This is a genomic window from Streptomyces olivochromogenes (genome assembly GCF_001514115.1).
In the GTDB taxonomy this organism is placed as follows: Bacteria; Actinomycetota; Actinomycetes; order Streptomycetales; family Streptomycetaceae; genus Streptomyces; species Streptomyces olivochromogenes.
Map to the genome: position 1 here is coordinate 1 of NZ_KQ948462.1, position 57671 is coordinate 57671.

The 57671-nt window shown below is 70.7% G+C and carries 47 protein-coding genes and 1 tRNA gene (1 of these 48 running past the window's edge); 27 read left to right on the forward strand and 21 right to left on the reverse strand.

All coding sequences use genetic code 11. The annotated features are described in order from the left end of the window. The first annotated feature begins 114 nt into the window (after positions 1–114). Together AQJ27_RS29170 and AQJ27_RS29175 are read left to right on the forward strand one after the other, a co-directional pair. Positions 115–777, forward strand: a complete 663-nt coding sequence (locus AQJ27_RS29170) for a DegT/DnrJ/EryC1/StrS family aminotransferase (protein ID WP_067375133.1) — start codon at positions 115–117, stop codon at positions 775–777. An 84-nt stretch (positions 778–861) separates the two neighbouring features. Then, a tRNA-Thr gene (locus AQJ27_RS29175) sits at positions 862–937 on the forward strand. A gap of 102 nt (positions 938–1039) precedes the next feature. Here the strand turns inward: AQJ27_RS29175 and AQJ27_RS29180 are convergent. Further along, positions 1040–3787 carry a SpoIIE family protein phosphatase gene (locus tag AQJ27_RS29180; protein ID WP_079065337.1) on the reverse strand — a complete coding sequence of 916 codons (2748 nt, stop codon included), beginning with the start codon at positions 3785–3787 and terminating at the stop codon, positions 1040–1042. A gap of 422 nt (positions 3788–4209) precedes the next feature. Between AQJ27_RS29180 and AQJ27_RS29185 the strand changes: the two genes are divergently transcribed. The 10 genes from AQJ27_RS29185 to AQJ27_RS58905 all read left to right on the forward strand — a co-directional run bounded on the left by AQJ27_RS29185 (position 4210) and on the right by AQJ27_RS58905 (position 19199). Further along, positions 4210–9705 (forward strand): HAMP domain-containing protein, encoded by a 5496-nt coding sequence (locus AQJ27_RS29185; protein WP_096240082.1) that lies wholly within the window; start codon positions 4210–4212, stop codon positions 9703–9705. A gap of 301 nt (positions 9706–10006) precedes the next feature. Continuing rightward, positions 10007–10690: a response regulator gene (locus AQJ27_RS29190; protein ID WP_054228614.1), complete on the forward strand. Its 684-nt coding sequence runs from the start codon at positions 10007–10009 to the stop codon at positions 10688–10690. Positions 10691–10814: 124 nt separating this feature from the next. Beyond that, positions 10815–13553 carry a DNA translocase FtsK gene (locus AQJ27_RS29195; protein WP_067375523.1) on the forward strand — a complete coding sequence of 913 codons (2739 nt, stop codon included), beginning with the start codon at positions 10815–10817 and terminating at the stop codon, positions 13551–13553. A 313-nt stretch (positions 13554–13866) separates the two neighbouring features. After that, positions 13867–14721 (forward strand): helix-turn-helix domain-containing protein, encoded by an 855-nt coding sequence (locus AQJ27_RS29200; RefSeq protein ID WP_067375139.1) that lies wholly within the window; start codon positions 13867–13869, stop codon positions 14719–14721. A gap of 142 nt (positions 14722–14863) precedes the next feature. Then, entirely contained in the window at positions 14864–16351 is a 1488-nt protein-coding gene (gene rimO, locus AQJ27_RS29205) for a 30S ribosomal protein S12 methylthiotransferase RimO (RefSeq protein WP_067375141.1), read from the forward strand. Beyond that, complete coding sequence (gene pgsA, locus AQJ27_RS29210; protein ID WP_067375143.1) at positions 16348–17061, forward strand: CDP-diacylglycerol--glycerol-3-phosphate 3-phosphatidyltransferase; 714 nt, start codon at positions 16348–16350, stop codon at positions 17059–17061. The genes rimO and pgsA overlap by 4 nt, the downstream gene beginning before the upstream one ends. Continuing rightward, positions 17058–17603, forward strand: coding sequence for a CinA family protein (locus AQJ27_RS29215; protein WP_067375145.1), 546 nt, complete (start codon positions 17058–17060; stop codon positions 17601–17603). Before pgsA ends, AQJ27_RS29215 begins: the two co-directional genes overlap by 4 nt. Positions 17604–17712: 109 nt before the next feature. Continuing rightward, the gene (locus AQJ27_RS29220; protein WP_054228608.1) at positions 17713–18090 is read left to right on the forward strand and encodes a helix-turn-helix domain-containing protein; all 378 of its coding nucleotides are present in this window, start codon (positions 17713–17715) and stop codon (positions 18088–18090) included. Between the two features lie 213 nt (positions 18091–18303). Beyond that, positions 18304–18774: a Dps family protein gene (locus AQJ27_RS29225; protein ID WP_054228607.1), complete on the forward strand. Its 471-nt coding sequence runs from the start codon at positions 18304–18306 to the stop codon at positions 18772–18774. Positions 18775–18938: 164 nt separating this feature from the next. Further along, on the forward strand, positions 18939–19199 hold the full coding sequence (locus AQJ27_RS58905; protein WP_079065366.1) for a hypothetical protein: 261 nt from the start codon (positions 18939–18941) through the stop codon (positions 19197–19199). 195 nt (positions 19200–19394) lie between these two features. Here AQJ27_RS58905 and AQJ27_RS29230 read toward each other — a convergent pair whose 3' ends face one another. The 3 genes from AQJ27_RS29230 to AQJ27_RS29240 all read right to left on the reverse strand — a co-directional run bounded on the left by AQJ27_RS29230 (position 19395) and on the right by AQJ27_RS29240 (position 26128). Beyond that, entirely contained in the window at positions 19395–20156 is a 762-nt protein-coding gene (locus tag AQJ27_RS29230; RefSeq protein WP_067375147.1) for an SDR family NAD(P)-dependent oxidoreductase, read from the reverse strand. Between the two features lie 86 nt (positions 20157–20242). Next, a complete protein-coding gene (locus tag AQJ27_RS29235) occupies positions 20243–21079 on the reverse strand; it encodes an Fpg/Nei family DNA glycosylase (RefSeq protein WP_067375149.1) in 837 nt (278 codons plus the stop codon). Positions 21080–21163: 84 nt separating this feature from the next. Continuing rightward, positions 21164–26128, reverse strand: a complete 4965-nt coding sequence (locus AQJ27_RS29240) for an ATP-dependent helicase (RefSeq protein ID WP_067375151.1) — start codon at positions 26126–26128, stop codon at positions 21164–21166. Between the two features lie 271 nt (positions 26129–26399). Between AQJ27_RS29240 and AQJ27_RS29245 the strand changes: the two genes are divergently transcribed. Genes AQJ27_RS29245 through AQJ27_RS29250 form a run of 3 tightly spaced genes read left to right on the forward strand, consistent with a single transcriptional unit; the run spans position 26400 to position 28338 of the window. Continuing rightward, positions 26400–27395, forward strand: a complete 996-nt coding sequence (locus AQJ27_RS29245) for an AraC family transcriptional regulator (RefSeq protein ID WP_067375153.1) — start codon at positions 26400–26402, stop codon at positions 27393–27395. Next, a complete protein-coding gene (locus AQJ27_RS52645) occupies positions 27293–28033 on the forward strand; it encodes an AzlC family ABC transporter permease (protein ID WP_235613656.1) in 741 nt (246 codons plus the stop codon). The genes AQJ27_RS29245 and AQJ27_RS52645 overlap by 103 nt, the downstream gene beginning before the upstream one ends. After that, a complete protein-coding gene (locus AQJ27_RS29250; RefSeq protein ID WP_067375155.1) occupies positions 28030–28338 on the forward strand; it encodes an AzlD domain-containing protein in 309 nt (102 codons plus the stop codon). The genes AQJ27_RS52645 and AQJ27_RS29250 overlap by 4 nt, the downstream gene beginning before the upstream one ends. 58 nt (positions 28339–28396) lie before the next feature. On the opposite strand, the gene AQJ27_RS29255 is transcribed toward AQJ27_RS29250, so the two are convergent. Further along, positions 28397–29350: a hypothetical protein gene (locus AQJ27_RS29255; protein WP_067375157.1), complete on the reverse strand. Its 954-nt coding sequence runs from the start codon at positions 29348–29350 to the stop codon at positions 28397–28399. A gap of 80 nt (positions 29351–29430) precedes the next feature. Here AQJ27_RS29255 and AQJ27_RS29260 point away from each other — a divergent pair, with 80 nt between their 5' ends. Then, on the forward strand, positions 29431–29625 hold the full coding sequence (locus AQJ27_RS29260) for a DUF3046 domain-containing protein (RefSeq protein WP_054229842.1): 195 nt from the start codon (positions 29431–29433) through the stop codon (positions 29623–29625). A 60-nt stretch (positions 29626–29685) separates the two neighbouring features. Further along, positions 29686–30900 carry an AI-2E family transporter gene (locus AQJ27_RS29265; RefSeq protein WP_079065340.1) on the forward strand — a complete coding sequence of 405 codons (1215 nt, stop codon included), beginning with the start codon at positions 29686–29688 and terminating at the stop codon, positions 30898–30900. A 22-nt stretch (positions 30901–30922) separates the two neighbouring features. Here AQJ27_RS29265 and AQJ27_RS29270 read toward each other — a convergent pair whose 3' ends face one another. Beyond that, a complete protein-coding gene (locus AQJ27_RS29270) occupies positions 30923–31762 on the reverse strand; it encodes a hypothetical protein (protein WP_235613650.1) in 840 nt (279 codons plus the stop codon). A 327-nt stretch (positions 31763–32089) separates the two neighbouring features. On the opposite strand from AQJ27_RS29270, the gene recA reads away from it, so the two are divergent. The 4 genes from recA (at position 32090) to AQJ27_RS29290 (ending at position 37849) form a co-directional block, all read left to right on the forward strand. After that, complete coding sequence (gene recA / locus AQJ27_RS29275) at positions 32090–33214, forward strand: recombinase RecA (RefSeq protein WP_067375161.1); 1125 nt, start codon at positions 32090–32092, stop codon at positions 33212–33214. A 3-nt stretch (positions 33215–33217) separates the two neighbouring features. Then, positions 33218–34156 carry a recombination regulator RecX gene (recX, locus tag AQJ27_RS52650; protein ID WP_079065341.1) on the forward strand — a complete coding sequence of 313 codons (939 nt, stop codon included), beginning with the start codon at positions 33218–33220 and terminating at the stop codon, positions 34154–34156. 418 nt (positions 34157–34574) lie between these two features. Beyond that, positions 34575–35300 (forward strand): winged helix-turn-helix domain-containing protein, encoded by a 726-nt coding sequence (locus AQJ27_RS29285; protein ID WP_067375163.1) that lies wholly within the window; start codon positions 34575–34577, stop codon positions 35298–35300. Beyond that, positions 35297–37849 carry an FtsX-like permease family protein gene (locus AQJ27_RS29290; RefSeq protein ID WP_067375165.1) on the forward strand — a complete coding sequence of 851 codons (2553 nt, stop codon included), beginning with the start codon at positions 35297–35299 and terminating at the stop codon, positions 37847–37849. Before AQJ27_RS29285 ends, AQJ27_RS29290 begins: the two co-directional genes overlap by 4 nt. Before the next feature lie 158 nt (positions 37850–38007). Here AQJ27_RS29290 and AQJ27_RS29295 read toward each other — a convergent pair whose 3' ends face one another. The 8 genes from AQJ27_RS29295 to AQJ27_RS29325 all read right to left on the reverse strand — a co-directional run bounded on the left by AQJ27_RS29295 (position 38008) and on the right by AQJ27_RS29325 (position 44726). Next, a complete protein-coding gene (locus AQJ27_RS29295; RefSeq protein WP_425275234.1) occupies positions 38008–38403 on the reverse strand; it encodes a rhodanese-like domain-containing protein in 396 nt (131 codons plus the stop codon). Next, a complete protein-coding gene (locus AQJ27_RS29300; protein ID WP_067375169.1) occupies positions 38400–38936 on the reverse strand; it encodes a cupin domain-containing protein in 537 nt (178 codons plus the stop codon). The genes AQJ27_RS29295 and AQJ27_RS29300 overlap by 4 nt, the downstream gene beginning before the upstream one ends. Positions 38937–39024: 88 nt before the next feature. Beyond that, entirely contained in the window at positions 39025–39237 is a 213-nt protein-coding gene (locus tag AQJ27_RS60860; protein WP_369693282.1) for a putative leader peptide, read from the reverse strand. 34 nt (positions 39238–39271) lie between these two features. Beyond that, positions 39272–41140, reverse strand: coding sequence for an FAD-dependent monooxygenase (locus AQJ27_RS29305; RefSeq protein ID WP_067375171.1), 1869 nt, complete (start codon positions 41138–41140; stop codon positions 39272–39274). A 176-nt stretch (positions 41141–41316) separates the two neighbouring features. Beyond that, entirely contained in the window at positions 41317–42210 is an 894-nt protein-coding gene (locus AQJ27_RS29310; RefSeq protein ID WP_067375173.1) for an amino acid ABC transporter permease, read from the reverse strand. Next, the gene (locus tag AQJ27_RS29315) at positions 42207–42872 is read right to left on the reverse strand and encodes an amino acid ABC transporter permease (RefSeq protein WP_067375175.1); all 666 of its coding nucleotides are present in this window, start codon (positions 42870–42872) and stop codon (positions 42207–42209) included. The genes AQJ27_RS29310 and AQJ27_RS29315 overlap by 4 nt, the downstream gene beginning before the upstream one ends. A gap of 74 nt (positions 42873–42946) precedes the next feature. Further along, positions 42947–43783, reverse strand: a complete 837-nt coding sequence (locus AQJ27_RS29320) for a glutamate ABC transporter substrate-binding protein (RefSeq protein ID WP_067375177.1) — start codon at positions 43781–43783, stop codon at positions 42947–42949. A gap of 166 nt (positions 43784–43949) precedes the next feature. Further along, positions 43950–44726 carry an amino acid ABC transporter ATP-binding protein gene (locus AQJ27_RS29325; protein WP_054229851.1) on the reverse strand — a complete coding sequence of 259 codons (777 nt, stop codon included), beginning with the start codon at positions 44724–44726 and terminating at the stop codon, positions 43950–43952. Between the two features lie 297 nt (positions 44727–45023). Here AQJ27_RS29325 and AQJ27_RS29330 point away from each other — a divergent pair, with 297 nt between their 5' ends. Next, entirely contained in the window at positions 45024–45710 is a 687-nt protein-coding gene (locus AQJ27_RS29330; RefSeq protein WP_067375179.1) for a response regulator transcription factor, read from the forward strand. 9 nt (positions 45711–45719) lie between these two features. After that, positions 45720–47129: a sensor histidine kinase gene (locus AQJ27_RS29335; RefSeq protein WP_067375181.1), complete on the forward strand. Its 1410-nt coding sequence runs from the start codon at positions 45720–45722 to the stop codon at positions 47127–47129. 70 nt (positions 47130–47199) lie between these two features. On the opposite strand, the gene AQJ27_RS29340 is transcribed toward AQJ27_RS29335, so the two are convergent. Then, positions 47200–48198: a TAXI family TRAP transporter solute-binding subunit gene (locus tag AQJ27_RS29340; RefSeq protein ID WP_067375183.1), complete on the reverse strand. Its 999-nt coding sequence runs from the start codon at positions 48196–48198 to the stop codon at positions 47200–47202. Positions 48199–48480: 282 nt separating this feature from the next. On the opposite strand from AQJ27_RS29340, the gene AQJ27_RS29345 reads away from it, so the two are divergent. Then, entirely contained in the window at positions 48481–48885 is a 405-nt protein-coding gene (locus AQJ27_RS29345; protein ID WP_067375186.1) for a pyrophosphohydrolase domain-containing protein, read from the forward strand. Positions 48886–48909: 24 nt separating this feature from the next. Here the strand turns inward: AQJ27_RS29345 and AQJ27_RS29350 are convergent, their stop codons facing one another. After that, positions 48910–50169: a cation:proton antiporter gene (locus AQJ27_RS29350; RefSeq protein ID WP_067375188.1), complete on the reverse strand. Its 1260-nt coding sequence runs from the start codon at positions 50167–50169 to the stop codon at positions 48910–48912. Positions 50170–50173: 4 nt separating this feature from the next. After that, positions 50174–50659, reverse strand: a complete 486-nt coding sequence (locus AQJ27_RS29355; RefSeq protein WP_067375190.1) for a cation:proton antiporter regulatory subunit — start codon at positions 50657–50659, stop codon at positions 50174–50176. A gap of 143 nt (positions 50660–50802) precedes the next feature. Here AQJ27_RS29355 and AQJ27_RS29360 point away from each other — a divergent pair, with 143 nt between their 5' ends. Together AQJ27_RS29360 and AQJ27_RS29365 are read left to right on the forward strand one after the other, a co-directional pair. Further along, on the forward strand, positions 50803–52047 hold the full coding sequence (locus AQJ27_RS29360; protein WP_079065343.1) for a sensor histidine kinase: 1245 nt from the start codon (positions 50803–50805) through the stop codon (positions 52045–52047). Then, positions 52044–52745 (forward strand): response regulator, encoded by a 702-nt coding sequence (locus tag AQJ27_RS29365; RefSeq protein ID WP_425275235.1) that lies wholly within the window; start codon positions 52044–52046, stop codon positions 52743–52745. The genes AQJ27_RS29360 and AQJ27_RS29365 overlap by 4 nt, the downstream gene beginning before the upstream one ends. Before the next feature lie 117 nt (positions 52746–52862). Here the strand turns inward: AQJ27_RS29365 and AQJ27_RS29370 are convergent, their stop codons facing one another. The 3 genes from AQJ27_RS29370 to AQJ27_RS29380 form a co-directional block, all read right to left on the reverse strand. Beyond that, a complete protein-coding gene (locus tag AQJ27_RS29370; RefSeq protein ID WP_096240084.1) occupies positions 52863–53339 on the reverse strand; it encodes a hypothetical protein in 477 nt (158 codons plus the stop codon). Positions 53340–53576: 237 nt separating this feature from the next. After that, a complete protein-coding gene (locus AQJ27_RS29375) occupies positions 53577–54599 on the reverse strand; it encodes an MBL fold metallo-hydrolase (protein WP_067375194.1) in 1023 nt (340 codons plus the stop codon). Between the two features lie 83 nt (positions 54600–54682). Beyond that, entirely contained in the window at positions 54683–55630 is a 948-nt protein-coding gene (locus AQJ27_RS29380; protein ID WP_067375196.1) for a serine hydrolase, read from the reverse strand. Between the two features lie 44 nt (positions 55631–55674). On the opposite strand from AQJ27_RS29380, the gene AQJ27_RS29385 reads away from it, so the two are divergent. Next, the gene (locus tag AQJ27_RS29385) at positions 55675–56682 is read left to right on the forward strand and encodes a LysR family transcriptional regulator (protein ID WP_067375198.1); all 1008 of its coding nucleotides are present in this window, start codon (positions 55675–55677) and stop codon (positions 56680–56682) included. Positions 56683–56833: 151 nt separating this feature from the next. Here the strand turns inward: AQJ27_RS29385 and AQJ27_RS29390 are convergent, their stop codons facing one another. Then, on the reverse strand, positions 56834–57671 hold the end of the coding sequence (locus AQJ27_RS29390) for a M1 family metallopeptidase (protein WP_067375200.1). 1022 nt of this gene lie beyond the right edge of the window; only the last 838 of its 1860 coding nucleotides appear in the window; the start codon falls outside the window, past its right edge — the gene reads right to left on this strand; the stop codon is at positions 56834–56836.

Consider the following 57671-nt stretch of genomic DNA (forward strand, 5'->3'; position numbering starts at 1 on the left):
TCATATTAAAAGAGCTGGTCCCCGAACTTCGGTTCGGGGACCAGCTCTTTTTTGTTGTCCGACACTTTGCGTTCACTTTGCGCGACAAGCATCCGCGGCATGGGTACTGCTGCAATGCTCAGGGCCGCGGGCGTCGGAGTCGGCGACGAGGTCATCGTGCCGGCGTTCGGGAACATCGAGGTCGCGGAGGCCGTGACCCAGGTCGGTGCGTCGGCCGTCTTCGCCGACATACACCCGGTGACGTACTGCCTTGACGCCGGCGCTGTCGAGGCGGCCGTGACCCCGCGGTCGACCGCTGTCGTCGTCGTACACCGCTTCGGTCGGTCGGCCGACATGGTGCGCCTGCGGGACGTCGGGCAGCGACACGGGCTCCTGGTGCTGGAACTGGGCGAGTCCGAGGCGCCGTACGACGAGATCGCGCAGCGCAGGGAGCGGGCCGCCTATCTCGACGGGCGGCTGAGCGGAGTGCGTACGCCGGACGGCGGTGACGGGCACACGTACCAGCAGTACGTCGTGCGCGTGCCCGGCAATGGCCGGCCGGACCGGGACGCCTTCGCACGGGCCGTACGGGCCAAGGGGGTTGAGTGCCGGGTGCCGGTGAAGACGCCTGTGCACCGGCTGCCCGGGTTCCGTCGGGACGTGCACCTCCCGGAGACGGAGCGGGCCGCCGACGAGACCCTCGCGCTGCCCGTGGACGCGTCGTTGACGAAGCGGGAGATGCAGCGGATCGTCTCCGCGTGCAATGCGCTCGGGGGATTGCTGCAGCCCGCCTTCTGATCCGACGGGACTGGTTGGGAGCACGCTCGTGTTCGGGGTATGATCTATTTCGTTGCCGCGAGGGAAACCTCGAAAAGGCGACTGGCCCCCCTAGCTCAGTCGGCAGAGCGTCTCCATGGTAAGGAGAAGGTCAACGGTTCGATTCCGTTGGGGGGCTCCAGAAGAAGAGGCCTCCACCCTTACGGGTGGGGGCCTTTCTCATGCCCTGGAGTGAACTGGAGGCGACTGCGGGGAGCTGTGCTCCCCGGAGCCGAGTCCGGTCTCAGTCCCGCTGAAGGCCTGGCACCCGCATCGCCAGAATCGCCATGTCGTCGGACGGGGCGTCGGAGGCGAAGCGCTCGACCGCGCGCATGATGCGGGCGGCCACCGCGCCCGCCGTGAGGCCCGTACACGTGGTGAGGACGTCCGTGAGGCCGTCGTCGCCCAACATGCGGGTGCCCTCACGACGTTCGGTGACGCCGTCCGTCACACACAGCAGCACGTCGCCCGGGTCGAGGGTGATGGTCTGCTCGTACAGCTCCAGGTCCTCCATGACACCGAGGAGGGGCTGCGGTTCGGCGGCCGCCTCCACGGTGCCGTCCTGGCGCAGACGGAGCGGGAGCGGGTGGCCCGCGCAGACCACCTTCAGCATGGCGCTGCCGTCCTCCTGGGGCCACAACTCGCCGTACAGCAGGGTCAGGAAGCGGCTGCGGGCGCCCTCGTCCAGGATCGCGGAGTTCAGGCGCTCCAGGACCGCCGGGCCACCGAAGCCCTCGCGGGCCAGGAGGCGCAGGGCGTGCCGGGCGAGGCCCGTGACCGCCGCCGCCTCCGGGCCCGTACCGCAGACATCGCCGATGGCGAAGCCGTAGACGCCGTCACGGATCGGGAAGAGGTCGTAGAAGTCGCCGCCGACCTCGTTGCCCTCGCCGGCCGCGCGGTAGATGACCTCGACCTCGACGCCGTCGATGTGCGGGAGGTCGGGCGGCAGGAGGCTGCGCTGGAGGGACTGGCTGATGGCCGTGCGCTCCGAGTACAGGCGGGCGTTGTCGAGGGCCAGGGCGGCCCTGCGGGACAGGTCCTCGGCCAGTTCCAGGATTTCCTGGCGGAAGTGTTCGTCGGACGGCTTGCCGAGTGTCAGCATGCCGATGACGCGGTTGCGGGCGACCAGGGGCAGGACGACGGTCTCGCCGCCGACCGCCGCGGCCGTCGCCAGGGTCGTACCGATGCCGGAGGTGACCGAGGCGGGCGCGCCCAGGCCCAGGCTGCGCATGGACGTACGCAGGGCCGCCTGGTGGGCCGCCTCGCCCGGGGCCGCCCAGACGCGGGCGCCTGGGGTGGGGACCGGGTCCGGCGGGGCGATCTTCGAGAGCAGGGCCTTGAGACCGTCGATGCGTTCCTCGTCCTCGTGCAGGACGTACGAGAGGTACGGGTCCGAGGCCTGGTCAGCGATCGTGTAGACCGCGCACCAGGTGGCGAGGGTCGGGACCGTCATCTGGGCCATGAGGGCGAGGGTCTGGTCGCGGTCCAGGGTGCCGGCGAGGAGGTCGGAGGCCTCGACGAGGAAGCTCAGCGAGCCGCGGCGCAGGCGTTCCAGCTCGCCCAGGCGGGCCGATTCCACCGCGAGCGCGATGCGGTCGGCGGCGAACTGGAGGCGCAGCGCCTCCTCGTTGGAGTAGCGGGCGGGTCCCTCGGCCGCGACACCGAGGGAGCCGGTGAGGCGGCCCTCGACCTTCAGCGGGACCGTGACGACCGAGCGCATGCCGGTGCCGGCCAGCAGCGGTACGGCGCCGGGGACGACCGTCAGGTCCTCGTGGACGGCGGGCATTCGGGCCGAGCCGTAGCGGCCGGGGCCCGCCTCTACGGGGACGCGCGCGAAGCGCTGGCGGGCGGAGGGCAGGCCCGTCGAGGCCCGTACCTCCAACTCCGTCTCGTCGTCGGTCGCAAGGAGCAGGAAGGCGGAGTCTCCGTCGAGCATGTCGCGGGCGCGCTCCACCGTGCGCTGGAGGAGGCCGTCGAGGTCGTCCGGGGCGGGGGAGCCGATGAAGACCTCGAAGGGGTCCGTGGCCTGGCCCTCGGAGCTGGTCGTCGTGTCGGTGGCCGACGCCCGCAGCGGGGTCTGCAGGACGGCGCGTTCGTGGTCGCGTACGAGGAGGCAGACCGTGGAGGGTTCGCCGCCGGTGTCGCGGACGCGGAGGTGGGAGGCGTAGACCGGGGTCACGCGGCCGCTCGCGCCCCGGAGCCCGTAGGTGCCCTCCCAGCGCGAGAGTTGGAGGGCCTCGACGATGCCGGTGCTGGTGCCCGGGGTGTGCGGCCAGGCCGCGAGGTCGGTGAGGGGCTTGCCGATGACCTGCTCGGCGGCGTACCCGAAGAGGTCCTCCGCGTCCTCGTTCCAGGCCGAGATGGCGCCGACGCGGTCGATCTGGATCACCGCGACGCGGACGCGGCCGTCGGCGAGCGGAAGGAGGTCGGCGGGGAGGGCGGGGCCCGCGGTGCGGGTGCCGACCGGGCGATCGGGGAGGTCGAGATGGAACCAGACCTGCTTGTGCGTGGGGGAGTAGTCGACGCCCCAGCGGCCGGCCAGGGCGGCGCACAACTGGAGTCCGCGTCCGCCCTCGCGGTCGGGGCTGCCCATGTTCACAGCCGTCGCCTGGAGTGGAATCTCACGTTCCGGGTAGCGGTCCGCCACCTCGATGCGTACGCCTTCGTCGCTGCGCAGACACAGGACGTCCGCGGAGGTGCCCGCATGCACGACAGCGTTGGTGACGAGTTCGCTGGTCAGGACCACCGCGTCGTCGACGATGTCGGCGAAGCCCCAGCCCTGGAGGGTGTCACGGACGAAGGATCTGGCGGTCGCGACCGATCGCCCGACGGGATCGAAACTGGCGGCCGCGCGCGCGGTGATCACAGCACTCCTTGTCCGGTTGTCGGCGTGCGGGATTCCGTGGCCGACCCGCTCCTGCTGGGGCAGTGCCTGGTTCCCCGTCGGCCGAGGATCCTGGGGCTGTCCCCCAGGATGCAGTCCGGTGGTCATGGTGCGGTGCCCCTCCGATGCCTGCCCGCTCGTTCTTCTGCCACCGCCCAGGCCGGACAAACCGGTGTGGCTGGACAGCCGCATGCCAGGTTACTTACCTTCGCCGTCCATGCGGATGCCGGTCACCAGTGTTTCCGTCGGGAGAGGGGCAGAGTTTCCGTTCGGACAGGTGCCTGTGTTTCCGTCCTGACGAGGCTGTGCCCGCCTCCGGGCGGTGTGCGGACGATGTGCGAAGCTGCCGAACTGTTATGGCCTGGTTCAGCCGGGGTGAAACACTGGGCAAGCTCCAGTGAGAAGGTCGGACAGGCCGAGTGCCTGCCGGTTCGCCGAGCAAGTAGTACCTGAGCACGAGCAGTAGTACCCGAGCAAGCAGTACCCGAGTACGCCGAGCAGTAATGGTCGACCCTTGCGGGAGGGACACAGTGGAGTCTGGCGCAGCGACGCGGGGCGGTAAGACGCGCGCGGAAGACGGACAGTCCCTGAACAACCGGCGCACACCACGCAATGGCACCACCGAGGTGGATACGGCTGCCCTGAACAGGCTGCTGACGGCGCTGGTGTCGATGCGGGACGGCAATTTCCGCAAGCGCCTCACGGTCTCCGGTGACGGCGTGATGTCGGAGATCGCGGCTGTCTTCAACGAGGTGGCGGACCGGAATCTGCATCTGACGGGTGAGCTGTCGCGGGTGCGGCGGGTGGTCGGGCGTGAGGGAAAGCTCACGGAGCGGCTGGAGTCGGGCGCCTGTGAGGGGTCCTGGGGTGCCGCGATCGACGCGTCGAACGCGCTCGTCGACGACCTCGTACGGCCGGTCTCCGAGGTCGGCCGGGTGCTGTCCGCGGTGGCGGAGGGCGATCTGTCGCCGCGTATGGAGCTGCGCGCGCAGGCGGCGGACGGCAACGGGCATCCGCTGCGCGGGGAGTTCCTGAAGGTCGGACGGACGGTCAACAACCTGGTCGACCAGCTGTCGACGTTCACCGACGAGGTCACGCGGGTGGCCAGTGAGGTGGGCACCGAGGGCAAGCTGGGCGGGCAGGCCCGGGTGCGCGGAATGTCCGGTTCGTGGAAGGACCTCACGGATTCGGTCAACACCATGGCGTACCGGCTGACGGCTCAGGTACGTGACATCGCTCTCGTGACGACGGCGGTCGCGAAGGGCGACTTGTCCCGGAAGGTCACGGTTCATGTGGCCGGCGAGATGCTGGAGCTGAAGAACACCGTCAACACGATGGTGGACCAGCTGTCGTCGTTCTCCTCCGAGGTGACGCGCGTCGCCCGCGAGGTGGGCACCGAGGGCGAGCTCGGCGGCCAGGCGCAGGTGCCCGGTGTGGCCGGTGTGTGGAAGGACCTCACCGATTCGGTGAACCTGATGGCCGGCAACCTCACGGCCCAGGTGCGCGGGATCGCGCAGGTGACGACGGCGGTCGCGAGCGGTGACCTGTCGCAGAAGGTGACCGTTTCCGCGCGCGGCGAGGTCGCGCAGCTCGCCGAGACGATCAACCAGATGACCGAGACGCTGCGGACGTTCGCGGACGAGGTCACGCGTGTGGCCAACGAGGTCGGTGGCGAGGGGCGGCTCGGCGGTCAGGCGAACGTGCCGGGCGCGGCGGGGACGTGGAAGGACCTGACGGACTCCGTCAACACGGTCTTCCGCAACCTCACGACCCAGGTGCGGGACATCGCCGCGGTGACGACGGCGGTGGCCAACGGTGACCTGTCGCAGAAGGTCACCGTCGACGTGGCCGGCGAGATGCTGGAGCTGAAGAACACCGTCAACACGATGGTCGACCAGCTGTCGTCGTTCGGTGTCGAGGTCACGCGCGTGGCGCGCGAGGTCGGTGTCGAGGGTGAACTGGGCGGCCAGGCGCAGGTGCCGGGCGTGGCCGGTACGTGGAAGGACCTCACCGACTCCGTCAACACGGCGTTCCGGAACCTGACGGGTCAGGTCCGCAACATCGCGCAGGTGACGACGGCGGTCGCGAACGGTGACCTGTCTCAGAAGGTGACGGTCGACGTCTCCGGAGAGATGCTCCAGCTGAAGAACACCGTCAACACGATGGTCGACCAGCTGTCCTCGTTCGCCGACCAGGTGACGCGGATGGCCCGGGACGTGGGCACGGAGGGCCGCCTCGGCGGTCAGGCCCGCGTGGACGGCGTGTCCGGTACGTGGAAGGAACTCACCGACTCCGTCAACTTCATGGCGGGGAATCTGACCTCGCAGGTACGGCAGATCGCCCAGGTCACCACGGCGGTGGCGCGGGGTGACCTGTCGCAGAAGATCGACGTGGACGCGCGCGGCGAGATCCTGGAGCTGAAGAACACCATCAACACGATGGTGGACCAGCTCTCCGCCTTCGCGGACCAGGTGACGCGGGTGGCCCGTGAGGTGGGTACGGAGGGCCGCCTGGGCGGTCAGGCGCAGGTGCCCGGCGTCGCCGGTGTGTGGCGCGACCTGACGGACTCCGTGAACGGCATGGCGGGCAACCTCACCGCTCAGGTGCGCAACATCGCGCAGGTCGCGACCGCGGTGGCCCGGGGTGACCTGTCGCAGAAGATCGACGTGGACGCGCGCGGCGAGATCCTGGAGCTGAAGAACACCCTCAACACGATGGTGGACCAGCTCTCGAACTTCGCCGAGCAGGTGACGCGGGTGGCCCGCGAGGTGGGCACGGAGGGCATGCTCGGCGGGCAGGCCGAGGTGCAGGGCGTCTCCGGTACCTGGAAGGACCTCACGCAGTCCGTGAACTTCATGGCGAACAACCTGACCATCCAGGTCCGTAACATCGCCGAGGTCACGACGGCGGTCGCCATGGGCGACCTGTCGAAGAAGATCACCGTCGACGCCAAGGGCGAGATCCTCGAACTCGTCACCACCGTGAACACGATGGTGGACCAGCTGTCGTCCTTCGCCGAGCAGGTGACCCGGGTGGCCCGCGAGGTGGGCACCGAGGGCATTCTGGGCGGTCAGGCGCACGCGTCGGGCGTCACGGGCATCTGGAAGGACCTCACCGACAACGTCAACCTGATGGCCAACAACCTGACCGTTCAGGTGCGCAACATCTCCCAGGTCGCCGCGGCCGTCGCCAACGGCGATCTGACCCGTACGGTGACGATCGAGGCGCGCGGCGAGGTCGCGCAGCTCGCCGACACCTTCAACACCATGGTGAAGACGCTGAGTTCGTTCGCCGACCAGGTCACCAAGGTGGCCCGCGAGGTGGGTACGGACGGCATCCTCGGCGGGCAGGCGCACGTCCCGGGTGTCGCCGGTACGTGGAAGGACCTCACCGAGTCCGTGAACGGGATGGCGTCCAACCTGACCGGCCAGGTGCGCAACATCGCCATGGTGACGACGGCCATCGCCAAGGGCGACCTCACCAAGAAGATCGACATCGATGCGCGCGGCGAGATCCTGGAGCTGAAGACCACCATCAACACGATGGTCGACCAGTTGTCGTCCTTCGCCGAGGAGGTCACCCGAGTCGCCCGCGAGGTGGGTACCGAGGGGCAACTGGGCGGCCAGGCACGCGTGCGTGACGTCGACGGGACCTGGCGCGACCTCACCGAGTCGGTGAACGAGATGGCCGGGAACCTGACCCGGCAGGTGCGTGCCATCGCGCGCGTGGCGACCGCGGTGACCCGCGGCGACCTGAACCTGAAGATCGACGTGGACGCCTCGGGCGAGATCCAGGAACTTCAGGACTACATCAACAAGATGATCGCCAACCTGCGCGACACCACCATCGCCAACAAGGAGCAGGACTGGCTCAAGGGCAACCTCGCCCGTATCTCCGCGCTGATGCAGGGGCGCCGCGACCTCGACGACGTGGCCTCGCTGATCATGAGTGAGCTGACGCCGGTGGTCTCGGCGCAGCACGGTGCGTTCTTCCTCTCCATGCCGCTGGTCGACGGCAAGGAGGCGGGCAACGACGAGGACGCGTACGAGCTGCGCATGCTCGGCTCGTACGGCTACTCGATGGGCTCCATGCCGACGTCGTTCCGGCCCGGTGAGGCGCTGATCGGGACGGCCGCCCAGGAGAAGCGCACGATCCTGGTGGAGAACGCGCCGAGCGGCTACCTGAAGATCTCGTCCGGGCTGGGCGAGGCGCCCCCGGCGCAGGTGATCGTGCTTCCGGTGCTCTTCGAGGGGACCGTCCTGGGTGTGATCGAGCTGGCGTCCTTCACGCCGTTCACGCAGATCCAGAAGGACTTCCTGAACCAGATCGCCGAGATGATCGCGACGAGCGTCAACACGATCTCCGTCAACACCAAGACGGAGGTGCTGCTGAAGCAGTCGCAGGAGCTGACCGAGCAACTCCAGGAGCGGTCGGCCGAGTTGGAGAGCCGCCAGAAGGCACTCCAGGAGTCCAACGCCCAGCTGGAGGAGAAGGCGGAACAGCTCGCCCAGCAGAACCGCGACATCGAGGTCAAGAACACCGAGATCGAGGAGGCGCGGCAGGTCCTGGAGGAGCGTGCCGAGCAGCTCGCGGTCTCCATGCGCTACAAGAGCGAGTTCCTGGCGAACATGTCGCACGAGCTGCGGACGCCGCTCAACTCCCTTCTGATCCTCGCGAAGTTGCTCGCCGACAACGCCGAGTCGAACCTGACGCCCAAGCAGGTCGAGTTCGCGGAAACGATCCATGGAGCGGGTTCCGACCTGCTTCAGCTGATCAACGACATCCTCGATCTGTCGAAGGTCGAGGCGGGCAAGATGGACGTGTCGCCGACTCGCATCGCGCTGGTCCAACTCGTCGACTACGTAGAGGCCACTTTCCGTCCGCTGACCGCGGAGAAGGGCCTCGACTTCTCCGTCCGGGTGTCGCCGGAACTGCCGGCCACGCTGCACACCGACGAGCAGCGCCTCCTTCAGGTGCTGCGCAACCTGCTCTCCAACGCGGTGAAGTTCACCGACTCCGGAGCGGTCGAATTGGTGATCCGGCCCGCCGGCGCGGATGTCCCGGTGGCGATCCGGGAGCAGCTCCTGGAGGCGGGTTCGCTGCGGGACGCGGACGACGGTCTGATCGCGTTCTCGGTGACCGACACCGGCATCGGGATCGCCGCCAGCAAGATGCGGGTGATTTTCGAGGCCTTCAAGCAGGCGGACGGCACGACGAGCAGGAAGTACGGCGGTACGGGTCTGGGGCTGTCCATCTCGCGGGAGATCGCGCGTCTGCTGGGCGGTGAGATCCACGCCCAGAGCGAGCCGGGACGCGGTTCGACGTTCACGCTGTATTTGCCGCTGCACCCGAGCGAACTGCCCCCGCAGGGCTACGGGCAGCTCGCGCCCGCCCTGGAAGCTGTTGAGTTGCTCGCCTCGGAGGCGGAGCTGTCCGGGGTCGGCATCGAGACGCCGGCCGAGGTGAAGTCGTACCAGGAGACGCAGAACGGGCCCGCCGCGCTCTTCAGGCGGCGCCGCAGGGCGCTGCCCGCGACCGAGCAGCGCCCGGGGCTGCCGGGGCCGAACGGGGTCGCGGGTGCCGCTCAGGAGCAGTGGGCGGCCGGAGGACAGCAGGAGGTGGCGCCGCAGCCGCGCCGAGGCATCCGGTTCGAGGGCGAGAAGGTGCTGATCGTCGACGACGACATCCGCAACGTGTTCGCGCTCACCAGCGTCCTGGAGCAGCACGGCCTGTCGGTGCTGTACGCCGAGAACGGCCGTGAGGGCATCGAGGTGCTGGAGCAGCACGACGACGTGACGGTCGTCCTGATGGACATCATGATGCCCGAGATGGACGGCTACGCCACGACGACGGCGATTCGCCGGATGCCGCAGTTCGCCGGGCTGCCGATCATCGCGCTCACGGCGAAGGCGATGAAGGGCGACCGGGAGAAGGCCATCGAGTCCGGCGCGTCCGACTACGTCACCAAGCCGGTCGATCCCGACCATCTGCTCTCCGTGATGGAGCAGTGGATGCGCGAGGAGTGAGCGGGATGGGTGTCGCCGGGTGGTGTCGGCGGCCGGGAAGCCGGGCTGTGCGCGCCGAGTCGGCGGCGCGGGGCGCCCGACGTCGTATAACTGACGGTGGCCGAAGCCGTGTAGAAGTGCGGGATTCGGGGAACCTTCTGGTCTCCCGCTACGTTTCTGCTACGTGCACAGTGACATCGCGGTGACAGGGTGTGGCGACAGGCGGGGTGCGGCTACCATGACCGGCACAAGGACGGGCGACGCAAGGGAGTCGTCCTCTGGGGCGGCGCCCGGTGCACTGCCGGGGCGAGGAGGGCGGGCCATGGTGCAGAAGGCCAAGATCCTTCTGGTCGATGACCGGCCGGAGAATCTGCTGGCGCTGGAGGCGATCCTCTCCGCGCTCGATCAGACACTGGTACGGGCATCGTCCGGAGAGGAAGCGCTCAAAGCGCTGCTGACCGACGACTTCGCGGTCATTCTGCTGGACGTCCAGATGCCTGGAATGGACGGTTTCGAAACCGCGGCGCACATCAAGCGGCGAGAGCGGACCCGGGACATCCCGATCATCTTTCTCACGGCGATCAACCACGGCCCGCACCACACCTTCCGGGGGTACGCGGCGGGTGCGGTGGACTACATCTCCAAGCCGTTCGACCCATGGGTGCTGCGTGCGAAGGTCTCGGTCTTCGTCGAGCTCTACATGAAGAACTGCCAACTGCGCGAGCAGGCCGCGCTGCTGCGGCTGCAGCTGGAGGGCGGCGGCAAGACGGCTCTCGGCTCGGCCAAGGAGCCGGCCGGTCTCCTCGCCGAACTCTCCGCGCGGCTCGCGGCCGTTGAGGAGCAGGCCGAGGCGCTGTCCAAACAGCTCGACGACGACTCGGCGGACGCGGCGGCGGTGGCGACCGCGGCCCATCTCGAACGCAAACTCACGGGACTGCGCCGGGCGCTGGACGCGTTGGAGCCGGGCACGGGAAGCGGCGCACCGTCGGTGCCGTCGCAGAACTGACCTCCGAGGAGGCCGTCGTTCGCGGTGAGCGCGCGTCAGTTCTGGTCCCTGGTGCGGGCGACACGAACGGGTGAAGCAGTAGGCACACGTGTCCGCTGTCGTCTCCACCGGTAACCTCACACTCATGGCCTCACGTCAGTCCGCAGCCAAGAAGCCGCCCGCGAAGAAGGCGGCCGCTCCGACGAAGGCTCCGGCGAAGAAGGCCCCCGCGAAAAAGGCAGCCGCCAAGAAGGCGCCCGCCAAGAAGGTCGCGGCGAAGAAGGCCCCACCCGCGTCGGCGCCCAACCCCACCGCGGGCGTGTACAAGCTCGTACGCGCCGTGTGGCTGGGCCTCGCGCACGCCGTCGGTGCGATGTTCCGCGGCATAGGACGGGGCGCGAAGGGGCTCGACCCGGCGCATCGCAAGGACGGGCTCGCGCTGCTGCTGATCGGGATCGCGCTGATCGTCGCGGCGGGCACGTGGTCCAACCTGCACGGTCCCGTCGGCGACCTCGTCGAGATGCTGGTGACGGGTGCCTTCGGCCGCCTCGACCTGCTGGTGCCGATACTGCTCGCGGTCATCGCCGCCCGCTTCATCCTGCATCCCGAGAAGCCGGAGGCCAACGGGCGCATCGTGATCGGCCTGTCCGCGCTCGTCATCGGCGTGCTCGGCCAGGTCCACATCGCCTGCGGGGCGCCCGCGCGCAGCGAAGGCATGCAGGCGATAAGGGACGCGGGCGGGCTCATCGGCTGGGGGGCGTCGACGCCGCTGACGTACATGATGGGCGACGTCCTCGCGGTGCCGCTGCTCGTGCTGCTCACGATCTTCGGCCTGCTGGTCGTCACGGCGACCCCCGTCAACGCGATCCCGCAGCGGCTGAGGCTGCTCGGGCAGAGGCTGGGCGTCGTCCAGGCCGACCCCGAAGAGGACGCCTTCGGCGAGGACGACGAGCGCTACGACGAGCAGTGGCGTGAGGCGCTTCCCGCCCGCTCCCGGCGGCGTTCACGCGCCCCTGAGGGATACGACGCGGAGAGCGCCGAGGAGGAGGCGCTCACCAAGCGCCGCGGCCGTCCCCGACGGCCCGGTGCGCAGCAGCCCGACATGAACCGGCCCATGGACGCGGTGGACGTCGCCGCGGCCGCCGCCGCCGCGCTCGACGGCGCCGTGCTGCACGGGATGCCGCCCTCCCCGCTGGTCGCCGATCTGACGCAGGGCGTCACGGCGGAGCGTGACGGCTACGAGGAGACGACCCCGGTGCCGGCCGCGCGCGCCCGGCTCGTCCCGGGCGCCAAGCGGCCCAAGCAGGAGGCCCTGGCCGTCGAGTCCGTCGTGCCCGACCTCACCAAGTCCGCTCCCGACGCGCCCCGTGACCTGCCCCCGCGCGCGGAGCAGCTCCAACTGTCCGGCGACATCACCTACTCCCTGCCGTCGCTCGACCTCCTGGAGCGCGGCGGGCCCGGCAAGACGCGCAGCGCCGCCAATGACGCCGTGGTCGCCTCGCTCCAGAACGTCTTCATGGAGTTCAAGGTCGACGCCGCCGTCACCGGCTTCACGCGTGGTCCGACGGTCACGCGCTACGAGGTCGAGCTCGGCCCCGCCGTGAAGGTCGAGCGGATCACGGCGCTCACCAAGAACATCGCGTACGCCGTCGCGAGCCCCGACGTGCGGATCATCAGTCCGATCCCCGGCAAGTCGGCGGTCGGCATCGAGATTCCCAACACCGACCGCGAGATGGTCAACCTCGGTGACGTGCTGCGCCTCGCGGACGCGGCCGAGGACGACCACCCGATGCTGGTCGCGCTCGGCAAGGACGTCGAGGGCGGCTATGTGATGGCCAACCTGGCGAAGATGCCGCACATGCTCGTCGCCGGAGCCACCGGTTCCGGTAAATCCTCGTGCATTAACTGCCTGATTACGTCCGTCATGGTCCGGGCGACCCCCGAGGACGTCCGGATGGTCCTCGTCGACCCCAAGCGGGTCGAGCTGACCGCGTACGAGGGCATCCCGCACCTGATCACGCCGATCATCACCAACCCGAAGCGGGCCGCCGAGGCGCTGCAGTGGGTCGTACGGGAGATGGATCTGCGCTACGACGACCTCGCGGCGTTCGGCTACCGGCACATCGACGACTTCAACGAGGCCATCAGGAACGGCAAGGTGAAGCTGCCCGAGGGCAGCGAGCGCGAGCTGACGCCGTACCCGTATCTGCTGGTGATCGTCGACGAGCTCGCCGACCTGATGATGGTCGCCCCGCGCGACGTCGAGGACGCGATCGTGCGCATCACGCAGCTCGCGCGTGCGGCCGGCATCCACCTGGTGCTCGCCACCCAGCGGCCGTCCGTGGACGTCGTCACCGGTCTGATCAAGGCGAACGTGCCGTCCCGGCTCGCCTTCGCCACGTCGTCGCTGGCGGACTCGCGCGTCATCCTCGACCAGCCGGGTGCCGAGAAGCTGATCGGCAAGGGCGACGGGCTCTTCCTGCCGATGGGGGCCAACAAGCCCACCCGTATGCAGGGTGCCTTCGTCACCGAGGACGAGGTCGCGGCCATCGTGCAGCACTGCAAGGACCAGATGGCGCCGGTCTTCCGGGACGACGTCACCGTGGGCACCAAGCAGAAGAAGGAGATCGACGAGGACATCGGCGACGACCTCGACCTGCTGTGCGCCGCCGCCGAACTGGTCGTCACCTCGCAGTTCGGGTCCACCTCGATGCTCCAGCGCAAGCTGCGGGTCGGCTTCGCCAAGGCCGGGCGGCTGATGGACCTCATGGAGTCCCGCGGCATCGTCGGGCCCAGCGAGGGCTCCAAGGCGCGCGACGTTCTTGTGAAGGCGGACGAGCTGGATGGAGTGCTCGCCGTGATTCGTGGGGAAGCTGAAGCGTAGAGCTTTTGGCGGAGGAAAACAGGACAGGTCGGTCACCGTACGGGTGAGATCTCGGCGGCGCGGTCATGGCGCGGACGGTTCGCTCCGTGACATGTGGATATTCGAACGTGACTCACCCGTAAGGGAAAGACGGGCAACCGTTTCCCTTCGTCGTACGTCAAGTTGAGCGAGGGGACAGGTCCCTGTCCCAACATCAGGATGACCGGCCATTCTGATGGCGTACAAAGTCCCACCGCCCGGTTGCCCCACCCTTTCTCACCCCCCCTAAACTGAACCTCCAGCACAGGTGGCTACACGCTCGAAAGGCGCCCCCGTGTCCATCGGCAACTTCCCTGACGGCAACTCCCCCGAAGACGAGCGCCCGTTCGAAGAGCATCGCGAAGAAGGCCTCTCGGTCGGTCGTGCCCTGCGGCAGGCCCGCATCGAGGCAGGACTGACCGTTGACGACGTCAGCAACGCCACCCGGGTCCGTATCGCCATCGTGCACGCGATCGAACAGGACGACTTCGCCCCCTGCGGCGGAGACGTGTACGCGCGCGGCCACATCCGGACGCTGGCCCGGGCCGTGCACACCGACCCGGCCCCGCTGCTCGCCCGCTACGACGCCGAACACGGCGGGCGACCCGCGCCCACCCCCGCCGCCCCGATGTTCGAGGCGGAACGTATCCGTCCCGAGCGCCGCGGGCCGAACTGGACCGCCGCCATGGTCGCGGCGATCGTCGCCGTGATCGGCTTCGTCGGGTTCACCGTGGTCAAGGGCAGCGGTGGGAGCGACGCGAAGTCGTCGGTCGCCGAGGGCTCCACACCGACCGCCAGTACGTCCACCACCTCGGCCAGCCCCAAGATCAGCAAGCCCGCCGACCCGAAGCCCGACCCCACCGACAGCGCCATCGCGGCGGCCCCGCAGGACAAGGTGACCGTCCAGGTGAGCGCCCCCGACGGGCGCAGCTGGATCTCCGCCAAGGACCACAACGGCCGGCTGCTCTTCGACGGTCTGCTCAAGCAGGGTGAGTCCAAGACCTTCCAGGACAAGACGAAGATCGACCTCGTCCTCGGCGACGCGGGCGCCATCAAGCTGTACGTGAACGGCAAGAAGATCGACGACCAGTTCCAGCCCGGCCAGGTCGAGCGACTGACGTACACGAAGGGCGACCCCGTCGTCGGATGACTTCGGACGGCCGTGAGGATCGCACCACGGGCTCACGAAGAGGGCGCACAAAGGGCTCACCGCACAGGCGGGTACGGGGTTGGCCAAGATCGGCCAACCCCGTCGACGTGGGCTGTCAGTGAGACAAAGTAGTCTTGAGCCCATGCCTGAACGCCGTACCGTCGCACTCGTCACCCTTGGCTGCGCCCGTAACGAGGTGGACTCGGAGGAGCTCGCAGGCCGCTTGGAGGCGGACGGCTGGCAACTCGTGGAGGACGCCGAAGAAGCGGACGTCGCCGTCGTCAACACCTGTGGCTTCGTCGAAGCCGCCAAGAAGGACTCCGTCGACGCCCTGCTGGAAGCCAATGACCTCAAGGGGCATGGCAGAACCCAGGCCGTCGTGGCGGTGGGCTGCATGGCCGAGCGGTACGGCAAGGAGCTCGCCGAGGCCCTCCCCGAGGCCGACGGCGTGCTCGGCTTCGATGACTACGCGGACATCTCGGACCGCCTCCAGACCATCCTGAACGGCGGCATCCACGCCTCCCACACCCCCCGTGACCGGCGCAAGCTGCTGCCGATCAGCCCCGCCGAGCGGCAGAGCGCGGGCGAGGAGGTGGCCCTTCCCGGCCATGGCGCCCCCTCGGACCTCCCGGAGGGCGTCGCCCCGGTCTCCGGCCCGCGTGCGCCCCTGCGCCGCCGTCTGGACGGCTCCCCGGTGGCCTCGGTGAAGCTCGCCTCCGGCTGCGACCGGCGCTGCTCGTTCTGCGCCATCCCGTCCTTCCGCGGCTCCTTCATCTCGCGCCGCCCCAGCGACGTGCTGAACGAGACCCGCTGGCTGGCCGAGCAGGGCGTCAAGGAGGTCATGCTGGTCTCCGAGAACAACACCTCGTACGGCAAGGACCTGGGCGACATCCGTCTCCTGGAGACGATGCTGCCGGAGCTCGCCGAGATCGACGGCATCGAGCGCGTGCGCGTGAGCTACCTCCAGCCCGCCGAGATGCGCCCCGGGCTCATCGACGTGCTGACCTCCACGCCGAACATCGCGCCCTACTTCGACCTGTCCTTCCAGCACTCCGCGCCCGACGTGCTGCGCGCGATGCGGCGCTTCGGCGACACGGACCGCTTCCTGGAGCTGCTCGACACCATCCGCTCCAAGGCCCCGCAGGCCGGCGTGCGGTCCAACTTCATCGTGGGCTTCCCCGGCGAGACCGAGGCCGACCTCGCGGAGCTGGAGCGCTTCCTCACGGGTGCACGCCTCGACGCCATCGGCGTCTTCGGGTACTCCGACGAGGACGGCACGGAGGCGGCGACGTACGAGAACAAGCTCGACCAGGACGTGGTCGACGAGCGCCTCGCGCGCGTGTCCCGGCTCGCCGAGGAGCTGGTCGCGCAGCGCGCCGAGGAGCGCGTCGGTGAGACCGTCCACGTGCTCGTCGAGTCGGTCGGCTCCGTCGACGGCGAGGAGTGGGGCGCGGTCGGCCGTGCCGCCCACCAGGCGCCCGAGACCGACGGTCAGGTGCAGTTCACGAGCGGCGAAGGTCTGACGGTGGGCCGTATCGTCGAGGCCAAGGTGGTCGGTACGGAAGGTGTCGACCTGGTGGCCGAGCCGCTCCTGGGCTCGCTCCCGTGTACTGAGGAGGCGGCCAGATGACCGGAGCCCCGGCGTCCGCGGCGGGCGGCTCCTCCGGCGCGAACGGCGCGGCGGGCGCTCCCGGCGTTCCCGGGGGCTCCAAGCCGGCGCGGGGCGGGAAGCTGGGCGCTGTGGCCGTCAATCAGGCCAGCCTCTGGAACATCGCGAACATCCTGACCATGATCCGGCTCGTCCTGGTGCCGGGCTTCGTGGCGCTGATGCTGGCCGACGGCGGGTACGACCCCGCGTGGCGTGCCTGGGCGTGGGCGGCCTTCGCCGTCGCCATGATCACCGACATCTTCGACGGGCACCTGGCGCGCACGTACGACCTGGTCACCGACTTCGGGAAGATCGCCGACCCCATCGCCGACAAGGCGATCATGGGCGCGGCGCTGGTCTGCCTGTCCTACCTCGGTGATCTGCCGTGGTGGGTGACGGGAGTGATCCTCGGGCGCGAGCTCGGGATCACCCTGATGCGCTTCCTGGTGATCCGCTACGGGGTCATTCCGGCCAGTCGCGGCGGCAAGCTGAAGACCCTCGCACAGGGCACCGCGGTCGGGATGTACGTGCTGGCGCTGACGGGGCCGCTGGCCACCCTGAGATTCTGGGTGATGGCCGTGGCGGTCGTCCTGACCGTGGTCACCGGGCTCGACTACGTGAGACAGGCCATTGTGCTGCGCAGGAGCGGGATCGCCGAGCGGCAGGCGGCGGCCGAGGAGGCGGAGCGGTGAGTTCTACGGCCGCCGAAGTGCTGCGACTACTCACGGTGAGGGGCGAGACGCTCGCCGTCGCCGAGTCGCTGACCGGTGGTCTGGTGGCGGCGGAGATCACCGCAACGCCCGGGGCCTCCCAGGCCTTCCGCGGCTCCGTGACGGCGTACGCCACCGAACTCAAGCACCAACTGCTGGGTGTCGACGTCACTCTGTTGGCCGAGCGTGGTGCGGTGGATCCGCAGGTCGCGGCCCAGATGGCGGCCGGTGTGCGCAAGGCGCTCGGCGCGGACTGGGGGATCGCGACCACCGGTGTCGCGGGACCCGAACCCCAGGACGGGCAGCCGGTGGGGACGGTTTTCGTGGCCGTCGACGGGCCGTCCCGAGCATCTTTTCATGCTGCCGGCGGCGGGAAAGTGGTACCGCTGCGGTTGAACGGCGACCGGGCGGAAATCCGTATGGAGAGTGTACGGAGCGTACTCGCACTGCTCCTGAAGGAGCTGGCGGGCGAACAGACCGGGAATGAGCGGGCACAGGATACGGAACAGAACGGGGGGTTTTGATGTTTGCAGCCCTGAGTGAACACGACATCGCTCCCCGCACGGCCGCGGCGCAAGGCGGTACGGTGGGGCGTGAAGGATGCGGCTACGCGGTCCGAGGAGGGAGCCACCGATGATTCTGCTCCGTCGCCTGCTTGGTGACGTGCTGCGTCGGCAGCGCCAGCGCCAGGGCCGTACTCTGCGCGAAGTCTCCTCGTCCGCCCGAGTTTCACTCGGCTATCTCTCCGAGGTGGAGCGGGGGCAGAAGGAGGCATCCTCCGAGCTGCTCTCCGCCATCTGCGACGCGCTGGACGTACGGATGTCCGAGCTCATGCGGGAAGTGAGCGACGAGCTCGCTCTCGCCGAGCTGGCCCAGTCTGCAGCGGCCACCGAGCCGGTGCCCACACCGGTGCGCCGTCCGATGCTGAATTCCGTATCGGTCACCGGCGTACCACCGGAACGGGTCACCATCAAGGCGCCAGCCGAGGCGGTCGACGTCGTCGCCGCCTGACGCTCACGAGTTCGCGCTCATGAGCTGAGCACGCTTGTGAAAGCCCCGGCCGGGGCTGCTCCAGGGGAAACCTGGAGCGGTTTCGGTCGGGGCTTTCGCTGTCTCCGGGACTACGCGCTCCAGGTGACCTGAATTGTGCGTATATGCCATGGTTGATGAGGTCGTGATGGATGAGGCCGCTGTTGATGAGGCCGAGTGGATCGGAGAATCCCGATGTACGTCGTGAAGAGCCCGTTGTCCGACGCGGATCTTAAGACCGTGTCCGGCGCCCTCCAGGGAGCGCTGGTCGACCTGGTGGATCTCTCCTTGGTGGCGAAGCAGGTCCACTGGAACGTGGTCGGACCGCGCTTCCGCTCCATCCACCTCCAGCTCGACGAGGTCGTGGACACCGCACGGCTGCACTCCGACACGGTGGCGGAGCGCGCCTCGACGCTCGGAGTCCCGCCCGACGGACGGGCCGCGACCGTGGCCACCACCAGCGGCATCGGTGTGACGCCCGAGGGCTGGATCAAGGACACCGACGCCGTGGGGGAGCTCGTGGACGCGCTGAGCGCGGTGATCAGCCGGATGCGGGTGCGGGTGGACGCGACAGGCGAAGCCGATCCGGTGAGCCAGGACATCTTCATCCAGATCACCGCCGACCTCGAGAAGCATCACTGGATGTTCCAGGCGGAGAACGGGTGACGCCCGGAGGTGGGCGGCTCACGGTGGTGACCACCGGGCGCCCCGTGGCGGCCGCGGGGCGCCATGGCCGGCTTCGGATGTGCCGCGGGTGCGCCTCTGTGCCGTTGGTGCGCCCTGCCGGTGGGTGAGAGCGCGGGTCTAGCTTCGGGCTGGAGGTGGACACCATGGCAGGGCGGATAGCGCGCAGGGGGGCTGCGCTGGGGTTCGGTGCGCTGTGGTGGTGGGGCGTCCTCCGGCTCGCGCTGGCGCCCGATGCCGGGGCGCTGGAAGGGGCGGTCGCGGCCGGGGGATGGGGGTTGAGCCTGCTGCCGGTGCACTGTGTGCCGAAGGCGGGGGCCGTGCGCGCCGGCGCCGGGGCGCACGGGCGACGGCAGGGGTGGCTACGGCGTGGGGCGCGTGGGGGGCGCGAGCCGGGGGCTTCGTAGGGGCGGGGCGCTCGGCGGAGGGTGGTGGGGGACGGGTACGGCGCGCTTGGGGGCGCGTGGTAGGGCTCGGCGCGGGAGGGGGCTGGGCTCAGAGGGGGCGGATGCGGCAGGGCGAATGCGGTAGGGCGAATGTGGCAGGGCGGATGCCGGGGTGCGGTGAGTGCGGTGCGTGTGGTGCTGCGGGGGTTGCTGGGGCTACCAAGGCATCGCTACGCCGCCGTTCGGGCGCAGGATCTGCCCCGTCGTGAACGTCGAGGCGTCGGAGGCCAGATGCAGTACGGCGTGGGCGATGTCCTCGGGTTCACCGACCCGGCCGAGCGGCGACAGCCGGGCCATGGCCGCTTCGGTGCGCGCCTGGGCGTCCCCGTGGCGGTCGGTCATCGGCGTACGTGTCCAGCCGGGCGCGACCGCGTTGACGCGGATGCCGTGCGGGCCGATCTCGGTCGCCAGGGTCTTCGTCAGCTGCACGACGGCCGCCTTCGACGCGCCGTAGCAGAGCAGGCCGGGGCCGCCGGTGTCGATGGCGCCGGACGCCATCGTGATGATGCTCCCGCGGACGCTCTTCGCGATCATGAGGCGGGCCGCCTCCTGACAGGCGTACAGCACGCCCTTGAAGTTGACGCCCAGCACACGGTCCAGGTCCTCGTCCCGGGTCTCCAGGACCGGGCTGCTGTGCATGATCCCGGCGACCGCCGCCATGACGTCGAGCCGTTCGCAGGACGCGACGGCCTGTCGGAGCTGCGCACGGTCGCTGACGTCGAGCGGATGTGTGTGGGCCGTACCGCCCTGGGCCTTGATGAGGGTCGCCGTCTCGTGCAGGCCCTGCGGGTCCCGGTCCGCGCAGTGGACGGTGGCCCCCGCCTCCGCCAGCAGGACGGCTGACGCGCGGCCGATCCCGCTGGCGGCGCCGGTGACGAATGCGGTGCGTCCGGTGAGGTCGTACGCCTTGACGGGCATGAAAGGACGGTACGAGGGTTTCTGACGGGTCGTCAATTAGTCGTACGGCAAGGAGTTGTACGGCGGAGGTTGTACGGCGAGGAGTTCTACAGGAGGGGCCGGCGCTCGGAGGGCGGGATACGGCCCGGGGCCGGAGTCGGGCCCGTCTGGCATGTCGGGCACCAGTACGTGGGGCGTTCTCGGGAGCCGTCGCCCTGGTCGGCCCGGCGGATCGAGGTTCCACAGCGCAGACAGGGGCGGGGTGCGCGGCCGTACACGAAGAGGTTCTGGTCGCGGCGGCCGGTGGTGACGCGGGTCGGGCGGTCGCGGTTGGTCTCCAGGAGCTTCTTGGCCAGGGCCGGGAGCTGGGTGGCGCGGTCGGCGGGAAGCTCACCGATGGGCAGCCAGGGGGTGACCCGGAGGAGGAAGCACAGTTCGCTCTTGTAGACATTGCCGATCCCGGCGAGGTTGCGCTGGTCGAGGAGGGCCTCGCCGAGGGGGCGGGCAGGGTCTTGGAGGAGGTTCTCCAAGGCGCTGTCGGGGTTCCAGTCCGGGCCGAGGAGGTCGGGGCCGAGGTGGCCGACGGCGCGGTCCTCGTCCGCGGTGCGGAGCAGCTCCAGGACGGGGAGCCGGTAGCCGACGGCCGTGCGGTCCGCGGTGCCGAGGATCGCCCGGATCTGGTGGGCGGGGCCGCCGCTCCAGCGCAGGCCGTTCGCGTACACCTTCCAGGAGCCGTCCATCCGCAGATGCGAGTGCAGGGTCAGGCCGCCCTCGATCCGGGCGAGGAGATGCTTGCCGCGCGGGGTGACGTCCAGGACGGTGCGGCCGGTGAGGTCGGCGGTGGCGTACTTGGGCACCCGCAGGTCGGAGCGGGTCAGCACCTTGCCCGCGAGGGCGGTGTGCAGCCGCCTCGCGGCTTGCCAGACGGTGTCTCCTTCGGGCATGGGTTCCAGGGTGGCACGAGTGGGGGTGGGGTGCGGCGGGGTGGGGTGGGATGCGGGTACGTGGGGTGCGTGTGGGCGAGGTGGTCAGGCGCGCAGGCGAAGGCCGCGGGGGGTCGCGATGAAGCCGACGCCTTCCAGGAGGGTGCCGAACGGGGATGTCAGGGAGGAGGAGCCGTTCACGCGCTCCACCGTGACCGTGCCGAGGGAGCCCGCGCGGGCGGCCGCGGCGAGGGCTTCGGCGGCGGCACGCAGACGGGCGTCCTCCATGACCGAGCCGTCCGGGTCCGAGGGCCAGGCCAGCAGGGTCTTGCCGCCGCGCTCCATGTACAGCGTCAGCTCGCCGTCGACGAGCACCACCAGGGAGCCCGCCTTGCGGCCCGGCTTGTGCCCGGCGCCGGTGGGGGGCTCGGGCCAGGAAAGGGCCGCGCCGTACGCGTTCGCGGGGTCGGCGGCGGCCAGGACCACGGCCTGGGAGGTGGCCCGGGACGAGGAACGGGCGCGGAACCGATTGGGAGAGAGCGCGGGGTCGCTGGCGAAGCCGTGGCCGTCGGCGAAGGCGGAGCCCTCGGTCTCGGGGAAACCGAGGGGGCTCGTCGCGTCGAGGTCGAGGTCGAGGTCGTCGGGGAAGGCGTGGGTGTGCGCGGGGTCGTCGTGGCCGTCGGGGAAACCGTTGGGGTGCGCGGGGTCGCGGCTGTCGGGGAAGCCGTTGGTGTGGGGGCGGCCGGGGGCGTCCGGGAAACCGGTCGGGCCCGGGAAGGTGGCCCCCGGGAAGCTGTCCCGAGGGTCCTGCGCGGTCGGCGATTCGCCCCGGTCCCGTGCGTTCGCCGCCGCGCGCAGGCGGTCCACCGCTCCGTCCATGGCGAACTGGGCGGCACCCAGGCCTTCCACCACGTAACCCCGGCGGGCCTGGCCGCTGTCCTCGAACGCGGACAGGATGCGGTACACGGCGGAGAAGCCGCCCTGGACCCCTTCCGCGGCGACGGCGCCCCGGGTCACCACGCCGTGCCGGTCGAGCAGTGTGCGGGCCAGGGCGTGGGCGCGCACGGTGGCGTCGGGCTCACGGGCGGGCAGCAGCGACCAGCGGCCGGCCACCGTCGGCGGGCCCGTACGGGACTGGGGGCGGGCGGCGCCGGTCAGGGAGCCGTAGCGACCGCGCGGGACCGTGCGCTTGGCGCGGTGCGCCGTGGACCCGGCGGTGCGACCCGAACCCAGGAGCGCGCGCATCGGTGCGAGCGTGTCGTTCGTGAGTCGACCGGACCAGGCCAGGTCCCAGACCGTGTCGGCGAGTTGGGGATCGGTGGCGTCGGGGTGGGTGGTGGCGCGCACCTGGTCGGCGATCTGGCGGAAGAACAGGCCATAACCCCCGGAGAGGGCGTCCAGTACCGACTGGTGCAGGGCGGTCAGCTCCAGGGGGTGCGGGTCCGGGAGGAGCAGCGGGGCCGCGTCCGCGAGATAGAGCGAGACCCAGCCGTCCTTGCCCGGCAGCGCCCCGGCCCCGGCCCAGATCACCTCTCCGGCGGCCGTGAGTTCGTCGAGCAGCGCGGGGGCGTAACCGGAGACGCGGGAGGGCAGCACCAGCTTCTCCAGGGCGGAGGCGGGCACCGAGGCGCCCTGCAACTGCTCGATGGCGCGCACCAGTCCGTCGATGCCGCGCAGCCCGTGCCCGCTGTCGACGTGCTGCCACTGCGGCAGGAACTGCGCGAGCGCGGCGGGCGGCACCGGCTCCAACTCGTGGCGCAGGGCCGCGAGCGAACGGCGCCGCAGTCTGCGCAGCACAGTCGCGTCACACCACTCTTGGCCGATGCCCGCCGGATGGAACTCCCCTTGGACGACGCGGCCGTTCGCCCCGAGGCGCTGCAGTGCTCCGTCCGTGACGGCCGTGCCGAGACCGAAGCGGGCGGCGGCGGTGGTGGAGGTGAACGGGCCGTGGGTGCGTGCGTAGCGCGCGAGGAGGTCGCCGAGCGGGTCCTTGACCGGCTCCGTGAAGGCCTCGGGGACGCCGACGGGCAGCGCCGTGCCCAAAGCGTCCCGCAGGCGGCCGGCGTCCTCGATGGCCGCCCAGTGGTCGGCGCCGGCGATACGGACCTTGATGGCGCGGCGGGCGGCGGCCAGCTCCTTGGCCCAGTGCGGTTCGGCGCCGCGCTCGGCCAGGTCGGCATCCGTGAGCGGGCCCAGCAGGCGCAGCAGGTCGGCGACGCCTTCGGCGTCCTTGACGCGGCGGTCCTCGGTGAGCCACTGGAGCTCCCGCTCCAGCTCGGCCAGGACCTCGGCGTCGAGCAGCTCGCGCAGTTCGGCCTGGCCCAGGAGCTCGGCCAGCAGGCGGGAGTCCAGGGACAGGGCGGCGGCGCGCCGCTCGGCGAGCGGGGAGTCGCCCTCGTACAGGAACTGGGCGACGTATCCGAACAGGAGGGAGCGGGCGAAGGGGGAGGGCTCGGGCGTGGTGACCTCGACGAGCCGCACCTTGCGGGACTCGATGTCGCCCATCAGCTCGGTGAGCCCGGGAACGTCGAAGACGTCCTGGAGGCATTCGCGTACCGCCTCCAGGACGATCGGGAACGATCCGAACTCGCTGGCCACCTGGAGCAGTTGGGCGGCGCGCTGCCGCTGCTGCCACAGCGGGGTGCGCTTTCCCGGGCTGCGGCGCGGCAGCAGCAGCGCGCGGGCCGCGCACTCGCGGAACCGGGCCGCGAACAGCGCCGAGCCGCCCACCTGGTCGGTGACGATCTGGTCGACCTCGCCCTTGTCGAAGGCGACGTCCGCCGCGCCGACGGGCGCCTGCTCCGTGTCGTACTCCGTGCCCAGCTTCATGGGCTCCTGGTCGAGCAGGTCCAGGCCCATCACGTCGGCGTCGGGCAGGCGCAGCACGATGCCGTCGTCGGCGTGCATGACCTGGGCGTCCATGCCGTAGCGCTCGGCGAGCCGGGCGCCCAGCGCGAGGGCCCAGGGGGCGTGCACCTGGGCGCCGAAGGGCGAATGCACGACCACCCGCCAGTCGCCCAGCTCGTCACGGAACCGCTCGACGACGATCGTGCGGTCGTCCGGGACGTGCCCGCACGCCTCGCGCTGTTCGGTGAGGTACGACAGCACGTTGTCGGCGGCCCAGGCGTCCAGTCCCGCGGCCAGCAGCCGCAGGCGGGCGTCGTCCTTGGGGAGCGAGCCCACCTCGCGGAGGAACGCGCCGACCGCCCGGCCGAGCTCGAGAGGGCGGCCGAGCTGGTCGCCCTTCCAGAAGGGGAGCCGGCCCGGGACACCGGGGGCGGGGGAGACCAGGACGCGGTCGCGGGTGATGTCCTCGATGCGCCAGGAACTCGTGCCGAGCGTGAAGACGTCCCCGACGCGGGACTCGTAGACCATCTCCTCGTCGAGCTCACCGACCCGGCCGCCGCCCTTCTTGGGGTCGGATCCCACGAGGAAGACCCCGAACAACCCGCGGTCGGGGATGGTCCCGCCGGAGGTGACGGCGAGGCGCTGAGCGCCGGGGCGGCCCGTGATCGTACCCGCGACGCGGTCCCACACCACGCGCGGCCTGAGCTCCGCGAAGGCGTCGGACGGATAGCGGCCCGCGAGCATGTCGAGCACGGCCGTGAACGCCGACTCGGGCAGCGAGGCGAAGGGCGCCGCCCGGCGGACCGTGGCGAGCAGGTCGTCGACCTGCCAGGTGTCGAGCGCAGTCATGGCGACGAGCTGCTGCGCCAGCACGTCCAAAGGATTGGCGGGGACCCGCAGGGACTCGATGGAGCCGGTGCGCATCCGCTCGGTGACCACCGCCGCCTGGACCAGGTCGCCGCGGTACTTGGGGAAGACGACGCCGGTGGACACCGCGCCCACCTGGTGGCCCGCGCGGCCCACGCGCTGGAGGCCGGAGGCCACGGAGGGCGGTGACTCGACCTGGACGACGAGGTCGACCGCGCCCATGTCGATGCCGAGTTCGAGGCTGGAGGTGGCGACCACGGCGGGCAGGCGCCCCGCCTTCAGGTCCTCCTCGACCAGGGCACGCTGCTCCTTGGAGACCGAGCCGTGGTGGGCCCGCGCGATGACGGGCGGCGCCCCCTGGGCCGCGCCGGAGCCCCCCATCAGCTGGGCCGGGGCGTGTGCCTCCGCCAGGGGTTCGCCCGTCGCCCGCTCGTACGCGATCTCGTTCAGCCGGTTGCACAGGCGCTCCGCCAGGCGACGGGAGTTGGCGAACACGATCGTGGAGCGGTGGGACTGGACGAGGTCGGCGATCCGCTCCTCTACATGAGGCCAGATGGAGGGCTTCTCCGCGCCCTCGCTGCCGTCGGCGACCGGGGAGCCGCCCAGCTCGCCCAGGTCCTCGACCGGGACGACCACGGAGAGGTCGAATTCCTTGCCCGACGGCGGTTGGACGATCTCCACCTTGCGGCGGGGCGAGAGATAGCGCGCCACCTCGTCCACCGGACGCACCGTCGCGGAGAGTCCGATGCGGCGCGCCGGCCTGGGCAGCAGCTCGTCGAGGCGTTCCAGGGTGAGCGCGAGATGGGCGCCGCGCTTGGTGCCCGCGACCGCGTGCACCTCGTCCAGGATCACCGTCTCGATACCGGTCAGCGCGTCGCGCGTCGCCGACGTCAGCATCAGGAACAGCGACTCGGGGGTCGTGATCAGGATGTCCGGCGGGCGGGTGGCCAGCGCGCGGCGCTCGGCGGCGGGGGTGTCGCCGGAGCGGATGCCGACCTTCACCTCGGGCTCGGGCAGTCCGAGGCGCACCGACTCCTGCCGGATGCCGGTCAGCGGGCTGCGCAGATTCCGCTCCACGTCCACCGCGAGGGCCTTGAGCGGTGACACGTACAGCACCCGGCAGCGCTTCCTGGGGTCGGCCGGGGGCGGGGTCGAGGCCAGCTGGTCGAGCGCGGCGAGGAACGCGGCCAGGGTCTTGCCGGAGCCGGTCGGGGCGACCACCAGCACGTCCGAGCCCTCGCCGATGGCCTTCCACGCGCCGGCCTGGGCCGCGGTGGGCGCGGAGAAGGCCCCCGTGAACCAGGCGCGGGTCGCGGGTGAGAAGCCGTCCAGGGCTCGGTGTGCGGAGCTGACCATGCGTCCATCCTGCACCCGGCCACTGACAATCGCTCTGACCTGCGGAAATGGAGGCGGTGGGGCGTTTACGGCTCGGTGGGGCGGGGCCGCGCCGGGGGTATCCGTCCTCGGTCAGGCGCGGAATCGGTCGATCACCGACTTGGCGGCGTTGACGCGCCGGCCGCTGCGGGCGGACACACCCCCGACCCGTCCCCTTCCGCGAGTGCGCGGCCGCGGGCGGGTGGGGTGCCTCCCGCGGCCCCTCGGCGAGGGCGTGGCGGAGAATGGAGGCGTGGCAGGTTCAGGGCAGGAACGGGCGCGGCACTGGCGGTACGCGGAGTTGCCGGGTGTCGATCTGTTGCGGGCGCGGTTCGTCGAGAAGATCTTTGTGCGGCACACCCACGAGAACTTCGTGATCGCCGCCATCTCCGACGGTGTCGAGGTCTTCCACCACGGCGGCGCCGACCAGTACGCGGGTCCTGGCGCGCTCGCGCTGGTCAACCCCGATACCCCGCACACGGGCAGGGCGGGTGTTCCCGAGGGCTGGCGGTACGGGGCGGTGTACCCCTCGCCCGAGCTGGTGGCGGAGATCGCCGCGGAGACCACCACGATTCGTGGAACCCCCGGATTCGTTCGTCCGGTGCTCGACGATCCGTACGCGGCGGGTCTGGTTCACGAAGTGCTTCGGGCCGCGGAGGAGGGCAACGCTCTCGCGGCCGACACCCTGCTACGGGTCGCGGTGACCCGGCTGCTGCGCCTGAACGGCGGACCGCTGCCGCAGCGGGGTGTGCACACCGCGGGCACCCGTGTCGCCGCACGCGCGCGTGCCGTGCTGGAGGAGCGGATGGCCGAACCTCCGACCCTGGAACGGCTCGCCGCCGATCTCGGCACCAGCCCGTTCGCCCTGCTGCGCGCGTTCCGCGAGAGCTACGGCATGCCGCCCCACACCTGGCTGACCGACGCCCGGGTGCGCCGGGCGCGCCACCTCCTGGACGCCGGTTCCGCGCCCGCCGAGGCGGCCGTCGCCGTCGGTTTCACCGACCAGCCCCATCTCAACCGTCACTTCACCCGGATCGTGGGCGTGCCTCCGGGCGCCTACCAGCGCGAGCGCAAGAACGTACAAGACGCCGACGGGCGGCCGTACCTATCGTCCGGGGTGTGGCAGAACAGACAGCTCTCGCAGACATACGCAGTGAAGAAGGCGGCGGAAAACCCGACGCGGCCGTCGTCCGGGACGCCCTGGGAGTCGGGGTCGCCGTCGGACTGTCCGGTTTCGCCTTCGGAGTGACCTCGGCAGGCAGCGGGCTCACCGTGCTGCAGACCTGCGCGCTCAGCCTCCTGGTGTTCACCGGCGCCTCGCAGTTCGCGCTCGTGGGCGCCATCGCAGGCGGCGGCAACCCGCTCACGGCCGCCGCGGGCGCGTTCTTCCTCGGGGTGCGCAACGCGTTCTACGGACTGCGGCTGTCACAACTGCTGGCCCTCCCGCGCGCGGTACGCCCGTTCGCCGCGCAGTGGGTCATCGACGAGACCACGGCCGTCGCGCTCGCCCAGCCCACCCGCCGCAGTGTCCGGATCGGCTTCACCGTGACCGGGCTCACCCTGTACGTGCTGTGGAACCTCACCACGCTGCTGGGCGCCGTCGGGGCCGAGGCCATCGGGGACACCGACGCGTGGGGGCTGGACGCCGCCGGGCCCGCCGTCTTCCTCGCGCTGCTCGCGCCGATGCTGAAGACCGCCACGGAGCGCGCGGTCGCCGGCGCCGCGGTCCTTCTGGGGCTCGGTCTGCTGCCCGTGCTGCCCGCCGGAGTCCCCGTCCTGGTGGCGGCGCTGGCCGCTCCCGCCGCCCTCTACATAGAGGGGCGACGCGCTCCGAAGCCCGCCGGCCGCATGAAGGCCGACAACGACGCACCAAGGGAAGACCGTTGAACATCTGGATCGCGATCGGGGCGACCGCCGTCGGCTGCTACGCCGTCAAGCTCATCGGCCTGCTGGTCCCCGTCGGCGTCCTGGAGCGGCCGCTCGTCAAGCGCCTTGCCGCCCTGCTGCCCGTCGCCCTGCTGGCCGCGCTCACGGCTCAGCAGACCTTCGCCGACGGGCGCGTCCTGGTCGTGGACGCGAAGGTCGCAGGACTCGCCGCGGCCGCTGTCGCCCTGCTCCTGCGCGCCCCCTTCCTGCTCGTGGTCGGCGCGGCCGTGGTCGTGACGGCGGGAGTGCGGGCGCTGACAGGCTGACGCCCGGTTCGTGGACGGCCCGCACACGTGTGTGCGGGCCGGGAACCGCCGGGGCCGCTCAACCGATGGGCCGTCCGTACGCCCGTAGGGTGCGCAGGGCCTCGATCGTCACCATGGGGCGGCACTCCAGGGCGGTACCCGGCGCCCACTGGCGCCAGCGGATCGGCCAGCCGCCGTCCTCACGCTGCTCGCCCGCCAGGAAGTCGAGCGAGCGCGCCATCTCCTCGTCGGTGAACCATGCGCGCGCGAGTGACCCCGGGGTCTTCGCGTAGTCGTGCGGGAAGTGGTGCTCGTCCGGCGCGTATCCGGGCGCCACCGCGAACGCCTCCAGGTGCGCCGGGTCCAGTGCCGCGAGCCGGTGCTCGCGCACCAGGCGGCCCAGCCGGTCGGCGGCGGCCTCCGCGCGCGGGCGGTCGGGGGCGGAGTCCAGGAAGGCCACGGCCGCCTCGATCTCGTACGGGTGGGACTTGTCCAGGGACTCGACCGCCCGCCAGCAGAAGTCGGTGGCCCGGAACAGCCAGGCGTGCCAGACCTCGTTGCGGTGCAGCAGGCCCACCACGGGTCCGGTGGCGAGGAGTTCACTCGGCGGGTCGTCGACGACGGGCACGAAAGGAGCGTGCGGGTAGCCACGCTGACTGGGATGGATCGCCGGCAGTGCGCCGTCCGCCGTCGACACCGAGGTCAAGTAGCGGCACACGCGCTCCACGCGCTGTCCGCCGCACCGCCCGATCGAGTCGAGGACGCGCAGCGCGTGCCCGGTGTGCAGCGGCTGGCTGACCGGGCCGCGGAGGTCGGGTTCGAGCGCGTGACCGTATCCCTCGTCGTCGTTGCGGTAGGCGGCCAGCGCGGTCTCCACCGCGTCGGCGGCGCCGACGTCGCTGTTCAGGAAGTGGTACGCGAAACGGCGCTGCTCCAGCACGCGCGCGGTGAGCCAGATGAAGTGCTCGGCGCGCGAGAGCGGGGTGTGCGCCGGGGGCGTCGGGGGGAGTGGGGATGCTCCTGATTCGGCCATGTCTCAGACCGTAGGACGGAAAGCGGTCTCGGCAAGGGGTCCCGGCCCGGGCCCACTCTCAGGGGCGGGATACTGGGGTCATGCGGTTGACGGTCTTCTGGCAGCGGATGGCGGATCACTTCGGTGAGGCGTACGCCGACACCTTCGCGCGCGATCATGTGATGACGGAGCTCGGCGGACGGACCGTGCACGAGGCGCTGAACGCCGGCTGGGAGGCCAAGGACGTGTGGCGCGTGGTGTGCGCGACCATGAACGTTCCGTACGAAAACCGCTGACGGACCCCGAAGATCCGGGGGCGGGCACAGATTGTCGGTGGAGTGGGCGAGACTTGCCCCGTGGCCCCGACAGACGAGACCGCGCAGGTCGACGAGCAGACATCCCCCTTCGGCACGACGCCGCCCACTCCGCCCCCGGGCGGGGACGCCTCCGGGCAGGGTGCGCGCATGCCGCGCTGGCTGCCGCGCGCGATGGTGCTCGCGCTCACCCTCGTCGCCCTGTTCCAACTGGGCAGTTGGGCGTTCCACCAGCTCATCGGGCTGTTGATCAACATTCTGATCGCGTTCTTCCTGGCGCTCGCCATCGAGCCCGCGGTGAGCTGGATGGCCTCGTACGGTATGCGCCGGGGGCTGGCCACCTTCCTCGTCTTCTTCGGTCTGCTGATCGCGACGGCCGGATTCATCACACTGCTCGGCTCGATGCTCGCGGGTCAGATCATCAAGATGATCGAGGGCTTCCCCGAGTACCTGGACTCGGTGATCAACTGGATCAACTCGAGCTTTCACACCCATGTGAGACGGGTGGACGTCCAGGACAGCCTGGTGCACTCCGACTGGCTGCGGAAGTACGTGCAGAACAGCGCGACCGGCGTCCTGGACGTGTCCGCGCAGGTGCTGGGCGGCCTCTTCAAGCTGCTGACGATCACGCTGTTCTCGTTCTACTTCGCGGCCGACGGGCCCCGGCTGCGGCGCGCGTTGTGCTCCGTGCTGCCGCCCGCGCGACAGGCCGAGGTGCTGCGCGCGTGGGAGATAGCCGTCGACAAGACCGGCGGCTATCTGTACTCGCGCGGTCTGATGGCGCTGATCTCGGGCATCGCGCACTACATCCTGCTGCAGGCCCTGGGCGTGCCCTACGCGCCCGTGCTCGCGGTCTGGGTGGGTCTGGTCTCGCAGTTCATCCCCACCATCGGCACGTATCTCGCCGGCGCCCTGCCGATGCTGATCGCCTTCACCATCGACCCCTGGTACGCGCTGTGGGTGCTGATCTTCGTCGTGGTCTACCAGCAGTTCGAGAACTACGTACTGCAGCCCAAGCTGACCGCCAAGACCGTGGACATCCACCCCGCGGTCGCCTTCGGCTCGGTCATCGCGGGCACCGCCCTCCTCGGGGCGGTGGGCGCCCTGATCGCCATCCCCGCGGTCGCCACCCTCCAGGCCTTCCTGGGGGCTTATGTGAAGCGGTACGACGTCACGGACGATCCCCGGGTGCACGGCCACCGGACCAGGAGGTCGCCCTCCTTCCGCGCCCGGGTGCGAGGGCTGCTCGGCCGATGAGGCCTACGAGGTTCACCAGGGTTCACCAGGTGAGGGCCGCCCATGTTCCGGTGGCCAGGACCGCCGCCGCGTAGCAGCCGACCGCCGTGTGGACGACCCGCTGCCGTGTCCGGTCGCTCCATGGCGTGTGCGACAGCAGCCAGGCCAGCGCGGGCAGGACCAGCACGGCGTGCAGGCTCACTCCGTGCAGCGGCTTGAGCGGGGCCGTCGAGTGGTACGCCGCCTCCTGGTGACCCGTGCGGGTGAGGACGACCCCGCGCGCGATCATCGCGGCGCCCGACGCCAGCGCGACGAGCAGGACCGCGAACCCGGAGCGCAGCGCGAGCGGCATCCCCAGGGGGCCCGCGGGCCGGTTCCGGAAGGAGGCCACCGCGAACACGGTGAGCAGCACCACGAGAACCCCGCCGCCCACCGCGAGCGTCATCGACACCGCTGTGTCGAAGCCGGTCTCCATGTTGAGGTGCGAGGGCACCCGGCGCCACGCCTGAAGGGTGATCCCGCCCACCTCCACGACACAGTCGGCGGCGAACACGACGAGCAGCGCCGAGCGCAGACGCGTTCCGACCCGCAGATACGACGTGACCCACGTGATCGCGATCAGCGTCAGCCCGAAGGAGAGCCCGAATGTGACGGGCTTGCGCCAGGAGACGGGCCCGTCCCAGGGGCCGCCGTCCACGGCGAAGACGACCAGATGCGCCAGCCCGGAGAGCACCAGCACGGCGCCGGTCACATGGCAGAGCCGCTCGGCGGGACGCACTCCGCGCCACGCCTCCCGCCACACGGGGCGCACCGGAGACGGTCGTGCCGGTGGGGCGACGGCGGTGGTCACGGCGGGAGCGGGGGTGCCGCTGCGGCTCTCCATGAGGTCCAAGCTTCGGCGGCCGGGGCCCTGAGGTCGTCGTACGGCCGAAGACTCCGGTGGTACGCCCCGTGGAGTAGGCGGGGATCCCGGCCGTTGTCGGTCCGCGAACGTAGGCTCGGAGGTGCCGCGTGGTGCGCTTGACACCAAAATCGAACATCCATTCTTATGGAATCTCCGGCGGGGCTCTCGGCGGGGATTTCGGCAGGGTTTTCACAGAGATGTACCCGAGTTATCCACAGGCTGGACGGGCGTCGGGGCGCATTGTCAGTGGCAGGCGTTAGCGTCTTTGACGTGAAGCGATCGACTCAAGCAAATCGGGTGGAACCCATGGCAGGTACGGACCGCGAGAAGGCGCTCGACGCCGCGCTCGCACAGATTGAACGGCAATTCGGCAAGGGCGCGGTGATGCGCCTGGGCGAGCGGCCGAACGAGCCCATCGAGGTCATCCCCACCGGGTCGACCGCGCTCGACGTGGCCCTCGGTGTCGGCGGCCTGCCGCGCGGCCGAGTGGTGGAGGTGTACGGCCCGGAGTCCTCCGGTAAGACGACGCTGACGCTGCACGCGGTGGCGAACGCGCAGAAGGCCGGCGGCCAGGTGGCCTTCGTGGACGCCGAGCACGCCCTCGACCCCGAGTACGCGAAGAAGCTCGGTGTCGACATCGACAACCTGATCCTGTCCCAGCCTGACAACGGCGAGCAGGCGCTGGAAATCGTGGACATGCTCGTCCGCTCCGGCGCGCTCGACCTGATCGTCATCGACTCCGTCGCCGCCCTGGTGCCGCGCGCGGAGATCGAGGGCGAGATGGGCGACTCGCACGTGGGTCTGCAGGCCCGTCTGATGAGCCAGGCCCTGCGGAAGATCACCAGCGCGCTCAACCAGTCGAAGACCACCGCGATCTTCATCAACCAGCTGCGCGAGAAGATCGGCGTGATGTTCGGCTCCCCGGAGACCACGACGGGTGGCCGGGCGCTGAAGTTCTACGCCTCGGTGCGACTCGACATCCGCCGCATCGAGACGCTGAAGGACGGCACCGACGCGGTCGGCAACCGCACCCGCGTCAAGGTCGTCAAGAACAAGGTCGCGCCGCCCTTCAAGCAGGCCGAGTTCGACATCCTCTACGGGCACGGCATCAGCCGCGAGGGCGGCCTGATCGACATGGGTGTGGAGCACGGCTTCGTCCGCAAGGCCGGCGCCTGGTACACGTACGAGGGCGACCAGCTCGGCCAGGGCAAGGAGAACGCGCGCAACTTCCTGAAGGACAACCCCGACCTCGCCAACGAGATCGAGAAGAAGATCCTGGAGAAGCTGGGCGTCGGTGTGAGGCCGACGGAGCCCACCGCCGAGCCGGGCGCGGACGCGGCGGTCTCGACCGCCGCGGACGAGGCCGCGAAGACGGTGCCCGCCCCGGCGGCCAAGACCACCAAGTCCAAGGCCGCGGCGGCCAAGAGCTAGTCCATGACGCGACGAACCGACTGGGCCGAGTACGCCTACCCCGTCCCCTCGCGGGGGCAGGGGCACGGGGGGAACGGCGACTCGGCCGGAGACGGTGAAAGGGCGCACGCCGGGGACGGGCCGTACGGGGACGAGATGTACGGCGGCTCCTCCGCGTATTCCGGTGACACGTATGGCCCCGAGGGGTTCCACGGCGGGGATCCGTACGGCGGTGATCGTCCGGCGGGCGACGGCGAAGGCGACGGTCTGACGGACGGTCACGGTCCTCCGGGCGGTGGATCGCGCCGTGGCGGTGGGCGGCGCGGTGACGGGGGGCGCGGCGACGGGGTGCCGCGAGGTGGACGAGGGCGTCGGAGGCGTGGCGGTTTCGGTGAGCCGTCCGACGACCCACAGGACGGAGGCACTCCTTCCTCGTCGAGGGCCGAGAAGGGGGAGCCCCCAGGGGACCCGGCTGAGCGGGCGCGGGCGATCTGTCTGCGCCTGCTCACCGGGACCCCGCGCACGCGGAAACAGCTCGCGGACGCGTTGCGCAAGCGTGAGATCCCCGACGATGTGGCGGACGAGGTGCTGTCACGGTTCGAGGAGGTCGGGCTGATCAACGACGGTGCCTTCGCGGACGCCTGGGTGGAGTCCCGGCACCACGGCCGGGGTCTGGCCCGGCGGGCGCTCGCGCGGGAGCTGCGGACCAAGGGCGTGGACTCGACGCTGATCGACGAGGCCGTCGGGCAGCTCGACTCGGAGCAGGAGGAGGCGACGGCGCGTGAGCTCGTCGCGCGCAAGCTTCGCTCCACGCGCGGCCTCGACCGCGACAAGCGGCTGCGACGCCTTGCGGGCATGCTCGCCCGCAAGGGCTACTCCGAGGGGATGGCGCTGCGCGTGGTTCGCCAGGCGCTGGAGGAAGAGGGGGAGGACACGGAGGGCTTGGGGGACGAGGGGTTCTGAGCCTTGGGGGCGGGAGCGAGGGGCGGGGGCGGGCCTGGTAGCCGGGTTCTGAACTCGGTGTATGCCGGTGGGCGGCCTGACGGTTGGGCTCAGAGGAGACACCGGGACTGATCGCGGTGGGCGCGCGGGGTGCGGATCGCGTTCAGGGGGCGACGGGTGTCCGGGCGCGACGGGTCTCCGGGGACGACGGGTCTCCGGGGATGAAGGGTCACCGGGGCCGAGGGAGTGCGGTCCGAGGGGCTACCCGCCCCGGCCCCGGCCTGGAACCTGGCCCCTGCCCCTCCCCTTCGCCAGTCTTCCCACCTCCGCTCGGCCCAGGAATGTCCAACTCCCCTTCGTGAGGGTGGGGTTAACCCCCGGAGGGTGACGCCGGGTTGCCGCAATGCACAGGTGCCTGTGCACAGAGGACTGTGTACGCATGGCACAGGAACCCGGCGCGGAACCCTTGGTGAGGCGGGGCGAGGAGACTTCGCGTGGCCCCACCGAGCTCTCCGACCTCGCCACGCTCAAGGCCCTCGCGCAGCCCCGTCGGCAGCGCATGCTTCAGCACCTCACCGTGCACGGCCCCGCCACCTCGGCGACGCTGGCCCGGGCGCTCGGGCTCAACACCGGAGCCACCAGCTACCACCTGCGTGAGCTCGCTCGGTACGGCTTCGTGGAGGAAGTGGACCGACCGGCGGAGGCGGGCGGCCACGGCAGGGAGCGCTGGTGGCGGGCCGTTCCCGGTGACCGCCGCTTCCCGCCGCGCAGTCGGCAGAGCCCCGAGATGCGGCTCGTCATGGACGAGTTGAACCACCACGCGTACGCCGCCGACCTCGAACTCTTCGAGCAGATGCAAATGCAGGTGCAGAGGCAGCTACGGACGCGGGGCGTGGACGGGGAGGTGGGCGAAGCCGATCCCTGGGTCGACGCCTTCCCCTACTCGCGCGGCAGCATCCGGCTGACGCTTCCCGAGCTCCGCGCGTTCTTCGAGGAGTACATCGCGCTCCTCAACCGCTACAAGCGCCCCGAGGCCGACACCCCGCCCGGCGCCCGCACCGTGCTCACCCGGTTCCTCGCCTTCCCGGCCCCCGACGCCGCCCCCGACGCCGTGCCCGAGAACCGCACGGCACCCCACGACAGACCAGGGAGCGACCCTTCATGATGCTGCGTTACGCCCTGCAGACCGTCCGAGCCCGCAAGGGTGGCTTCCTCGGTGCCTTCTTCGCCTTGATGTGCGCGGCCGCTCTCATCACCGCCTGCGGCACCCTCCTGGAGACGGGCCTGCGCGGCACGATCGCCACCGAACGGTATGCCGCCACGCCCGTCGTGGTCTCCGCCGACCAGAACGTCCACCAGACCACCGTCAAACACAAGAAGGGCAAGACCAAGGTCAAACACAAGGCCAAGCCGATCGCCGAACGGGCCTGGCTCCCGGACGACCTCGCCACCGAGCTTCGGAAGGTGCCCGGCGTACGTGAGGTCATCCCCGAACTGACCTTCCTGGCCGAGCCCTTGGCACCCGGCGGGGCCGTCGACAAGGACCGGCCCGCCTACGGGCACGCCTGGGACTCCGCCGCGCTGACTCCGTACACCCTCACCACAGGCACCGCCCCCAAGGCCGACGGTGATCTCGTCATCGACCGCCGTTTCGCCGAGCGCGCCCACCTCGAGCCCGGCGACCGGCTCACCGTCCAGTCGACGCAGAGCCCGCGGACCTACCGGGTCACCGGAATAGCCGCCCCCGCCCAGGAGGTGCGGCACCAGACCGCCCTCTTCTTCTCCACCGCCGAGGCCCGCCGCCTCGCCGCCCACCCCGGACGGGTCACCGCCTTCGGGGTGCTTCCCGCCAAGGGCACGGACGCGGCCGTGCTGAAGCGATCGGTCAGCACGGCGCTGCATGGCACCAAGGCGCCGCACGGTACGACCGTGCAGGTCAGCTCCGGTGACGGCAGGGGGCCCGTGGAGTTCCTGGACGCGGCCGCCGCGCGTACGAAGCTGGTCAGCATGGGCGGTGCGATGGGCGGCACCTCACTGCTCGTGGCCGTCCTCGTGGTGGTCGGGACCTTCGCGCTCTCCGTGCAGCAGCGCCATCGCGAACTCGCCCTGCTGCGCGCCATCGCCGCCACGCCGGGCCAGATCCGGGCGCTCCTCGGCCGTGAGGCACTGATCGTCGGGGCCGCCGCGGGTACCACCGGCGCGCTCGCGGGGCTGCCGCTGGGCAGTTGGCTGCACGGCCGGTTCATGGCCATGGGCGCCGTGCCGGCCACGCTTCAGCACACCGTCAGCGTCTTCCCGCCGCTCGCCGCGCTCGCCGCGACACTGCTCGGTGCGTGGGCCGCCGCCCGTATCTCCTCGCGTCGGATCGCCCGGATCCGCCCGGCCGAGGCGCTCGCCGAAGCCAGGGCCGAGCGCACCCGCCCGGCGTGGGGACGGATCCTCGTGGGTGTCGCCCTGCTCGCCGGCGGTGCCGTCCTCGTCGCCGTGCTCAGTGTTCTGCGCACGGAACCCGCCTCGACTCCCGTGACCTTCCTGGCCGTCGTGGTCCTCGCCTCCTCCGTCGCGCTGCTCGGTCCGCTGCTGGTCAGGGCGGCCGTGGCCATACTCGGAGGTCCGCTCGCGCTGACCGGACCCAGCAGTCGGCTGGCGCGTGCCAACCTCCGTGGCCATGCCGCCCGGATGGCCTCCGTCGTCACTCCTCTGACCCTCCTCATCGGCATGACCTGCACCGTTCTCTTCGTCCAGCCGACCCTGGGCAACGCGGCCCGCGCCCAGGCCCGCGAGGGCATCCGCGCCGACTGGGTGGTGGCCGCCCAGGGCCCGGGCGTACCGGCCGAGGCCGCACAGCGGTTGCGTACGCAGCACGACACCGTCACCGAAGTGGTCCGCACCACCGTCCGTGTGGGAGTCGACAAGTACGCGGCGCAGGGCGTCACACCCGGGGGCCTCACCCGCACCTGGGACCCGGACGTCACCGCCGGCTCTCTGAAGAAGCTCACCGAGGACACCGTCGCCGTCAGCGAACTCGCCGCCGACCAGCTCCACCTGAAGCCCGGCAGTTCCCTGAAACTCACGCTGGGCGACGGAACACCCGTAACGCCGACCGTGGTGGCCGTCTACGCCGAGGGCCTCGGCTTCGGCGACCTCACCTTCGCCCATGACCTGGTCGCCCGCCATGTGGACAACCCGCTCGCGACCTCCGTCCTCGTCAGCACCGCCCGTACACAGACACAACTCGCGACTACCCTCCGTGAGTTCCCGGGGATCCACGTCCTCGCCCCGGCCGCCGCCGACTCGATCCAGGCCGCACGGCAGCAGGCGAACGCCGAGGTCAACTACCTCGCCATGGGACTCGTCCTGGCTTTCACCGCCATCGCCGTCGTCAACACGCTGGCCATGTCGGTCTCGGAGCGCGTTCGCGAGTTCGCGCTGCTGCGCCTCGCTGGGGCGACCCGGCGCCAGGTGCTGGGGATGCTGCGCACGGAGGCGCTCTCGGTCCTGCTGCTCGCCACCGCGCTCGGCAGCGGAATCGCGCTCGCCGTCCTCACCGCGTTCAGCGTCGGCATGACGGGCGAGGCGGCCCCGGCGGTCACACCCCTGGTGTACGTCGCCGTGGTCGCGCTCGCCGGGCTGCTCGCGCTCGTCGCCACCGCGCTGCCGGGCCGGGTGGCGTTGCGGGTGCGCCCGGTCACGGTGGCCACGGCCAAGGAGTAAAGGGCGGTACGCAAAGGAGTAAGCGGCGGTACGCAATGGTGGGCGCCCTTTACATCAGAGGGCGCCCACCAAATACGCACCGCACTCAACTACGCACCGCACTCAAGTGCGCGCCGCGACCAAGTACGCGCCGCCGCACGGTGATCGTGAGCCCGGAGCTAGGCCGTCACCGGGAGACCGGCCGCCTTCCACGCCTGGAAGCCGCCGACCAGGTCGGTCGCCCGGTGCAGTCCGAGCTGGTGGAGGGAGACGGCGGCGAGGCTGGACGCGTACCCCTCGTTGCAGACCACCACGACCCGCAGATCATGGCTCGTGGCCTCCGGGGCGCGGTGGCTGCCCTGGGGGTCGAGCCGCCACTCCAGTTCGTTGCGCTCGACGACGAGGGCGCCGGGAATCAGTCCGTCGCGCTCGCGCAGGGCGGCGTACCGGATGTCGACGAGGAGGGCTTCGCCGGCCTGTGCGGCGGAGTGGGCCTCCTCGGCCTCCACCCGGTCGAGTCCCTCGCGGACCCGTTCCAGCAAGGTGTCGATGCCCACCGGGCGGGTTGCGCTCACTGCCAGTCCTCCGGACGCTCGACGTGCTCCAGGCGCAGCACCTGCCCCGTGCGGCTGTAGCGGCGGATCCGGGGCAGGGGCGGGTAGTACGCGTGGACGGAGATCGCGTGCTCCTCGGTGGACTCGTTGAGCACCTCGTGCACATGGTGGCGGCCGAAGGAGCGGCCCTCGCCGGCCGGCAGCCGACGTTCGCGGTCGACGTCCTCGGAGAGTTCGAGGGTCTTCCAGCCGTCGGTGGGCAGGCGGGCGGCGAGCGAGTACTCCTTGAGCTCGCCCGCGGCGGCGACGAAGGCGCCGACCGAGTCGGCGTGGTCGTGCCAGCCGGTCCCGGTGCCGGGGGGCCAGCCGATGAGCCAGGCCTCGCTGCCGCCGGGGCCCTCCAGCCGCACCCAGGTGCGGCCCTCGGGGTCGAGGGGGAGGGAAGCGATCAGTTCGGCGTCGGTGGCGGTGCGGCGCACGAAGTCGAACAGGTCGGCCTGGGTGGGGGCCTGGACCGGTGCGGAGGCGGAAGGCGCGGTGGAGGGGGTGGACACAGACACGGGTACCGTCCTGGGCGTTCGCGTGGGTGCGCGCGGCAGCCGACAGGGAGGGGCGGCGCGCGGGGAGAGAAGAGCTGCGAATTCAGCAGGACGGGCGACACACGCAGCCCGCATAGCGGACGAGGTCCATATGGACCCTCCGCCACAGGCGCACACAGGTGTCGGTCACGATCCGGAGTACACCATGGCGGTCCGGGCCGGTCAACTCACTGTCACTATGTGGACCATCCGGTGACCGAGGGTGCCGCGATGGCCGTGGCTCCGCCCCTCCGGACGGGTTCGGCGACCTGAGCATGGTGGTCCGGGGGCTGGCCGGACCACCAGGGTCGTCAGGTCGTACTCGCCGCGGTCTCCGCTTCCGCTTCCGCTTCCGCTTCCGCCGTGGCGGGGCCGCCCAGAGTCGTCTCGGCCGCCGCGTACAGGTCGGCCGGGCGCACCCCGCTCAGCGCGGTGACCAGGTGGCCGTCGGGGCGCACCAGGAGCACGGTGTGTGCCGCCGCGCCGGGATAGCTCTCGGCGACCAGCAGCTCGGCGCGGTGCGGCAGCGCGGTCACGGCGGCCGCGAGCCGGGGCATGATTCCGGCCGTCACCCAGTGCTTGCGCGCCCACACGCCCGTACCCGGAGCGATCAGCACGACGAGCAGCACCCCGCGACCGAGCCGCTCCCGCAGCTGCACGAACGAGCCGTCCTCCGCGGTCACGCGTACGTCGACGACCGGCGCACCGGGTGCCGTGTCCACCGGGGTCTCCGACTCGGTGTGCGCGGGCGCGAGCGGCGAGTCGGCGTACACCCCCGGCGCACCCAGCGGGCCGCGTCCCAGGTGGCCGTCCGTGAGCAGCGCGTCGTGGCCACGGGCCGACCCGGGGACGTACGAGCGCAGGCCTCCGCCGCTGCGCAGCAGTGGCAGCGCCTGGTCGGCGGCGCGCAGTCGGGCGGCGACGACAGCCCGCCGCTCCGCCTGGTAGCTGTCGAGCAGTGCCTCGAGCGGGCCGTGGTGCCAGGCGAGCGCCAGCTTCCAGGCGAGGTTGTCGGCGTCCCGCAGGCCCTCGTCCAGGCCCTGGGTGCCGAGCACGCCGAGCAGGTGCGCGGCGTCCCCGGCGAGGAAGACCCGGCCGGCCCGCCAGCGGCGGGCGAGACGGTGGTGGACGGTGTGGACTCCGGTGTCGAGCAGCTCGTACGGGGGTGTGGAGCCCGCGTTCCAGCCCGCGAGGGTCTCGCGGATGCGCGCCACCAGCAGATCGGGCGTGACCAGGTCCTTGCCGGGCGGCAGCAGCCAGTCCAGCCGCCACACGTCGTCGGCGAGGGGGCGCGCGGTCACCTCTCCGCTGGAGGGGCCCGACGTCCGCCACGGCGGCATCCGGTGCAGCAACGCCTGGCCGGGCCAGGGAAGTTCCGTACGCAGCGCCGCCACGGCGTATCGTTCGACGGCTGTACGTCCGGGGAAGCGGATGTCCTGGAGCTTGCGCACGGTCGAGCGCGGTCCGTCGCAGCCGACCAGGTAACTGCCGCGCCACCATGTGCCGTTGGGACCGCGGGTGTGCGCCGTGACGCCCGAGGACTCCTGCTCGATCGAGTCGAGGCGGCTGCCCACGGCGACCTTGATCAGCCGCTCGTGGATGATGGCCTCGCGCAGGGCGCCGGTCAGCGCGTGCTGGGCGAGGTGCAGCGGGGCGGGCACGTCGGCGCCCTCGGAGTCCTGCGCGTCCGTGGTCGGTCCGAGCCCGGCGCTTTTCAGGCTCTGCGCGCTCCCCTTCGGGTCCCGAGCGCTCCCCCTGGAGCGCTGAGCGCTACTCCCCGAGCCGTGCGTGCCGCCCCCAAAGGCTTGCGCGCCGCCTACTGCGCCGTGCGCGCCGCTCCCCGCGCCGAGCGCCGCGCCTCCGGAGCCGTGCGCATCGGCTTCGAAGTCCGGCAAGTCCATGGCGGACGCCCGGGCAGCGAAGTCGATCTCGCGCATCACCTGCTTGCGCCGCATCGACCGCCATCCGGCCCAATGGAAACCGGCATCGGTGAGAGGCAGGCCCGTCAGGCGCTCGACGAGCGCGGCCGTGTCCTCGCGCAGCACCACCGTCCGCGCGAGCCGTTGTTCGTCCTTGCCCGGCCCCTCGTCGAGGACCACGGAGGGGACCTCCTGGCGGGCCAGCGCAAGGGCCAGCGTGAGGCCCACGGGCCCCGCGCCGACGATGATCACCGGGTCCACGGCGCGCGGCCCCCTGCCCGGAGCGGTGTCCTGAGGAACGGTCGGGAACAGGCAGTTGGAACGGGGTGCACGATCACAGAACGTATGCAACCCATTGCCGGTGCTTGCGTCAAGTGACGGGGGCAGTGGCGATCACGCCACTGCCCCCGTTGACACCGACGAAGGGTGAGGATCCGTCAGATGGAGATGCCGACGCCCGTGCCGGTCGACTCCGTGCCCCCGACCGCGGCCGGCGCCAGCACCACGCCCGTCGACTTCTTGCCGCGCCGCAGCCGTCCCTCGAGCCAGCTCGCGAAGCTCGTGAGGCTGAAGTTGAGCGCGATGTAGATCAGGGCCACGACGGTGAAGCTGGCGATGGTGTTCGCGCCGTAGTACGCGCTCATCGGGCTGACGGAGGCGAGCAGCTCGGGGAAGGTGAGGACCGCGCCGCCGAGCGCGGTGTCCTTCACGATCACGACGAGCTGGCTGACGATCGCCGGCAGCATCGCGGTGACCGCCTGCGGCAGCAGGATGAACCGCATGACCTGGTTCTTGCGCAGACCGACGGCCATGGCCGCCTCGGACTGCCCCTTGGGCAGCGACAGGATGCCCGCGCGGACGATCTCCGCGAGGACCGAGGAGTTGTAGAGCACCAGTCCCGTGATGACGGCGTAGAGCGGACGGTCGTCCGAGCTGGTGTTCGTGTACGCGGAGTACGCGGCGTCGGCGAAGATCATGAGGACCAGCACCGGGATGGCGCGGAAGAACTCCACGATCGCGGCCGCCGGGATGCGTATCCAGGCGTGGTCGGAGAGCCGGGCTATGCCGAAGAAGGCGCCGAGCGGCAGGGCGATGACCATGGCGAGGGCCGCGGCCTTCAGGGTGTTCTGCAGCCCCGGCCAGAGGTACGTGCTCCAGGCCTCGCTGTGGACGAAGGGCTTCCACTTCTCCCAGGCGAGCTGGTCCTTGTCGTTGAGGCTGGTGATCACCCACCACAACAGGGCCGCGAAGGCGACCAGGAACAGCGCCGAGTAGAGGATGTTGCGCCGCTTGGCGCGGGGGCCCTGGGTGTCGTACAGGACGGACGTCATCGCTTCACCGCCACCTTCTTGCCCACCCAGCCGAGGAGGAGGCCGGTCGGCAGCGTCAGACACATGAACCCGAAGGCGAAGACGGCCGAGATCGCGATGAGTTGGGCCTCGTTCTCGATCATGGACTTCATCAGGGTGGCCGCTTCGGCGACACCGATCGCGGCCGCCACCGTGGTGTTCTTCGTCAGGGCGATCAGCACGTTCGTCAGCGGACCGACGACCGAACGGAACGCCTGGGGAAGCACGACCAGGGTCAGGACCTGGGTGAAGTTCAGACCGATGGCGCGGGCCGCCTCCGCCTGACCGACGGGCACGGTGTTGATGCCGGAGCGCAGCGCCTCGCAGACGAAGGCCGAGGTGTAGGCGATCAGACCGAGCACGGCCAGCCGGAAGTTGACCGTGTCGACCTGGTCCGAGCCGAGACTCACCCGCAGGGTCTGGTCGAGGCCCAGCGAGGTGAACAGGATGATCACGGTCAGCGGGATGTTCCGCACTATGTTCACGTAGGCGGTGCCGAAACCGCGCATGAGAGGCACCGGACCGACCCGCATGCCGGCCAGCATGGTTCCCCATATCAGGGAGCCGACGGCTGAGAGGACGGTGAGCTTCACCGTCATCCAGAACGCTCCCAGCAGGTCGTAACCTTGAAGAAAGTCGAACACGATTTCCCGCGCTTCCGCGTGTGGTGATGCCCGGGTGCGCCGCCCCCGAGGGCGGCGCACCGGCGGGCCCGACATCAGCTGACGATGTTGCCGATCTTCGGAGCGGGCTCGTTCTTGTACTGCGCCGGACCGAAGTTCTTGTCCACGGCCTTCTGCCAGGAACCGTCGGACACCATCGCCTCGAGAGCCGTGTTGATCTTGGCCTTGAGGTCGCTGCCCTTCTTGACGCCGATGCCGTAGTTCTCGTTGGTCATCTTGAGGCCGCCGAGCTTGAACTTGCCCTTGAAGGCGGCCTGCGAGGCGTAGCCGGCGAGGATCGAGTCGTCCGTCGTCAGGGCGTCGATCGCCTTGCTCTGCAGACCCGTCAGGCAGGCCGAGTACGTCGGGTACTGCTGGAGCTGGGCCTTGGGCGCCAGCTTGTCGTGCACGTTCTGCGCCGAGGTCGAACCGGTCACGGAACAAAGCTTCTTGCTGTTGAGGTCCGACGGCGACTTGATGGCGGTGTCGTCGGACCGGATCAGCACGTCCTGGTGGGCGAGCAGGTAGGGACCGGCGAAGTCGACCTTCTTCTCGCGCTCCGGGGTGATCGAGTAGGAGGCGGCGATGAAGTCGACGTCACCGCGCGAGAGCGCGTTCTCGCGGTCGGCGCTCTTCGTCTCCTTCCACTGGATCTGGTCGGCCTTGTAGCCGAGCTTCCCGGCGACGTACGTGGCGACGTCGACGTCGAAGCCCGAGTAACCCTGCGGCGTCTTCTGGCCGATGCCCGGCTGGTCGAACTTGATACCGATGGTGATCTTCTTGCCGCCGCCGGAGGAGTCGCTGTCCTTCTTGTCGTCCGAACCGCACGCCGTGGCGGTCACGGCGAGTGCGAGCACGACGGCCGAGGCGGCCGTGACCTTGCGGAGCTTCATGGTGAACATCCTTTGGGTGGGGAGGAGATGCAGGTCTTCAGGCATGGGCTTCAGGTGTGGGCTTCAGTGATGAACGCAAGCGATGAACGTCAGCGAGGTCAGCGATGAACGTCAGCGATGAACGTCGGTTCAGGAACGAACCTCAGTGATGAAGAAGCGCAGGCCGTCAGTGGTGAAGGATCTTCGACAGGAAGTCCTTGGCTCGGTCGCTGCGGGGATTGCTGAAGAACTGGTCGGGCACCGCCTCTTCGACGATGCGACCGTCAGCCATGAAGACCACCCGGTTGGCAGCCGAACGAGCGAAGCCCATCTCATGAGTGACGACGATCATCGTCATGCCGTCGCTCGCGAGCTGCTGCATGACCTCCAGGACCTCGTTGATCATCTCGGGGTCGAGCGCCGAGGTCGGCTCGTCGAAGAGCATGACCTTGGGGTCCATCGCCAGCGCCCGCGCGATCGCGACCCGCTGCTGCTGACCGCCCGACAACTGCGCGGGGTACTTGTCCGCCTGGGTGCCCACGCCCACCCGGTCGAGCAGTCCGCGGGCCTTCTCCTCGGCCGCCTTCTTGTCGGCCTTGCGGACCTTGATCTGACCCAGCATCACGTTCTCGAGCACCGTCTTGTGCGCGAAGAGGTTGAAGGACTGGAAGACCATGCCCACGTCGGCCCGCAGCCGGGCCAGTGCCTTGCCCTCGTCGGGCAGCGGCTTGCCGTCGATGGTGATGTCGCCCGAATCGATCGTCTCCAGGCGGTTGATGGTGCGGCACAGGGTGGACTTCCCGGACCCGGAGGGCCCGATGACCACGACGACCTCGCCACGCGCGATCGTCAGGTCGATGTCCTGGAGCACGTGCAACGCGCCGAAGTGCTTGTTGACGCTCTTCAGGACGACCAGGTCCTCGGTCGCGGCCACGGCATCCTTGGCCACCGATACTTCGGTCATCGCTCTGGGGCTCCGTCCTCCTCGGTTTCGGTGGACAGTAGTGACCCCGTGCGACCAGCGTCATTACATCTGAGGGGAACTTGAGCATCACGATCCGGTAGCAATCGGACACGTGTCGTAGTAGCTGTTGCGCGGCCGCGTCCCGGCCGCGTACCGGCTGGGTAACGGAAGCCCTCCGCGACCCGAACCCTCTTGACGCGGTCCTGATCCATCGGCGTGACTTCCTTGGTGCACACGCGTGTGCGCCGCGATCCAACAGGATCGGACCGTACGACCGATGAACCGGAGGGGGCCGGAATGAGACTGCTGCTCGTCGAGGACGACAACCACGTCGCGGCGGCCCTGTCCGCGGTGCTGGCGCGACACGGCTTCGACGTCACGCACGCCCGCAGCGGCGAGGAGGCCCTGCAGGCACTGGTTCCGGAGAGCGACGGCTTCGGTGTGGTCCTGCTCGACCTGGGCCTGCCCGACCAGGACGGCTACGAGGTCTGCGGCAAGATCCGCAAACGCACCAGCACTCCGGTGATCATGGTCACCGCCCGCTCCGATGTACGGTCCCGGATCCACGGCCTCAACCTCGGAGCCGACGACTACGTGGTGAAGCCCTACGACACCGGGGAACTGCTCGCCCGTATCCACGCCGTCAGCCGGCGCAGCGTCCCCGACGACGCCGCCGGCTCCGGGGACACCGCGCTGCGGCTCGGGCCGGTCCGCATCGAACTGCCCACACGCCAGGTCAGCGTCGACGGTTCGGTGGTCCAACTGACCCGCAAGGAGTTCGACCTGCTCGCGCTGCTCGCCCAGCGGCCCGGGGTGGTCTTCCGCCGGGAGCAGATCATCAGCGAGGTGTGGCGCACCAGCTGGGAGGGGACCGGGCGCACCCTGGAGGTGCATGTCGCGTCCCTGCGTTCCAAGCTGCGCATGCCGGCGCTGATCGAGACCGTGCGCGGCGTGGGGTACCGGCTCGTCGCTCCCACGGCGTAGCGTGCACCGGTGCGCACCCGCCTCCTTCCGCTGCTCATCGTCCTGATGGCAGCCGTGCTGCTCGCGCTCGGCATCCCGCTCGCCGTGAGTGTCGCGGCCGCCGAGCAACAGCGTGTGGTCGTCGACCGCATCGACGACACGGCACGCTTCGCCGCCCTCGCTCAGTTCGTCACCGAGCAGCCGGCCGGCGGCTCCCGAGTGGGCACGACGGACGAGCGCGGGGAGACCCTGCGCAAGGAACTCGTCGCGTACTACGAGGTGTACGGCATCCGTGTCGGCGTCTTCTACCGCGACCTCGCGCCAATGGCCAACGCGCCCGAGAACTGGTACATGGTCGCGAAGGGCGAGGGGCGCGAGGCCTTCAACGAGGCGCTCCTGGGCCGCCGCAGCCACGACCCGGAGCAGGTCTGGCCGTGGCAGCGCGACCGGCTCGTCGTCGCGTCCCCGGTCATCCGGGACGGTGACGTCATCGCGGTCGTGGTCACCGACTCGCCCACCGGACAGATGCGTTCGAAGATCCTGCACGGCTGGGTGATCATCGGCGCGGGCGAGGTCGCCGCGATGCTCCTCGCCCTCGGCGCGGCGCTGCGGCTGACCGGCTGGGTGCTCAAGCCCGTACGCGTCCTCGACGCCACCACCCACGACATCGCGACCGGGCGGCTGAAGTCGCGGGTCGCGGTCGCGGGCGGGCCGCCGGAACTCAGGCGCCTGGCCCGGTCGTTCAACGAGATGGCGGACAACGTCGAAGACGTCCTGGAGCAGCAGCGCGCCTTCGTCGCCGACGCCTCGCACCAGTTGCGCAACCCGCTCTCGGCGCTGCTGCTGCGCATCGAACTGCTCGCGCTCGAACTGCCGGAGGACAATGAGGAGATCGCGTCGGTCCGCACCGAGGGCAAGCGCCTCGCCGAGGTCCTGGACGACCTGCTCGACCTGGCGCTCGCCGAGCACGCCGAGGCGGACCTGCGGCTGACCGACATCGGTGAGCTGGCGGCCGAGCGCGTCGCGTCCTGGTCACCACTGGCCGACAGCAGGGGAGTACGCCTGACGGGCACCTGCCCGGCCACCACCGCCTGGGCCGACCCGGTCACCCTGTCCAGCGCTCTGGACGCGGTGATCGACAACGCGCTGAAGTTCACGCCCGAGGGCGAGGACGTCGAGGTGGCGGTCGCGTCGAACGGCGAGGTCTCGACGGTGGTCGTCACCGACCGCGGTCCGGGCCTCAGCGACGAGGAACTGGCCCGCATCGGCGACCGCTTCTGGCGCAGCGCGGGGCACCAGAACATCAAGGGCTCGGGCCTCGGCCTGTCCATCTCGCGGGTGCTGCTCTCGGCGGGCGGCGGCTCCATCGCGTACGCCCGTCACGAGCCGCACGGCCTCAAGGTGACGGTGACGGTGCCGAGGTCGCGGCCCGAGTCGTGAGCGGGGCGGCCATGGCCGGGAGTTGCGGCCGGGGGGTTGCCGCAGGGGTGCGGCCGGGAGGCGGCCCGCGTTACGGCTTGACCGAGCGGTAGTAGCGCCGAGCGCCCTCGTGCAGGGGCAGCGGGTCCGTGTAGATGGCCGTGCGCAGGTCCACCAGCTGGGCCGCGTGCACCTGACGGCCGATGCCGTCGCGACTGTTGATCACCGTACGAGTGAGCTCCTCGGTGAGCCGGGCGTCCGAGTCCTCCCGGGTGATCAGGAAATTCGCCACCGCCAGCGTCTGCACGGACGAGCCCTGCTGGGCCTCGGGGTAGGCGTCGGCGGGCATCACTGCGGACCGGTAGTAGCGGGCCGCGCCGCCCTGTTCGTGCAGCTTCGCGACGAGGTCGCCGGCGATCGGCACCAGCCTGACGGCGAAGCGCTTCGAGAGCTGCTGCACCGCGCTCGTCGGCAGGCCGCCCGACCAGAAGAAGGCGTCGATCTTGTGGTGTACGAGCAGGTCCGGCATGGTGCCGATGCCGTCCGGAAACGGCTTGATGTCCTTCGCGGAGTCGAGCCCGGCCGCCTGTAGAACATGCTCCGCTATCAGCCGTACCCCGGAACCGTCCGGCCCCACGGCGACCCTCTTGCCCCGCAGGTCCGCCACCGACTGCACGGACGAGGAGCGCGGGACGACCAGGTGCACATAGTCGTCGTACAGCCGGGCGCAGCCGCGGAGTTGGCCTGATCCCGGCTTGTTCTCCAGGATGTACGTCTCCACCGCGTCGGCCGCCGCGATGGTGAAGTCGGCCTGGCCCGTGGCCACCCGGCGGACGTTCTCCTGCGAGCCGTCGCTGTTCTTCAGCCGGACGTCCAGGCGCGGCATATCCTTGGCGAGCGCGGTCTGCAGGAGCGTGCCGTACTTCTGGTACACCCCGGTCGGGGTACCCGTGCTGAACGTGATCCTGCCGCCCGGCGACTCCTCGCCCAGCGGCAGCAACCACCACAACAGCAGCCCGAACACCACGAGCGCGGCGGCCGAGCCGAACAGCGCGCGGCGCCGGTCGATACGGGGGAGTGGCAGGAACATGCGCGCGATCCTGCCAGCCGGGGGGCCGTCCTGACCAGGGCGGGGCCGAGAGGGGCCGGTGACCAGGGCGGGGCCGAGAGGGGCCGGTGACCAGGGCGGGGCCGAGAGGGGCCGGAAGGAAGGCGGAAGGGAGGCGGGAGAGGCGCGGCAGCGGGTCGGCGGGGGCGGGGAATCGGGCTCGGAATGGTCAGCGGGGCCCGGAGTCGGGCTGGGTATGGTCGGCGGATGCAGACCTCGTCCGACTCCCCAGTCACTTCTTCCGCGTCTCCCGATCTCTCCCCCGTGTCTCCATCCCCCGCTTCCCTGGTCCGTGAGTTCCATCTCGCCTTCGGACTCGACGCGCGCAGCACGCCGACGGAGGTGTCCCCGGCGCTCGCCGCCCATCGTGGTGAACTGCTCGCCGAGGAAGCCGCCGAAGTCGCCGAGGTCTCGGTCTCGGGCCCGCTGGACCGGCTGGCGCACGAGCTGGCCGACGTCGTGTACGTGGCGTACGGCACCGCGCTCGTCCACGGCATCGACCTCGACGCGGTGATCGCCGAGGTCCACCGCTCCAACCTGACGAAGCTGGGCCCCGACGGCCGCGTCGCCCGCCGGGCCGACGGCAAGGTCCTCAAGGGGGAGCACTACCGGGCGCCGGACGTGTCGGAGGTGCTGCGGGGGCAGGGGTGGAGGGGCGCGGACGCGTAGGCCCCTCTGCTCGGTCGGCCTGGCTCAGTCCCCGACGGCGGTCTGCTGCCGTGCCTCACCCTCAGCCTCGGGCTGTTCCGGTTCCCTCCCCTCGGGCTGTCCCGCGGGACCCCGGCGCTCGGGGAGACCGAACCGGGCCGTGAGCCGTTCGGCCAGCGGCTGGGTGTAGCGGGCGGTGAGCGGGCCGAGTACGACCAGGATCAGCACGTACGCCGTGGCCAACGGGCCGAGTGAGGGTTCGATGCCGGCCGTGACCGCCAGCCCGGCGATGACGATGGAGAACTCGCCTCGCGCGACCAGCGCGCCGCCCGCTCGCCACCGGCCACCCACGGAGATACCGGCCCGGCGCGCCGCCCAGTACCCGGTGGCGATCTTCGTCAGAGCCGTGACGAAGGCCAGCGCGAGCGCGGGCAACAACACCGGCGGAATGCTCGCCGGGTCGGTGTGCAGCCCGAAGAAGACGAAGAAGATCGCCGCGAAGAGATCCCGCAACGGGCTGAGCAGCGTGTGCGCGCCCTCCGCGACCTCCCCGGACAGGGCGATGCCGACCAGGAACGCCCCGACGGCGGCGGAGACCTGGAGCTGCTGTGCGATGCCCGCGACGAGGATCGTCAGGCCCAGCACGACGAGCAGCAGCTTCTCGGGGTCGTCGCTGGAGACGAAGCGGGAGATGACACGGCCGTAGCGGACGGCCACGAACAGGACGAGTCCGGCGGCTCCCAGGGCGATCGCGAGCGTCACACTGCCCGCGGCCAGCCCGACCCCGGCCACCAGCGCGGTGACGATGGGCAGGTAGACCGCCATCGCCAGGTCCTCCAGGACGAGGATGCTGAGGATCACCGGTGTCTCCCGGTTGCCCACCCGCCCCAGGTCGCCCAGCACCTTGGCGATGACACCGGACGAGGAGATCCAGGTGACGCCCGCCAGGACCACGGCGGCCACCGGCCCCCAGCCGAGCAGCAGCGCGGCGGCCGCGCCGGGCAGGGCGTTGAGGGTGCAGTCGACCAGGCCCGAGGGGTAGTGGGCCTTGAGGTTGGAGACCAGATCGCTGGCCGTGTACTCCAGGCCGAGCATCAGCAGGAGCAGGATGACGCCGATCTCGGCGCCGGTGGCGACGAACTCCTCGCTCGCGCCGAGCGGGAGCAGCCCGCCCTCGCCGAAGGCGAGACCGGCCAGCAGATACAGCGGGATGGGGGAGAACCGCAGCCGGGCGGCGGCCCGCCCCAGCAGCCCGAGACACAGGATGATGGCGCCGAACTCGATCAGCAGAACAGCAGAGTGCACGCGCTCACTCCCGTCCGAGTATCGCCGCGGCGCCGTCGACGCCCTCGCGGGTGCCGACGACGATCAGGGTGTCCCCGCCCGCCAGCCGGAAGTCCGGGGTCGGCGAGGGGATGGCCTCGGCGCGGCGCAGCACCGCCACCACCGACGCGCCGGTCTCGGTCCGCATCCGGGTCTCGCCCAGCACCCGGCCGTTCCAGTGGGAGGTCGCGGCGATCTCGATGCGCTCGGCGATCAGCCCGAGGTCGGTGGTGTAGAGCAGGCTCGGGCTGTGGTGGGAGGGCTTCAGCGCGTCGATCAGCGAGGCGGCCTCGCCGCTCGTCAGCCGCAGTGACTGGGCGCAGGAGTCGGGGTCGTCGGCGCGGTACACGCTCACGGTGCGGGCGCCGTCGCGGTGCGCCACCACCGACAGGTGGCGCTGTTCGCGCGTCATGAGGTCGTACTGGACCCCGATGCCCGGCAGTGGCGTCGCCCGAAGGCGTGGCGTGAACATGATCTCCCCTTGTCCATCGAGTCGGTTGGCTCATCGCGGCGTGTCGCTCGACGCGTCGTGCCGTTCGTCGAGTCGTTCGTCGAGTCGCGGTCTTGCGTTCCCGTGCAAAACGGTCATGCTGCCATCCCCCGTACGGTGGCGACATGGGTGCTGGCACGGATGGACACGACCGCTCGACGGGCGCGAAGCTGACCGGGACAGCGGCGTCGCCGCAGCTCGGAAGGGCCGGAGGGACAGGAAGGGACGGACAGAGGAACGTGTCGCTGTTCCGGCGGATCTTCCTGCTCAATGCCGCGGGCCTGACCGTGGCCACCGCGCTGCTGCTGGGCCCGGTCACCGTGTCGACGCCGATACTGCCGGGCGAGGTGCTGGTCGTCGTCGCGGGACTCGCGGCGCTGCTCGTCGTCAACGCGCTCGTGCTGCGGATAGGACTGGCCCCGCTGCAACGGCTCGGCCGGGCCATGGCCACCGCCGACCTGCTGCATCCCGGGGCCCGGGCGCCCGTCACAGGCCCCGCGGAGGTCGCCGGGCTGATCACCACGTACAACACCATGCTCGACCGGCTGGAGACGGAGCGCGCCACCAGCTCGGCCCGCGCGCTCTCCGCGCAGGAGGGCGAGCGCCGGCGTATCTCCCAGGAGCTCCACGACGAGGTGGGCCAGACCCTGACCGCCGTGCTGCTGCAGCTCAAGCGGGTCGCCGACCAGGTGCCCGGGGAGCTGCGGGAGGAGGTGCGGCAGGCGCAGGAGGCGACCCGCGGCAGCCTGGACGAGATCCGGCGTATCGCCCGCCGGCTGCGCCCCGGTGTCCTGGAGGAACTCGGTCTGCACAGCGCGCTGCGGTCGCTGGCGGCCGAGTTCACCACGCACGGCCTGTCCGTACGCCACGACCTCGACGGAGATCTGCCGCCGCTGACCGAGGAGACGGAACTCGTGGTCTACCGGGTGGCTCAGGAAGGGCTCACCAACACGGCCCGGCACGCGGGCGCCGATCGCGCCGAACTGCGGTTGCGGCGGGTCGTCGGCGTGGACGGCGGCGACGGTGGCGACGGCGTCGAGCTCCTCGTCCGGGACAACGGCAAGGGCCCTGGCCGGCTGCGGGAAGGGGCGGGGATCAGCGGTATGCGGGAGCGGGCCCTGCTGATCGGCGCCACGCTCTCGGTCGGGGCCGGGCCGGGGGCGGGGACCGACGTACGGCTGCGCATCTCGACGACGACAGACGCAACGACGACCGGTGCATCGACGACAGGCGCATCGACGACAGGCGCATCGACGACCGGTGCATCGACGACAGGCGCATCGAAGACCGGTGCATCGACGACAGGCGCATCGAAGACCGGTGCCCCGCCGCAGCTCCGCGCCGCGACCGCTTTCGAGGGAGACCGATGACGTCCGTGCCGCCCATGCCGTCCGGGCCCGACGGGCAGCCCGGCGGGGGCCGGCCCACCCGGGTTCTGCTCGCCGACGACCACACGCTCGTGCGCCGTGGCGTACGGCTCATCCTGGACGGCGAACCGGACCTGAGCGTCGTGGCCGAGGCCGGGGACGGCGCCGAAGCGGTCGCGCGGGCCCGCGACACGGACGTGGACCTCGCCGTCCTCGACATCGCGATGCCCCGGATGACCGGGCTCCAGGCGGCCCGCGAACTCTCCCGCCGCCTTCCCGACCTGCGCATCCTCATCCTGACGATGTACGACAACGAGCAGTACTTCTTCGAGGCGCTCAAGGCGGGGGCCTGCGGCTACGTACTGAAGTCGGTCGCCGACCGCGACCTGGTCGAGGCGTGCAGGGCGGCGATGCGCGACGAGCCGTTCATCTATCCCGGCGCCGAGACCGCGCTCGTACGCACCTATCTGGAGCGGATGCGGCGCGGCGAGGCACTGCCCGTGCGGACCGTCACCGACCGCGAGGAGGAGGTGCTCAAGCTGGTCGCCGAGGGCCATACGACGAAGGAGATCGCCGAACTGCTCTACATCAGCGCCAAGACCGTGGAGAGCCACCGGGCGAACCTGCTGCAGAAGCTCGGCCTGCGCGACCGCCTCGAACTCACCCGGTACGCGATCCGGGCCGGGCTCATCGAACCGTGACCGGGCCGGGCTCATCGAAGCGTGGCCTGGGCCGGACTCATCGAGCCGTCGTCCCGCCCGGACAGGGAAAGGGCCGACCCGTGCACGGGTCGGCCCTCTCTTGGCGGTGCCGCCGGATCACTTCACCGTCACGACGACGGTGGGCGAGACGATCTTGTCCGCCATGACCCGAAGCTGCTCCTTGCCCTTGTTGTTGAACTTGGTGACCAGGGAGTAGCTGCTGCCGTTCTTGAGCACGGTGCTGGACTTCAGAGGAGTCCACTTACCGTTGTGCATGTGCAGCAGCACCACCTTGGTGCCGACCTTCACTCCCTTGGCGCGTCCGGTGAACGTCACCGACTGGCCGGGCTTCACCTGGACCTTGCTCACCCTGGCAGTGATCGAACCGTTGGCCATGGGCGAGCCGGACTTGGTCGGCTTCGCGGTGCTGGTCCCGGTCGGCTTCGCGCTGCCGGTCATGATCGGCTTCGGACGCGGTGAGGCCGCGCTCGGGGACGCGGCGAAGGCGCCCGCCGTCCCGGCCGACAGCAGAGCGACGGAGAGCGCGCCGGCGCCGATCGCCTTGGCACAGCGGCTGCGGAGTGTGGAATTCACGTGTGACTCCTGACGTGACGGGTCCCCCCACAAACGGACCACGCCCATATGGGCGAAATGTTCGCTTTTGAGGTTATCCACGTCAGGGCCGAGCCTGCGACCGGACGAGTGTTCCATCCTTGTGCGAAAAGCATCAAAAAAACCCTCACTATCGGACAAAAACCCTGGTCGGCGGGATTTGCGGAGGGTTACCAACTTCTTACCCAGCGTCCATCGCGTCGTCGTGGTCCGCGGAGGTCAGGAGGTCTGGGAGCGAGGGCGCATGTCCGCGCCGTACACCGTGCGGTAGTCCGGGACGACGATCCGGCTGGCCGGGGACTCCCGGTGCACCTGGGCGAGGAAGCCGTCCAGGTCCATCGACGGGTCGCGGCGCGGTGGCTCGCTCAGGGGCTCCTCGAAGTTGTCCCAGTGGACGGGCACGACGACGTCGGGGTTGCCCAGGGCGCGCAGCAGCCGGGGCACGTAGTGGTGGGTGGCGGTGCTGGAGGGCACGGCGACCATGGCGAGATCGGGGCGGAGTCCCTGGACCGCCCGTTCGGAGAAGTCGCTGGCCCCCATGAGGAACGCCGAGGGCCCACCGCTGCCGACCGCCACCTGGAAGGCGAGCGTGTCGCCCTCCGGCAGCTCCGCGATGGTCCTCGGAGGCGCCGCGGGCGGGGTGTCGAGCGTGCCGGGGGCGAAGTAGGCGTACTTCTTGTTGCGGCTGTGCAGGCCGGCCGCGACCTCGACGATGATGCCGCCGAAGTCCAGCACCTCGCCCCCCTTCACCACGGAGATCTGACCCGGGTCGACACCGAACGCGACCAGCAGGTGGAAGGTGGTCTCCGTGCCGACGACGCGGGCGCCGGTGGACTTGGCGATGTACGGCACGTCGGCGAGGTGGTCCCAGTGGGAGTGGCTGACCAGGACGAGTTCGGGGGCTCCGATGTGTTCCCGAACCACCTCGGGGTCGGTGCTCAGCTCCGTGTCCGCGCGGAAGGCGCCGTCGAACAGGCCGGTCTTGAACCGGGTGAGGTACGGGTCGAAGAGCACGGTCCGGCCGTCGACGTCGATGCGCCAGCCGGAGGTGCCCAGCCAACGTAAGGACGGCGACGCCGCGGCCGACGCCGATATTGACGTCGTTGCGGTGGCAGTGGCAGTGGTGGCGCCGGCAGTGGTGGCGGCGGGAAGGAGTGGGCCGGCCGCGCCGATCGCGGCACCTCGCAGCAGGCTGCGTCGGCCGAGCATCGGGTCTCTCTGTGTGTCTGCGGAGTCGCTCATGGCGTCAGCAGATCAGGGATCGACCTCCCGCGTCCAAGATCGAGACGGTGTCCTCGTGATACGTGAGGGCATATGAGACCTGGTCAGACGCCCTCGCTCCGCAGGAAGTCGACGGCGATTGCGGCCGCGACGCCGATCGCGGCGTCCACCGTCGGCCGGGTGGCGGTCAGCTCATGGGTACGGGCGAAGACGGACACCGCGTAGCACCCGCCGTCGGGATACCGGACGACTCCCGCCTCCATGTGCAGCCCCGGCAGGGTCCCGGTCTTGGCCGCGATCGTCACGTCGTCCGGGAACCCCGACACCAGTCGGTGCCGAAATGCCTGACGACTCATCAAGTCGCGTACGTGGGAGCAGGCTTCCGGAGCACCCGCTTCGTCGCGCCAGATCAGACGCAGCAGTTCGCTGGTCTCGCGGGGCGTACTCGCGTTGGTGCGCAGGGGATCCAGTACGGCCAGCCGTCTCTTGCGGTCGTCCGGCAGGGCGGGGTACCGGACGGCGAACTCCCGCTCGTCGCCCGCCCCGACCTCCGAGAGCATCGAATCGAGCACGTCACGCGGGCCACCCACGATCCTCGTCCGGTCGAGCCCGAGCTCCTTGGCGAGCAGCCGTACGGTGTCCAGCCCGACCCGGTCCAGCAGCAGATCCGCAGCCGCGTTGTCACTGACCGACATCGCGAAGAAGGCCAGATCGCGCAGCGACAGCTCGACGTCGTCCGCGCAGCCCGCCGTGCCCCAGCCGCCGAGCCGGTCGGCCGCCGTCACCCGTACCCGCTCCCGGGGGTCGAGCTGTCCGGCCGCCGCCTGCCGGGCGAACTCCAGGACCAGCAGCACTTTGAAGATCGAGGCGATCACGACGGGCTCGTCCGCGCCGACGGCCACCTCGCGCGCCTCACTCGGTGACCACTTGCGCGCCTCACCCGGTGACCACTCGCGCGCCTCACCCGGTGACCAGGTGCCGACGGGGACCGCGTGCAGGAGACCCTCGGCGCCCGCTCTCGCGAAAACCTCGCGGATCCGCTCCTCGACCACTCGTTCGCCCGCCCCCTCGCGTAAGGTCCCTCACCGTGGATGTCTTGCGCCACCTGCGTCTTTTCGTCACCGTAGCCGAGGAGCTGCACTTCAGCCGGGCCGCCGACCGGCTGGGCATGGCCCAGCCGCCGCTCAGCCAGGCCGTACGGAGGCTGGAGAAGGAGCTCGGTGCCGAGCTGTTCGACCGGGCGCACCGCCGGATCCGGCTGACCGCCGCCGGGACGGTGCTCCTGGACGAGGCCCGTGAACTCCTCGCCCGTGAGGAGCGGTTGCGGGTACTGGCCCGGCGTGCCGGGGACGGCGCCCTGGGGACCCTGCGCGCGGGGGTGCCGCCCGACACCACGGCCGCCGTGCTGTCCGCGCTGCTCGCCGCCTGCGCGGAACGCTCTCCGGGGCTGTCCGTCGACCTGCGGGAGGTCACCACGGAGGAGCAGGTACGGCTGCTGGCCTCCGGCGGACTCGACGTCGGGCTCGTCCATCAGCCCGTGGACGCCACCGAACTGCGGCTCGGTCCCGAGGTCCCGATGGATCTCGGAGTCGTCCTGCCCCGCACCTCACCGCTGGCCGGGCTGTCCGAAGTGGCGCTCGGCGAACTGGCCGGCCACGATCTCGTGCTCTTTCCGCGGACCCACGCCCCCGGTTGGTACGACCGGATTCTCGACGTCTGCCGCGGCGCGGGCTTCGTGCCCGGCCGGCTGCGGCACGCGTCGAACTCCGAGTTCCTGCTGGCCCTGGTGACGGCGGGGCACGGAATCGCCTTCGACCAGGGGCCGGTGGCCCGCAAGGAGCCCCGCGTCGCCTGGCGCCCCCTGGCGGGCCGTCCCCTCACCCAGCGGCTGAGCGGCGCGTGGCCCGCCGGCCGCGCCGTCCACCCGGCCGCGCGCCCCTTCGCGGAACTCGCGGCCGACGTACTGACCCGCGACCGCACCGCGACCCCGAGCCGAGACGACCGGGCGCACCCCACGGCACCGGGGAGTGCGGACGGGGCCCGCCCGGTGGACGGACCGGCCCGCCCGTGGTCGGTCGTGTACGGCGAGGGCTTCGGCCAGTAGGCGTGGGTCGAGCGGTGGGTGTGGGTCGAGGGGTGGGTGTGGGGCGCCCGCTGGGCGTGGGTCGATGTCACGCCCGTGATCACGCACGCCCGGTCGCCGGTTCGCCGCGGATGACCTCCCAAGGGGTCGACCGCGGCGAACCGGCGCCTCATCAGCCGTCGATGCGGTGCTGGGTCCAGAACGAGGTCAGGTCCGTGGTCGTGGCGGCCTGGGCGGCCGCCTTGAACTCGGCCGTGGTCGAGACGCCGTACCAGTGCGAAGTGGCGTAGTCCTTCAGCAACTTCGCCATGGCGGTGTCACCGAGGACGCGCCGCAGATCGTGCAGGGCGCACTTGCCGTAGCCGTAGACGACGGTGGAGTAACGGGACGAGTGGGCGTCCCAGTAGGCCATCGAGTTGGTGATCTTCTCCGCCGTCGAGGCCCAGGAGACGCTGTTCCAACAGTTCGTGCCGGTACTGCCCAGCGCCAGGTCGGTGGCGTAGTCGGTGAACGCCTCGTCCAGCCACGGGCTGTTGTACTCGTCGTCGCCGACGATCCCGTAGAACCACTGGTGGCCGATCTCATGGGTGAGCGCCGTGGTGGAGACCAGGTCGAGGACGAACCCCGGGTACTCCATGCCGCCGAACCAGAAGTTGTTGTCGATCACGGCGTCCAACTCGCCGTACGGGTAGGCGCCGAAGCGGCCCGCGTGGGCGTCCACCGCGGTCTTCGCCGTGGTGAGCATGGATTGTGCGCTGGACGAACTGATCCCCGAGACCGAGTAGATGTTGATCGGGGTGCCCGCCGTCGACGTACCCGAGATCTTGGTGAACGGGCCCGCCGCCCACGCGAAGTCACGGACCTTGGAGGCGGTGGCCGTGGTGACCGTGCGTCCGCTGGAGCCGGGGGTGTCCACCGAGGCGCCCGTGGCCGGGACCAGCAGGGTGGTCGGGTGGTCGAGGGTCACCTTGAAGTCGGCGGCCAGGGAGTAGAACGACTCGCCGTTGTTG

Excerpts from the sequence above, each read along its gene's own strand:
- AQJ27_RS29170 (WP_067375133.1), top strand. The coding sequence starts at position 115 with ATGCTCAGGGCCGCGGGCGTCGGAGTCGGCGACGAGGTCATCGTGCCG.
- AQJ27_RS29360 (WP_079065343.1), top strand. The coding sequence starts at position 50,803 with ATGGGTGCTGGCACGGATGGACACGACCGCTCGACGGGCGCGAAGCTG.
- AQJ27_RS29180 (WP_079065337.1), bottom strand. The coding sequence starts at position 3,787 with ATGACCACCGGACTGCATCCTGGGGGACAGCCCCAGGATCCTCGGCCG.
- AQJ27_RS29220 (WP_054228608.1), top strand. The coding sequence starts at position 17,713 with ATGATTCTGCTCCGTCGCCTGCTTGGTGACGTGCTGCGTCGGCAGCGC.
- AQJ27_RS29260 (WP_054229842.1), top strand. The coding sequence starts at position 29,431 with ATGCGGTTGACGGTCTTCTGGCAGCGGATGGCGGATCACTTCGGTGAG.
- AQJ27_RS60860 (WP_369693282.1), bottom strand. The coding sequence starts at position 39,237 with ATGCTCAGGTCGCCGAACCCGTCCGGAGGGGCGGAGCCACGGCCATCG.
- AQJ27_RS29310 (WP_067375173.1), bottom strand. The coding sequence starts at position 42,210 with ATGACGTCCGTCCTGTACGACACCCAGGGCCCCCGCGCCAAGCGGCGC.
- AQJ27_RS29325 (WP_054229851.1), bottom strand. The coding sequence starts at position 44,726 with ATGACCGAAGTATCGGTGGCCAAGGATGCCGTGGCCGCGACCGAGGAC.
- AQJ27_RS29195 (WP_067375523.1), top strand. The coding sequence starts at position 10,815 with ATGGCCTCACGTCAGTCCGCAGCCAAGAAGCCGCCCGCGAAGAAGGCG.
- AQJ27_RS29190 (WP_054228614.1), top strand. The coding sequence starts at position 10,007 with ATGGTGCAGAAGGCCAAGATCCTTCTGGTCGATGACCGGCCGGAGAAT.
- AQJ27_RS29285 (WP_067375163.1), top strand. The coding sequence starts at position 34,575 with ATGGCACAGGAACCCGGCGCGGAACCCTTGGTGAGGCGGGGCGAGGAG.
- recA (WP_067375161.1), top strand. The coding sequence starts at position 32,090 with ATGGCAGGTACGGACCGCGAGAAGGCGCTCGACGCCGCGCTCGCACAG.
- AQJ27_RS29230 (WP_067375147.1), bottom strand. The coding sequence starts at position 20,156 with ATGCCCGTCAAGGCGTACGACCTCACCGGACGCACCGCATTCGTCACC.
- AQJ27_RS29235 (WP_067375149.1), bottom strand. The coding sequence starts at position 21,079 with ATGCCCGAAGGAGACACCGTCTGGCAAGCCGCGAGGCGGCTGCACACC.
- AQJ27_RS58905 (WP_079065366.1), top strand. The coding sequence starts at position 18,939 with ATGGCAGGGCGGATAGCGCGCAGGGGGGCTGCGCTGGGGTTCGGTGCG.
- AQJ27_RS29240 (WP_067375151.1), bottom strand. The coding sequence starts at position 26,128 with ATGGTCAGCTCCGCACACCGAGCCCTGGACGGCTTCTCACCCGCGACC.
- rimO (WP_067375141.1), top strand. The coding sequence starts at position 14,864 with ATGCCTGAACGCCGTACCGTCGCACTCGTCACCCTTGGCTGCGCCCGT.
- AQJ27_RS29375 (WP_067375194.1), bottom strand. The coding sequence starts at position 54,599 with ATGAGCGACTCCGCAGACACACAGAGAGACCCGATGCTCGGCCGACGC.
- recX (WP_079065341.1), top strand. The coding sequence starts at position 33,218 with ATGACGCGACGAACCGACTGGGCCGAGTACGCCTACCCCGTCCCCTCG.
- AQJ27_RS29365 (WP_425275235.1), top strand. The coding sequence starts at position 52,044 with ATGACGTCCGTGCCGCCCATGCCGTCCGGGCCCGACGGGCAGCCCGGC.
- AQJ27_RS29225 (WP_054228607.1), top strand. The coding sequence starts at position 18,304 with ATGTACGTCGTGAAGAGCCCGTTGTCCGACGCGGATCTTAAGACCGTG.
- AQJ27_RS29320 (WP_067375177.1), bottom strand. The coding sequence starts at position 43,783 with ATGAAGCTCCGCAAGGTCACGGCCGCCTCGGCCGTCGTGCTCGCACTC.
- pgsA (WP_067375143.1), top strand. The coding sequence starts at position 16,348 with ATGACCGGAGCCCCGGCGTCCGCGGCGGGCGGCTCCTCCGGCGCGAAC.
- AQJ27_RS29355 (WP_067375190.1), bottom strand. The coding sequence starts at position 50,659 with ATGTTCACGCCACGCCTTCGGGCGACGCCACTGCCGGGCATCGGGGTC.
- AQJ27_RS29290 (WP_067375165.1), top strand. The coding sequence starts at position 35,297 with ATGATGCTGCGTTACGCCCTGCAGACCGTCCGAGCCCGCAAGGGTGGC.
- AQJ27_RS29255 (WP_067375157.1), bottom strand. The coding sequence starts at position 29,350 with ATGGCCGAATCAGGAGCATCCCCACTCCCCCCGACGCCCCCGGCGCAC.
- AQJ27_RS29330 (WP_067375179.1), top strand. The coding sequence starts at position 45,024 with ATGAGACTGCTGCTCGTCGAGGACGACAACCACGTCGCGGCGGCCCTG.
- AQJ27_RS29270 (WP_235613650.1), bottom strand. The coding sequence starts at position 31,762 with ATGGAGAGCCGCAGCGGCACCCCCGCTCCCGCCGTGACCACCGCCGTC.
- AQJ27_RS29340 (WP_067375183.1), bottom strand. The coding sequence starts at position 48,198 with ATGTTCCTGCCACTCCCCCGTATCGACCGGCGCCGCGCGCTGTTCGGC.